This is a genomic window from Gordonia sp. HS-NH1, from assembly GCF_001418765.1.
Classification (GTDB): Bacteria; Actinomycetota; Actinomycetes; order Mycobacteriales; family Mycobacteriaceae; genus Gordonia.
The window spans coordinates 1-56,828 of record NZ_LIYC01000029.1 but is presented as its reverse complement, the minus strand read 5'-3'; the positions used below and the strand labels follow the sequence as shown (position 1 = coordinate 56,828).

Here is a 56,828-nt window from a genome sequence, read left to right as displayed (position 1 = left end):
CATCAGGATTCGGACGTCGGACGGGATGTGTGCGCGTCCGTTGGCGCACTGCTTGCTGAACGATGCATGGGTGTCGATGCCGCGCAGTCCGGCGAGTGCGTTCGGCATCAGCTGGAAGGACTTCAACGCTTCTTGCATGGACGAGAAGGTGGTCTTCAGGAACACGTCGACGTCGAATTCCTCGTTGACACCGAGCGCCACCAGGAGCCTCTCGATCGGTTCGAACAGTGCGGGGCCGGCGCTCGCGGTCACCGCGAATTCGTCCAGCACGGTCATGGCGTTGCTGATGGGTAGATCGACAGCCTCCAGGAAGCCCATGACCTGCGGCGACCGGCCGCCCATCGTGTCGGCGATACGGGCCAGATTCGACGTCAGCGTCGAGATGAGCTGCTGACGGTTCTCGGCGAACCTCGCCAGCTTCTGCGTGCTCTCCAGCATCGGCCCGAGTCCACTGCCGTCACCCTGGAGCAGGGCGATGGCGTTCTCACTGAACTGGTTGACCTCGTCGGCGTTCATCGTCGTCAGCACCGGCTGGAGACCGTTGAACAGCGATGTGATGTCGAAGGACGGGACGGTCTGCGCTGTTGTCGCATGGCTCACCATGCGCCCCGTCGTCTCACCGGGCTGCAGGTCCAGATACCGCACGCCGGTGAGATTCTGGTACTTGATCGCCAGGGTCGAGGTCGACGTCAGTTTCTGACTGTCATCCATGGTGAACTCGACGCTTGCGTAGGGCTTTCCGTCGTCATCGCGTTCGAGGTCCACCGAGATGATCTTGCCGATCCGCTTCCCGCGGAATCGGACGTCGCCGTTGTCGTGGAGACCCGATGCGTCGGTGAAGTCGGCACGGTAGGTGACCACACTGGCATCCACCGGATTGCGCATGGCGTTCACGACGAGCACGAACAGCATGACCGTCACCGCTGCGACCACCGCGACCTTGGCACCGGCGACAACTGTGCTGCGAGATGCCATCTCAGTTACCTCCTGCGCGTGGGCCGACTGCACGCATCTTCTCCAGCGGACCCGAGACTGCGGGGACACTGTCGAGCAGGAGGCGCAGCTGCAGCGTCTTGCTCGCGTCGTCGCCTCTGAAACTGTTGCGCAACTGTTCGATTGCCTTTCGTGTCTTCGCCATCGACGCGCCGCCGCCGATCATCTGCGGCACCGGGTCGATCAGGTACTTGAAGGACGTGACCAGGGGCGTCAGATCCGTCGCATGCGACGCGAGGAGCGTTCCGGCCGCGCCGAACAGCCCACCGGAGGCCACGTTCAGTGATCGGTTCATCAGGTCGTGATAGGCCTCGTCGACGCCGCGCGACCCGTCCGGCATCTTGTTGAAGACGCTCTCGGTGATCGCGTAGAGACTCTTCATGGCCTCCCGGTTGAATCCCGGGAACGCCTCGGCGAGGTCGTTCATCTCGCGCAGCAGCGTGCTGGGCATGTGCCGCTGGGTTCGGGCCACCTTGTCCGTGAAGATGATCGCGGTCTCGATCAGCGGCGAGAGACCGTCGGCGTACCGCATCACCTCGTCGAGGCTGTCGATCATGTCCCGCGTCAGGGTCCCGTCCACGACGATCGAACTCCGCTCGATCATGGTCGACATCGTGAAGTCGGGCGCCGCGGAACGGCGGACGGTCTGCCCGTCGGAGAGATGCGCCCCGCCCGGCATGGCGATCAGGTTCACCGCGGTGACGCCGAAGTAGTTCTGCGGCCGGTAGTCGACCTCGAACGAATCGGTGAGGCTCTCCGCGGCCTGGGCATCGAGCACCACATCGACGTGTACGACGTCGGGATCGGTGGAGTCGATGGCCGTGACTTCACCGACCTCCGCGCCGCGCAAAAGGATTCGGCTTCCGGTGTCCACGCCGGGTCCGAGGGCGGGCAACACGAGGTGCAGGTCGGTGCCCTTGGGCGCGGTGGCCCGGGGGTACACCACAGCGAACACCGTGACGATGACCACGAGCACCGCGACCGCGGCGATGCCGGCGTACACGAGAGTCCGGGTCTGGCCTCGAGCATCCCCGCGGATGAAGTCCTGACTGCTGTAAGACGACACATCAACCCCTGAACGGAAGGACCGGATTGAGGCCCCAGATGGCCACGGTCATGAGGAAATTGAGAACAACGATGGCAACGAGACTCGCGCGGATCGCCCGTCCGGACGCAGCCCCGACACCCGCCGGTCCACCGGAGGCGAAATACCCGTAGTAGCAGTGGATGATGGTGATGACCGCGCAGAAGATGAGTGCCTTGGCGACCGACGCCAACAAGTCGGGTATCGACACGAACTGGGCGAAGTAGTGGTCGTAGGTCCCCTCGGGTTGTTCGTGGAAGAGCTTCACGATCAGCCCACCTGTCAGGAAGCTGACGACCAGGGCCATGAGATAGCTGGGCAAGACCACGAGCATCCCGCCGATCAGCCGGGTCCCGACGACGAACGGGATGGCGCGCAGACCCATGGTCTCGGTGGCGTCGATCTCCTCGGAGATCCGCATGGCGCCGATCTCGGCGGTCATGCGGCAGCCCGCCTGAGCCGCGAACCCGATACCGGTGATGATCGGCGCGACGACACGGATGTTGCCGAACGAGTTGATGATCCCGGTGAGGGCGCCGAAGCCGAGCAGGTCGAACGCCATGAAGGCCATGATCGCCACGACCGACCCGACGGCGATCCCGAGGAAGAACATCAGGCTGACCACGCCACCGTCGACGATGATCGAACCGCTACCCCACGCCATGTCGTTCATGGTCTTCATCGTCTGCTTGCGGTAGTGCCGGATCGTCGTGGGCAGCAAGGCGAATGTCTTGCCCACGAACAAGACGATCTGGCCGAAGGTCGCGAACGCGGCGGTGAATCGATCGCTCACCGATCGGCCGACACGGGCCACGATGCTCGGTCGTGAGAGGGCTTCTGTCGTCATCGCGTCACGCCAATCGGGCCGGGAAGAACATGGCCTGCAGCTGACTGACCGCCATGTTCGTCATGAAGATGCACAGGACACTGAGGACAACCGAGGCGTTGACCGCGTTGGCGACACCCTTCGGGCCACCCTTCGCCTCCAGTCCCCGCAAGCTGGCGATCACCACGACGATGAACGCGAACAGGACCGACTTGAGCACGGAGAACATCAAGTCCGTCGGAGTCGCGAAGGTTCCGAAAGACTGCCAGAAGCTGGCCGGGACCACGTCGTTCACATTGGCCGAGATCGCCAGTCCGGCAGCGACACCCGACGCGATGATCATGACGCACAAGGCCGGGGCGATGGCGAGCATCGCCAGGAATCGGGGCACGATGAGCCGCTGGACCGGATTGACGCCGATGACCCGCATCGCCTCGATCTCCTCCCGGATGGACCGCGCGCCGAGGTCCGAGGCGATCGCCGATGCCGCGGCGCCGCTCATCAGGAGGCCGGCCGCCATGGGCGCGCCCTGGTTTACGACACCCAGGCCGGAGGCTGCGCCGGCGAGCGAGTTCGCGCCGACCTGGTCCATGACGCCGCCGACCTGGACCGAGACCTCCGCGCCGATCGGGACCGCCATGAGCAGGGCCGGGAGTGCGGTGACCTTGAACAGCTTCCACATCTGATCGATCACCTCGGCGCCGGCCAGACGCATCGAGATCGCGTCGGTGATCGCGAAGCGGATCATCTCCATCGCCAGTCGCGCCGAGCGACCGATGGTCGCCAGACTGCGGGTGATCCGGTCGATCACGCCGCCGCCCACCTTGCGGAGGGCCTCGGCCGATCTGATTCCCGGACTGCGCTCCCCCAGAGCACTGACAGTCATTTGGATCCTCTCGAATTCTCGCGGATACCGCGTCCGCCTCGGTTTTCTGCGCCACGACCGGCCGCCACCTGCCGGGCCGCGCGACGCTCGCGGTGCGCGCCACCGGGCTGAGGCGCGCGTGACATGTGGCCTAAAGCCTTTAGCTCAACTACTGTGATCCCCGCCACTTGCGATCGTTAAGAGGCTAGCAGACATAAGACGTATCTCGTCAAGTGTCAGCAGCTCTGCCATTCCGACGGACCTCGCCAACGCCCCACGACCCGGCTTCGGCGTCGGACATACGACCAGTTCAGACCCCATGCGAAACCCAGACCCCCGGAATCCGCACAGAAGCCGTGCCGGGCACGGCACCTGTGCGGACACACGGACAAATCCTCGCGTTCGCCCGCGGTCGATCACGCAATACCTAATCCTTGTAGTTCATCAGCCCATCAATCGCCGGAGGACCTTCTCCATGGAGCGTCCGTACGGCGGATAGGTGGCGGCGAGGTCCGGGCGGGCGGGTTTGCTCAGGACCGACTTCCGGTGACTGAATGTGTCGAACCCGTTCCTGCCGTGGTAGTTCCCCATACCCGATGCGCCGACTCCGCCGAACGGCAATTCCGGCACCAGCAGCTGATACAGCAGGTGGTTGACCACGACCGAACCGGACGACGTCTGCTCGACCACGAACTCCTCGACCGCCTTCGACTCGGTGAAGAGATAGAGCGCAAGGGGTTTGGGTCGCGCGTTGACGAACGCGGCCGCGGCCGCGACGTCGGGGACCGAGACGAGCGGCAGGATCGGACCGAAGATCTCTTCCTGCATCAGCTCCGAGCCGAGATCGGGGTCGGTGACCAGCGCCGGCTTGATGGTTCGCTTGGCATCGTCGATCTCGCCGCCGTACTGCCCACCACCGTGTGTGCCGAGAACGCGCCGCAGTCGGTCGACGTGACGCTGATTGACGATGCGGGTGGTGTCGTAGGCGGCGCGCAGCGGCAGCTCCTCGAGCAACCGCCCGACCAGCGCCGGCCGCACCGACTCCTCGACGAGGACATAGTCCGGGGCGGTGCACGTCTGGCCGGCGTTCACCGACTTCGCCCAGGCGATTCGACGCGCGGCGACGTCGAGGTCCGCATCCGCCGCGACGATCACGGGGCTCTTCCCGCCCAGCTCCAGCGTGACCGGGGTCAGATGGCGGGCACTCGCCTCCATGACAGCCCGGCCGACCGAGGTCGAGCCGGTGAAGAACGTGTGATCGAAGGGCTGAGCGGCGAGCGAGGCACTGACCTCCGCGTCACCGAGCACGACCGAAACGGCCTCGGTGTCCAGGTACCGCGGCAGCTGCTCGGACAGCAGCCGTGCGGTGGCGGCCGAGAGTTCGGACGGCTTGACCACCGCAGCGTTACCGGCGGCGAGCGCACTCACCAACGGGTGCAGGGTCAGCAGAAGGGGGAAATTCCAGGCGCCGAGGATGAGCGCGACACCCTTCGGCTCCGAGACCACCCACGCCTTGCCCGGCGCGGTCGCCGCACTCATCCGAACCTTCTCGGGCTTCACCCAACGACCCAGATGCGCGAGGGTGTGCCGGATCTCGTGGCGGACCGGTGCGACGTCGGCCATGAAGGTCGCCATGTGCCCGCGCCCGAGATCGGCTTCGATCGCGGCCGCGATCGCCGGTTCGCACTCGTCGATGAACCGCAGCAGTCCCTCGAGCTGCGCGACCCGCCACGACAGCGGCCTCGTCCGACCGCTGTCGAATGCCCTGCGCGCCAGCGCCAGAGCCGCACCCGGCTCACTGCGCGCCTCGCTCGTCGATATCTCGGTAACGCTCATCGGTGATCGTCGCTTTCTACGTGCTTCGAGGACCTGGCCCTCAGCTGGATGTGCGGTGAGCGTACATAGTGTTCAGACGTGATGTCAATCACTCGGGCGGCCCGAGTGGGACGATTGTCCCGGCCAGCATACAAATTGTCTGGATGCAACGTCTGGATTATGGTGACACGCATGATCGACTGGACCGTCACCTCGCACACCGAGACCCTCGAGACCGCGACGGGCGACGGGGTCGCTCGCCTGACGATGTCGCGGCCCGCCTCGCTCAATGCATTCGACGACGCGCTCCAGCGGGACTTCCTCGACGCCGTCGTCGCGGCCGCGGAGGACGACGCGGTGCGGTGTGTCCTGATCACCGGGCGAGGTCGCGCATTCTCCGCGGGCGCCGATCTCGCGCTCGATGAGATCGGTCCGCACGTCCGGTTGGCGCCGCGCACGGAGCGCGAGCTCACCCGGTTCTACAACCCGATCGTCCGTCGGCTGCGCGAGATGCCGAAACCCGTCATAGCAGCCGTGAACGGCGCGGCCGCGGGGGTCGGTTGCGCCGTGGCGGTCGCGTGCGACCACGTCGTCGGCGCACAGTCGTCGTCCTTCGCACTGGCGTTCTCGAAAGTGGGACTGACCCTCGACGGCGGGGCATCACTCCTCGTCGGGGCTCGAGTCGGGTTCGGCCGCGCATCCCGGATGGCCCTGCTCGCAGAGCGAATCGACGCCGACACCGCGCTGGCATGGGGCTTGATCGACGCGGTGGTCGATGACGACGATCTGTCCGGCCACACCGAGGCCCTCGCCCGAGAACTCGCATCCGGGCCCACCGACGCCTACGCCGCGACCAAGGCCAGCCTGAACGTCGCATTCCTCCACCGCCTCGAGGATTCGTTCGAGTCGGAGATCGCAGGACAGACCGCACTGGTGGACGGAGACCATTTCCGCTCCGCGATCACGCGATTCGCATCACGTCCGAGATCCTGAGCGCGCCCGCGCATCAGACTCCGCCGAGGTTCGGCGGCTTCGGACGATGTCAGCGGGTTCCGCTGTATCTCAACGGGTTCCGTAGATGGCCGCGTACATGAACCTGGCCACCATGTCGGTGACCGCGTCGATGTCGGTGAGATGCGCCTCGCCGGCCAGTGATCCCGCGATCGTGCGCTCGATGGTCCACAGGAGTGTGGCGGTGTACTCGCGTGCGGGAGGGCCGTCCGGCGCCAGTCCTCGTTCGCGATCGGTGAGAATGATCGACTCCAGAGTCGTCTCCATGGCATTCATCGCCGCGAGGTACTCGGCGCGCAGTTCGGGCAGGCGCGGCCATTCGTGGACGGCGTTCTTGATGACGGCGCCCGCGTAACCGTCGAGGTGCAGCCACTGCCCGACCTGCTCGAGGAGGGCAGACGGGTCCTGACGGTCGACGTCGGCGACCGCGGTCAACGCCGAGACGATGTCCTTGGCCGCCTCCCGGAACAGCACGACGAAGGCGTCTTCCTTGCTACGGAAGTAGAAGTAGAACGACGCCCGAGAGGTGTTGGAGTGCTTCAGGATCTTGGCGACAGACAATTGCGCGAGCGTCTCGGTCAGCAGCAGTTCCCGCATGGCCTGGAGGATGTTCTGCGCCGTCTCGGTCTCGGCCGGCGCATCCTGGGCGGCAGGCAACAGCTCTCGCGCGGTGTCGACCGGACGTCCCGCCTTCTTCCGCTTCGCCCGCTGTGCCGTTCGGCCGCCGTAGATGGCCGCTTCGTTGATCGCACTCAGAGACGTGGTGACGCTCGCCGCGGCGGGGAGCCGGTCGTCCAGCCCACGCGTGCTGACGTAGAAGGCCCGCTCGGAACCGCCGACCAGCATCGCGGCGAGCATGTCGGCGGGGGCGCCGTCCGGCGCACGACCCTCCGCTCGGAGGAACTTGATCTGTTCGGCGACCGCCGAGACGAACTGCTCGAACATCCGTTGCCAGGCAGCGGCGACAGCGGGCTTGCTGTGCATGTGCTCGATGACCGCACAGATGACCGCGCCGTGCCGCGACCACATCTCGAGCGTGTGCTCGAGACTCGAACCCATGCTGCGAGCCCGGTCTCGTCCGGGATCGGTGGACCACGGCGCGTCGTTCCCGTACGACTCGTCGAACACCTGTCCCAGAAGCGCCACCAGCACGTCGTACTTGTTGGCAAAGTAGTGATAGAAGTTGGCCCGGGAGAGTCCGGCCGTCTCCAGGATCTGCGCGACGGTCAGATCCTGGAGAGACGTGGAGGTCAGAAGCTCCTCCGTGGCCTTGAACACCGCGAGTTCCGCCGGGGAGCTTCCGTCGTAGTCACGGGGGCGCCGTCGCACGAAGGAACTCGAAGTCATCTCGCCATCATACTCGATGTCCGGACATGACGTCTGTCGCCACTCGGGTCATCCGACCGGGGCCTGCACCGATCGGACCCCGCTCAGCAGCGCCGCGTCGAATTCGTCCGGACACTCCAGCATCGGATAGTGCCCGACATCGAACTCGACGAGAGTGCTGCCGAGCCGCTCACGCACCCATCGCGCACCGCGAACCGACAACGCGGGGTCCGCCGTACCGATGATCTGCGTGACCGGTACCGAGAGATCGTCCAGCAGACGCGTCTGCTCGGTGCACATGAGCGTTCGAAGCGCCGCGCGGCCGGCCCAGCTCGGTGTCTGCAGCGAGATGCGGTGCAACCAGTCGAGGACGTGCCGGTCCGGCGAGCCCTTGAACGGGTCGCCGACGGCACGACGCCGCAACGTGACCCGATCGGCGTGCTCCGCCGCGAGCAGGCTCTCGAGGGGGCCGTCCGGGGGTACGCCGAAGGGAAAGTCCTCGCACCGGGCCGCCGCGACTCCGTTGGTGGCCACCAGAACCAGGGAACGCGCCAGGTCGGGACGTTCGCACGCCAGGCGAAGGGCGACCATTCCGCCGAGCGACCAGCCCACCACCGCAGCGGGGCCGAGCCCGCACTGTTCGATGACCTCGGCGGCGTCGCGGGCGAGAGAGTCGATGTCGTAACCGTCCAGCGGTGCGTCCGAGCGTCCGTGACCACGCAGATCCATGGCGACGACCCGATGGCCGCTCTCGGCCAGCACTCGTATCTGCCGGTCCCACACCTCGCTGCTGAGAGACCAGCCGTGGATGAGCAGGACGCCTGGCCCGTCACCGAGTTCGCGCACACCGATCTCGACACCGTCACGCACTCGCACGTGTCGCAGTGTCATGAGACCGCGCCCATCGACTCGACGAGGCTCGTTCGGGTTGTCAACATGAAGTCATCTCCTGGTCGTGAACGGGCGCGGTCGCGCCCGGCAAGTGATCAGCACTGAGCTGTCTCCGTAAAGCACTGCCGCAGTGGCAGTGTGGGTCATCGATGAAAGGTCGCGACCTCGGACGTCGACTGACGACCGGTCCGGTAGGAGTTGACCGGCGCGTCGTCGTCGGGATAGCCGAACGAGATCCCGACGACCACATGCCGTCCGGGGTCGAGCCCGAGTTGCTCACGGATGACCGGCGCCTGCGCCGCCAGCGCCGCCTGCGGAATGGTCGCGATCCCCGCGGAGTGGGCCGCCAGGACGAAATTGCTCACGAACAGTCCACAGTCGACGGCGCCGTAGGGACCCAGCGCGGCCTCGGTCGTGACGATCGCGACGTGCGGCGCATCGAAGAAGTCGAAGTTGCGCAACATCTGTCGCGCCGACCCAGCCCGGTCGGACTTGTCGATCCCGAGGCTCGCATACAGCTGCAGTCCACTCTCGCGACGGCGCTCCTGATACACACCCTGATAGGACACCGGGAACTCGATGTCGGGATTCTGTGTCGGCCCTTCGGAAATGGCGGCCCGGAGGGCCTCCCGGAGACGCACGGTCGCCGCGCCACTCACGATGTCGACGTGCCAGGGCTGGGTGTTGCACCAGGACGGCGTCATTCGGGCCAGGTCGAGCACCCGGTCGATCTCTTCCCGAGGCACGTCCTCCGACCGGAAAGCGCGACAGCTCCACCGCGACGACAACAGCTGACGCAACGTCTCATACGACGACGAATCCACGGACGACACCGACCCTTCGCCGGCCTGCGCGGACAACTGTGACATCTGAACTCCTCGATCCGTTGGGGCCGCCGCATCGACGGCGGCGAGGCCGACGGGCGACCATACAGGGAGTGTAGACATAGTGTTCAGTACAGTCTACCCTGTGCTGTAACGGCGATCACATGCGGTCGACGTTCCGAGTCGAATTCATAGGAGGCGCGATGACCATCACCGAGCCACATACGGAGAAGATGTCATTTCGTGGCGACCTCGACGTGCCGCCCGGGTTGCCCCGCGGCATCGATCTGGGACGAATTGCCAACAAGGACAGAGCAATCGCGATGTACGGGCGTGATCTGGTCGAGAAGCTGACCGATCACGCCCTCCTCGCCGACGACTATGCCTACGCGGCGATGCTCGATTTCAAGGACAAGTCGAACAATTCGACCTGGCGCACGTTCGATCAGGCGCTCGACCACGGGATCGACGCCATCGACGACCCCAGTCCGGGTCTCGTCGCGCTCTTCGATCAACTCGACCACATTCCCGAATGGGTGGATTTCGATCAGCTCTACCGGGGCGCGGTCGCGTTCTGGCGGGCCGGGCCCATCGTCCCGCCCGTCCTCGCCTGGGGTGCGATCGCCGGCGGGTTCTCGATGTACAGCGCCACGCGTCCCGTGCTGTTCAGCGGACGCCTCCGCGAGCAGGACAAGGTCGGCACTCGACTCATCGAGAGTTTCCGGTACGTGGTGGCCGCGTACACCCCGGGCGGGATGCAGCGATTCGAGGAGGGGTTCCGGCTCACCGCGAAGGTCCGGATGATCCATGCCGCGGTCCGGCACAGTCTGGGACGATCCGACCACTGGGACTGGGCCGGATGGGGCATCCCGATCAACAACCTCGACAGCATGGTCACCCAGGCCGGACAGTTCGGCGTCAAGTTCACCGACGCGGTCCAGTCGTCGGGGTTCCGTTACAGCGACCGCGAACTCGAGGACATCTTCGCCCTCAGCCGCTACGTCGGCTATGTCATCGGTGTCCCCGAGGACATCCTGCACACGGACTACGAGGACGCCCGCCGCAAGACCGACCTGCACACCCTCATCGAGTTGCCGCCCGACGAGCTCTGCCACGATGTCGTGCATTCGATCATCGAATACAGCGTGGAGAATCCCCCCGGGGACGTCGAGGTGCTACCCGGCCCCGTGGCGAAGTTCATGACCAACGAGCGCAGGCTCAAGCTCGCCTACGGACTGTTGCACTCGTGGATTCCCCCGCATGTGATGGACGCACTCGGCGTGGAGAAGACCGGGTGGAGGCACATCCTGCCCACCATCAGTCCGCTGGTGTCCCTTGCCGATCGAGTCGGACGGATTCTGCCGCACGACGACGAGAAGGCCGCCTTCACGATGCTGCGTCAGTTCAACGACGCCATCAAGCTGCCCGATGGCGCGAGCAAGGAGATGGCGGTGGCCAACCCGGACGAGGTCCACGCCGACATCGCCGCGAACAAGGGCGGCATGCCGGTGGTCGTGAAGCAGTGAGCGAGTCACCGACCCCGCCCCTGGCCGGCACGCGCATCATCGAGCTCGCGGGCATCGGACCGGGTCCGTTCGCGGCGATGATGCTGGCGGACATGGGTGCCGAGGTCATCACCGTCGACCGTCCCGGGGGAAACCCGTGGGCGGTCGGCGGGCACGGCATCCTGTTCCGCAGTCGTAGGCACATCGCGGTCGACCTCAAGACCGAAGCGGGTACCGATGTCGTCCGCCGCCTGTGCGCCGACGCCGACGGACTCATCGAGACGTTCCGGCCCGGTGTCGCCGAGCGTCTCGGCGTGGGACCGCAAGACTGCCAACGGGTCAATCCGGACCTCGTGTACGGGCGTATGACCGGGTGGGGACAGTCCGGCCCGATGGCCCAGCTCCCCGGACACGACATCAACTACATCGCCCTCACCGGGGCACTGCATCAGATCGGCCGGAAGGGGGAACCCCCGGTTCCCCCGCTGAATCTGGTGGGTGATTTCGGCGGCGGCGGGACCTTCCTCGCATTCGGCATGCTCGCCGGAATACTCTCCGCGCGAGCCGGTCACGGAGGACGGGTCGTCGATGCGGCGATGATCGACGGCGCCTCGGCGCTGATGGCCATGTTCCACTCCTATCGCGCCGAGGACTCCTTCGTCGAGGACAGGGGTGCGAACCTCCTCGACACCGGCGCCTTCTTCTACGACGTCTACCGAACCCGAGATGACAAGTGGGTCAGTATCGGTGCGATCGAGAACCAGTTCTGGCTGGAGCTGTGCGATGTCCTCGGACTGCCGGAGGTGATGCGACACGACCACCTCGACCCGGAACGGTGGGACGACTACCGCATCGTGCTGCAGAAGCGGGTCGCGGAATACGACCGCGCGGAACTGGACTCCGCGTTCGCCGGGCGGAACACCTGCTACGCGCCGGTCCTGACGATGTCCGAGGCCATCGAACATCCGCATCATCAGGCGCGCAACACCTTTGTGACCGTGGACGACGTCGTCCAGCCCGCACCCGCTCCGCGCTTCGACGGTCAACCGCCCACGGTTCCCCGTCCGCGACGCGCGCCGGGGGCCGACACGCGCGACGTGCTGCTCGCTGCCGGGTATTCCGAGACCCGGATCGAGTCCTTGCTCGCCGACGGCGTGGTCGACTCCACCCCATGATCTCGGTGGTTGCCCGGTCGACCCCCCTTCCCGGGCAACCACCGATTCACTTCCTCTACAGGCCCAGCGATCGACCGACGATCTCGCGCATGATCTCGTTGGTGCCGCCGTAGATTCGCTGCACACGTGCGTCGCGCCAGCGTCGCGCGACGTCGTACTCCTCCATGTACCCGTACCCGCCGTGCATCTGCAGGCAGGTGTCGAGAGCGGAGAATTCGAGTTCGGTGGTCCAGAACTTCGCGCCCGCCGCTTCTGCCGCGGTCAGTTCGCCGGCATTCTGTGCCTCGATACACCGGTCGACGAACACGCGCGCGATCGACACCTGAGTGGTGAGTTCCGCGAGGGTGAACCGATTTGCCTGGAAGCTGCCGATGGGTTGTCCGAAAGCCTTGCGCTCCTTCGCATAGGCGACCGCGGTCTCGACGGCGTGCTCGGCCTGTGCGACGGCCACCACCGCCATGGACAACCGCTCCTGGGCGAGGTTGCGCATCATGTAGTGCAGCCCCTTGCCCGGTTCGCCGAGAACGTCTGCGTCGGAGACCAGTACGTCCTCGAAGAAGAGTTCGGCTGTGTCCTGGGCTTTGCGCCCGATCTTCTCCAGCTTCCGGCCGCGTTCGAATCCGTCTTGGTCGGCGGAGACCACGAAGAGACCGAAACCTCCACCGTCGTCCTCCGGTATCCGTGCCGCCACGATGATCAGGTCGGCCTGGATGCCGCGGGTGATGAAGGTCTTGGACCCGCTCAGGCTCCAACCGCCTTCTCTGCGAACGGCGGTCGACTTGATGGCACGCAGGTCCGAGCCCGTACCCGGCTCCGACATGGCGATCGCGATCGCCGTGTCGCCGCTCACGATGCCCGGCAGCCACCGCTCCTGCTGCTCCGGAGAGGCGATGTCGAGGAAGTAGGGCAACACGATGTCGTTGGTCAGCGAGAAGCCGTCGCCGACGGTTCCGGTGCGGACCACCTCCTCGTTCAGGACGGCGTTGAACCGGAAGTCCCGCAAGCCGGCGCCGCCGTACTCCTCGGGTGCCGCGAAGCCGACCAGGCCCTGATTCGCTGCCGCGGTCCAGAAGTCGCGCCCGACCTCGCCGGCCGCTTCCCACTTTGCCGTGTGCGGTACGGCCTCCTTGAGCAGGAACGCCCGGACCGTGTCGCGGAACTGCTCGTGTTCGGTGTCGAAAATGGTTCGTTTCATGGTGATGTTCTCCTCGGAGTCCTCAGCGGAAGAGGGACTTGCCGATGATCTCCTTCATGATCTCGTTGGCGCCGCCGTAGATCCGCTGAACGCGGGCGTCCACATAGGCTTTCGCGATGGGGTACTCGGCCATGAAGCCGTAGCCGCCGAACATCTGCAGGCACCGGTCGGCGACCCGTCCCTGGACCTCGGTCGCCGCGAGTTTGGCCATCGCCGCTCGGTCCGCGGTCAGATCGCCGGTCGTGTGCTGTGACAGGCAGTCGTCGACGAAGGCACGGACGACCTCGGTCTGCACATACGCGTCGGCCAGAGTGAACCGGGTGTTCTGGTTGGCCGACAGCGGTTTCCCGAAGGCGGTCCGCGTGGACACGTATTCCCGCGCGAGCTCGATCGCCCGGCCTGCCGCAGCCGTACTGGCGACCGCGATCGTCAGCCGTTCCTGGGGCAGGTTCGTGACCAGGGCACGGAATCCGGCTCCTCGTTCACCGAGCAGGTTCTCCTTCGGGATCCGTGCGTCGTCGAAGAACAGCTCCGCGGTGTCCTGTGCGTGCATGCCGATCTTGTCCAGGTTGCGACCCCGCCGGAAACCGGGCGTATCGCGCTCGACGACCAGAAGCGACAGACCGCCGTGACGGTCACCGTCGTTCTCGGTCCGTGCGGCGACGATGATCAGGTCGGCGTTGATGCCGTTGGAGATGAAGGTCTTCGATCCGTTCAGCACGTAGTGGTCGCCGTCGAGGGTTGCCGTGGTGGAGATGCCGGCGAGGTCCGACCCGGTCCCCGGCTCGGTCATCGCGATGGCCGCGATGAGTTCCCCGGAAACCAGACCCGGCAGCCACCGCTTCTTCTGCTCCGACTCGGCGTAACGCTCGAAGTAGGGCACGCAGATGTCGTTGTGCAGATTGATCCCGAACGACATCACGCCGGCGTCGGCGACCTCTTCGGCGATGATCGCGTTGAACCTGAAGTCGTCGGTGCCGCCACCCCCGAACTCCTCGTCGACCGACATGCCGAGGAAGCCGTGCGAGCCGGCTCGCGTGAAGAGCTCGCGCGGGATGAGTCCCTCTCGTTCCCATCCCTCGTAGCCGGGTACGACCTCCGCGTCGAGGAACCGACGAAAGCTGTCGCGGAATGCTTCGTGCTCGGGTTCGTACACCGAACGCGCGGCGGGACGATTCACAGTGGAAGTCATTGGTGAGTGATCCTGTCTGTCGATCTGGCGAGACGATGGGTTGTCCGCAGAGAAGCCGCGAAAAATGCTGCGCAGCTGAGTCTTCCGGTCCCCGATAGTGCGCGGTGGAATCAGTCCCGGGTGCGACGGAGTCGGCCCGGAATTGTGATTGACACCACGTCTGAACAGATTGTATGGTCTAGCGTATGCCTGAGTCCAGTTCCCCCCGTCTCGTCCCCGACTGGAGCGACGCTCCCGAGGGTGCGTTCCGTCCGGACGCCGACTTCACCGACGACCAGGTCGCCGAAGCACTCGAGGGGGCGAACCTGCCCATCCTGCTGGGGTCGCTGGCACTGCTGACCGGTGACGACCGCTGGATCGAGGACCCGTTCCTGCCGACCGCCCCGCCCGATCTCGGCGACCATGACACCGGCGGATTCGAGGCCGAACTCGCGTCCCGCATCCGGCGCGAGGCGGCGGCGGTTCTCCGCTCGTGGCGCGACGGTGATCTCGAGGTCGCCGCCCCGCCGGCGCCCGAACGCCTGTCGCGCATCCTGTCGGTGATGCTCGCCGAGAGCTTGCCGGACGACTACGGACAGCTGCTGGGCGAGGAGATGGGCCTCTACCCACGCCATTCCGAACCCGCGAATACGCCGCCCCAGGACTTCCGGGTCGCCATCGTCGGGGCGGGGATCTCCGGACTCGCGATGGCGATCCGTCTGCAGCAGGCGGGAATCGACTACGTCCTCATCGACAAGAACGACGACGTGGGCGGTACCTGGCACGAAAACGTTTACCCGGGTTGCGGAGTCGACACGCCGAGCTATCTCTACGCACTGTCCTTCGACCAGAATCCGGACTGGTCCAGCTACTTCGCACCACAGAACGAACTCGCCGCATACTGGCGGGCACTGGCCGAGCGCCACGGCGTCCTCTCCCGCACGAGGTTCGCAACGGTCGTCGATCACGCCGAGTTCGACTCCACCGCGTCCCGCTGGACGCTCGACCTGCGCTCGACGGTCACCGGTGACGTCGAGACCCTCAGCGCCACAGCCGTCGTCAGCGCGGTCGGGCTCCTGAACCAGCCGAGCATCCCCGACCTGCCGGGCCTGTCGGACTTCCACGGGCCGGTACTGCACACCGCGCAGTGGGACCCGGCCGTCGACCTCCGGGGCAAGCGCGTCGCCGTCGTCGGCACGGGTGCGAGCGCCATGCAGTTCGTTCCGGCCGCCGCGGAGGAGGCAGCGGAAGTACGGGTCTTCCAGCGGACGCCGCAATGGGCGATGCCGCACCCACTCAAGGGTCGGGCAGTCGGCGAGACCGCCCACTGGCTCAACAAGCACGTACCGTTCTATCTGGCCTGGTACCGGGCGCGGTTGTTCTGGCGCATGGGCGACAAGGTCTGGCGGCTTCTGCAGGTGGATCGCGACTACCCGCATCTCGGGCGCGCGATCAACAAGGGAAATGACCGGCTCCGCGCCATGCTGACCGCGTACATCGAGAGCGAATTGGCCGGTCGCCCAGATCTTCTCGAGAAGAGCCTGCCTGACTACCCGCCGTACGGGAAGCGCCTGCTCATCGACGCCGGCTGGTTCCGGACGATCCGCCGCGACAACGTCGATCTGGTCACCACCGGGATCGACACCGTCACCGCGAGCGGGGTCCGCACCGAGGACGGGGCTGATTTCGACGCCGATGTACTGGTCCTCGCAACGGGATTCAAATCGGTGGACGTCCTCGGATCGATCACGGTCCGGGGCCGGAACGGGCAGACCCTCCGGGAGGCCTGGGGCGCCGACGACGGGCGGGCGCACCTCGGCATCACCGTGCCGGGCTTCCCCAACTTCTTCTGCCTGTACGGACCCAACACCAACACCGGCCACGGCGGAACCGTCATCGCCGGAACCGAGATGCAGATCCAATACGTGACGGCGCTGCTCAGCGCGATGGTCGACGAGGGATTGGAGACCGTCGAGGTCCGGCCCGAGGCGTTCGACGCCTACAACCGCGAGCTCGACGACGCACTCGAGGACACGGTGTGGCACTTCGGTGGCACCACGACGTACTACCGCAACGCGCGGGGCCGCATCGTCACCAACAGCCCGTGGCGGTACGTCGATTACTGGCGCCGGGTCCACGAGCCCGATCTGTCCGAGTACGTCACGACCCGCGCCGAGGCCACGGCGCACCAGCCGTCCTCCGACGGTGCCGAACAGCTCACCCACTGAGTCCAGTCACTCTCCCGTTTCCCCATCGCAATCGAGGCAGAACACGATGACCCAAGCACCCCAAGCCCCATCCGCACCCGTTGCCGCCCCGGGGATCTCGGCGACCACTCTGGTCGAGGCGTTTCAGGCGACGGCCGCAAGCCGGCGCGACCTGCCTGCCCTGATCGCCTTCGGCGAGGACCGGTGCCTCACCTGGTCGGAATACCGCACGGCGGTAGAGGACGTCGCGAGCGGACTCGCCGCCATCGGCGTCGGGCGCGGTGACACGGTGGCGATCATGCTGCCGAACAGTCCCGAATTCCACATCGTCGACATGGCGGTGCTGCACCTCGGCGCGACCCCGTTCTCGATCTACCTCACCTCCGCGCCGGACCAGATCAGCTACCTGTTCGACAACGCCGGCAACTCCGTCGTCGTCGCCGATCCCGCCTTCCTCGGAGTCCTCCAGCGCACTGCGGCGCCCGCCGTCAAGCACATCGTGATCACGGGTCCCGCCGACGAATCCACGGTGCACGACAACGGTCCCGCCACCATCACCTCACTCGACGATCTTCGTGACCGGCGTACGGCGGACTTCGATTTCGAGAAGACCTGGCGTTCGGTCGGTGCGAGCGACCTGGCCACGCTGATCTACACCTCCGGCACCACCGGAGATCCCAAGGGCGTCGAACTCACCCACGCCAACCTGATGTTCGTGATGTACACGTGCAACCTCCGGTTCCCGTTCGTCGCAGAGGGAGCCGCCATCAGCTACCTGCCCACCGCGCATGCCGCCGACCGGGTCTTCTCCCACTATCTGGCGACGGTCACGGGCTGGCCCATCACGACCGTCCGCGACGCGACGACCGTGTTCGCCGCAGTGGCGCAGGCGCGTCCCACCTGGTTCCTGGGTGTTCCACGGATCTGGGAGAAACTCCGCGCGGGTCTCATGGCGCGGTTCGCGGCGCTGCCGGACGGACAACGTGAAGCGACGTCGGACGCGGTGGACGCTGCGACCCGTCTCGTCCAGATCCAGCAGCGCCGGGAGCCGGTCCCCGCAGACCTCGAAGATGCGGTGGGTGCCGCGGACGAACGCGTCTTCGCCGGCCTGCGGGCCCAGCTCGGCCTGGACCGTGTCGAGCTGCTCATGACGGGCGCAGCGCCGATCGCACCTGCGGTACACGAGTTCTTTCTCGCACTCGGACTGCCGCTGCAAGAGGGTTTCGGGATGTCGGAGACCGGCGCGCTCGGGTTCACCAACATCCCCACCGACATCCGTGTGGGCAAAGTCGGCCTGGCACAACCGGGAACGGAAGCCAAGCTCGCCGACGACGGCGAACTCCTGCTGCGCGGCCCGCACGTCATGCGCGGCTACCGCAAGGCCCCCGAGAAGACCGCAGAAGCGATCGACGAGTTCGGCTGGCTCCACACCGGTGACATCGCCCAGATCGACGACGAGGGCTGGGTCACCATCGTCGACCGCAAGAAGGAACTCATCATCAACGCGGCCGGCAAGAACATGTCACCGGTCAACATCGAGAGCAAACTGAAGAGCGCCTCGCCGCTCATCGGTCAAGCGTGCGTGGTCGGTGACCGTCGTCCGTACAACGTGGCCCTCCTCGTGCTCGACCCCGATGCGGCACGCACTTTCGCCGCTTCGCACGGACTTGCCGACACATCGTCGGCAGACCTCGTCGAGAACGCGTCCCTGCGCACCGAGATCGACGAGGCGGTCGCACGGGCCAACGCGCAGCTCTCGCGCGTCGAGCAGATCAAGCAGTATCGCCTGCTCGCCGACGAGTGGCTGCCCGATTCGGAAGAACTCACCCCTACGATGAAACTCAAGCGACGCGGCGTCGCCACGAAGTACGCAGACATCATCGACGACATCTATTCATCCTCGGCCCGCTGATCTCGCGGCACTCGATGATCTGGAACAGCCCCATGAGAATTCGCGTCGAACCCAATACCGTTCGCGTCCACGAGCGAGCAGACCTGCGGACGCTGTCGGTCAGCACCACGCTGGACGGCACAGAGACCTCGGAGCAGTTGCGTCGACGAGGGATCGGCTATGTCGACGGCGACTCCGCACACATCAACTCGATGTGGCTGCAGTCCCTGGGCGAGGACCGACGATGGCACGACGACCTCCGCGAACTGTTCTCGTTCGCGGAATGCCATGGGTGGTTCGACGGTGTCTACCTCCGGGCACGGCTGGAGACCACGCCGGTTCCGGACGTCAGGCCGGTACCTCGGTTCAGGCCGCGGTCGCGCGCCGACGCGTCTCGGTGACCCGACGAACGGACTCGTCGCCGGGTCACCGGGAAGAGCGGAATCTACTGCGCTGTCAGACCCGCGTCGATGACGTGCTCCATACCGCTGATGTATGACGAGTCATCGGAGGCCAGGAAGAGGACCAGTTTGGACACCTCTTAGGGTTCGGCCATCCGCCGGAGGGGAATCGACGGAACGATTCCGCCGCCATCGGCACCGCTCGCGGCCGCCATCATCGGGGTCTTGATATAGCCGGGATGGACCGAGTTCACCCGGATGTTGTCGGGACCGTATTGCACGGCAACATGTTTGGTCATCCCGCGCGAGGCGAACTTGCTGCCCACGTAGGCGACATTCGGGGACCCGACGATGGATACCATGCCCGCGGTCGAGGAGATGTTGTCCTCTTCGCTGAGTTCCAGGGTGGGCGCGACCTCAACCCTCGACTCGGAGCGCTCGCATCGGGCAGTCGTCGACCGCCTCCTCGATCTGTTGGCGGTAGGCCTCGAGAGGTCCGGGTGGGTCGAGCAGATGCACCTTGCCGTCGTCACCCACCTCGAACACCTCGGACGCGGCGGCTTCACACGCACCCAGCCCGAAACAGGCCGGTAGGTCGATGGTCACCTTCATGTCGGATACCTCGGTACTTCGGGACGGGACGGTTACGGACGAACCCCGAGCAGGTGGTGCGGGGTCCTGGGACTCCCCGCACCACCAGGCTCGTCAGCCCGCCGATCGCATCGATGCCTTCGGGACCTTGCCCTTGTTGGCTGCGATGTCTTTCGTCAGCGTGTCCGGGTCGGCGACTTCGGCAGACTTCCCGCCCTCCGGCGTGGCGATCGCCGTGGTGAACTGCCTGAGGGTCTTGAAGGCCTTCGCCTCGTCGTCGTGAGGCAGCTTTCGCGCCACCCGGTCAAAGGCCTTGACCAGCGGGCGAACTGTCGGCAGCGCGAAACGCCACGGGGTGCGTTCCACGTCGAGCATCTCGCTGACGTAGTCGGGCTGCCAGTTCCGGATCAGCGCCCACGCCAGATGCCGCCGCCGCTCGGTGGTCATGAACGCGGCCACCGGTCCGGGCAGGATCTCCACGTCACCCGGCGGCTTCTCGGTGCTGTACTCGATGATCGTCTTGACCACGTCTCGGCAGAGGTCGTCGGCCGGCAGCTCGATGAGCTTGTGGAAGTTCACCTTCATCCGGGCGTCGTCGGGGTTTGTGTGCAGCACGGCCTCGGGCACCCCGATCACCCAACCCACATACCGGCACAACGCGAAGATGTCCTCTTCTTCCCGATCGCTGATGCTGATCCCCGAGGCGCGGACACCGTCGACGAACTGCGTGCCGAACTGTCCCGCCTGGGTGTTCATCGAATCGAGGTTGCTGATCGGCAGTCCCCAACTGGGCCAATCCCAATGCGGAGAATGGCTCAGCGTGTGCCGCACCGCCGCGTGGATCATGCGCACCTTGGCGGTCAGGCGAAAACCGTCCTGATCACGGCGCATGCCGCCGGGGGTGTGCGCGGCGACGACGTAGCGGAAGCTCTCGGTCAGTCTGCCACCGACGGCCGACTCATCCTTCAGACGGCCGCTGAACAGAACCGGCCGCGTCGAGCTGTACATCGAAAAGCCGGCTCCGATGGACGAATACGTCAGGACCATGCCGGCCACCGAGCCGACTCGCCAGTATGCGACGGCACCCCGATACAGCTGGTCGAAGTCCACCCAGTCCGGGATGTGGTCGAGCTGTTCGAACAATCCGACCAGGCCGTCCGAGGGATCGTCGAGCGAATCGATGCCGTGGTCGAGGGCCTGCTCGAACATCTTCCAGGACGCGTTCTTCGACTTGTCCTTGAAATCCAGGAATGCGCGGTAGGCGTGATCGTCGCCGAGGAGGGCATGATCGGTCATGCGCTCCACGTAGTCACGGCCGTACTTCATCACGGCTTCCTGTCGATTGTTGATGCGTCCGAGGTCGATGCCGCGGGGCAATCCCTCGGGCACATCGAGCGAACCCTCGCGTATCTGCGGAATGAGTTGAGCGGTCACGATATTCCTCCTTGCGGTTCTTGCGGCTGAGGCCCGGGAGCCGGGTTTGCGCGGCCTGGTCTGGACTATGACCTCGCACTGGTTGCGACGCTAGTTGTGCTCCAAAACACAGTCAACGTGTCCGAACACGGTGTATGGTCGGCCGTACACCGACCGTTCGAGGAGCACCCATGACCCGGAATTCGCCATACCCACTGTTCGACATCACCGGCGCCCGAGCGCTCGTGACCGGCGGAACGAGCGGAATCGGGCTGATGATCGCCGAGGGCTTCGCCGCAGCCGGCGCACGCGTCATCGTGTCATCACGCAAGCAGGCCGGCGTCGATGCCGCGGTGGCGCGGTTGTCGGAGTCGGGTTCGGCCACGGGGATCGTCGGCGACGTCTCCGATCCCGGATCTGCGCGCGCACTGGCCACGCAGGTGCTGGCCGAGGACGAACGACTCGACATCGTCGTGAACAACGCGGGCGTGACCTGGGGTGCTCCTCTTGAGGAGTTCCCCGACGCGGGATGGGACAAGGTGATGCACACCAACCTCGAAGGCGTCTTCCACCTCACCGTCGCACTGCTCCCCGGACTACGCAGTGCCGCACGTGAATCCGGTCGCGCCACGATCATCAACATCGGCTCGACCGATGGGATCAACGTGCCGGAGATGGACAGCTTCAGCTATGGGGCGAGCAAGGCGGGCCTCCATCACCTCACCAGGCATCTGGCGAAAAAGCTTGCCACCGAATCGATCACCGTCAACGCGATTGCACCGGGTCCGTTCGAGAGCCGGATGATGCGGTTCGTCACCGAGAATCCCGAGGCGCTCGACAGGGTGGTCGACGGAATCCCCTTGGGCCGCCTCGGCGAACCCGACGACATCGCGGCTCTCAGCATCTTCCTCGCCAGCGCCGCCGGGAAGTACATGACGGGTTCGGTGATCCCCCTCGACGGCGGGATAGTCGGATGCGGCAGTTCGGCGAAGCTGAGTTGAGCGGTGCGGGTCGCTCGCGGGTCGGCGCGAGGTCGTAGAGAGCCGAGGCCATCGGACGCAACCGTGGCCTCGTTCTTCTCCGCGACGGAGGACTTGTTGGCGCACAAGTCGTTCGAGGACGTGACGATAGCCGACATCATCTCCGGGACACCGCATTCCCGGTCGGCCTTCTATCACCACTTCGCCGGGAAGTACGACGTCCTGGTCGCCCTCGCCGAGCTCGTGCTCGCCGAGTCCTACGACGGCCCGCAACTGTGGGATACCGCGCCGGGTCGCGCCCGGTCACACGGAATGCGGGCGAGCATCGCGCCCACGCTGAACATGTGGGCGACACACGGCGGGGTCATCGGTGCGGTCGTCGAGCACATGCACTCCAACCCGGACGTCGAGACGGTGTGGCGCCCCACGTTCGACCGGTTCGTCACGGGGGTCGCAGAGCAGATCCGACACGAACGCGATTGCGGTCGCGCGCCCGATGGCGCACCGGCGGAGATGATCGCCACCGTGCTCGTCTGTGGCATCGAACGCGTCATGTACGTCTGCACACGCCGACTCGATCCGCATCTCCCGGCCCTCTCGTCCGCGGTCGACGCGGTGCACTGGCTCACCCGCTCGGTCCTGCGACCCCCGGACCCGACAGACGGCGCGACCGCGGATCGCATCACAACGCCCACGGTGGAGCGACCCGGGTGGGCCCGGCCAGAGGCCGAGCAGCCCGCCGCCGCGGAGGCCGACACGAGGTCGACCGCGATCCTGGACTCGCTCCGCGAATTGTTGCTGGAACTTCCTCTCGACAAGCTCAGCGTCGCGCGAATCGTGCAGCGGGCGGGTCTGTCCCGGTCGACGTTCTACTTCTATTTCGACAACAAGAACGCGGTGTTCGCCGAACTCTACCGAGAGGTGGCCGCCTCGACGGTCGAACGACTCAAGGCACTCGACACCATCGACCGTGCCGACAGATCCGCTGTTCGTACGGTGCTGCGGGAGTGGCTACGGATAGATGCCCAGACCACGTCGGTGATGACGAGCGCGCTGCTCGAGTGGCCCAGGCGGCCCGAACTCCGCGAGGTCTACCGGGAGGGGATCTCACAGATGGCCGACTATCTGGCGCACACGATCACCACTGATCGGCGATCCGGGATCGCCGTCGCCGGCCCGCCGGCCGACGAACTCGCCGCCGTGATCCTGTGGACCATCGAGAGATCGATCGCGGGCGCACTGGCCGGTGACGACAACCTCACCGACCTGGACCAGGTCACCGACTTTCTCGGAGAGTTGCTGACCACAGCTGTATACGGACGACCCTGAATCCCAGAGAAAGGCTCACTCATGCGCGCAGTTGTCATACCCCGGTTCGGCCCTCCGGATGTCCTCGAGGTCCGCGAGGTCGACGTACGTCCTCCGCGCGAGGGCGAAGTGCGGATCGCAGTGCGGGCCGCGGCCGTCAACCCCACCGACATCGCAACGCGCAGCGGTCTCGTGGCCGCCGCATACGAACAGTTCGATCCCCCCTATATCGCGGGTATGGATGCCGCCGGGGTGATCGAGTCGGCCGGCCCGGGCTCGTCGTCGAACCGGTTCGCGGTGGGCGATGAGGTCATGGGAATCGTGATGCCCCGCCGGCAAGAGGGCGGGGCGCACTCCGAGCTGATCGTGACGCCCGCGGCCGCAGTGGTACACAAGCCGTCGGCGCTCACGGTGGAAGAAGCGGCGATGCTGCCGATGAACGGACTGACCGCACTCGAAGCACTCAGCATCCTGGACCTGCAACCCGGTGCCACACTGGCGATCACGGGCGGGGCGGGCCATCTCGCCGCATTCGTGATGACACTCGCCCGACGGGCCGGTGTCCGCGTCATCGCCGACGGCCGTCCCGAGGAGGCGGACACCATCAGGAGTCACGGTGCAGACGAGGTCGTAGCACGGGGACCCGGTGTCGAGCAGCGCATCCGGGCGGCCGCGGGGGGCGGCGTCGACGGGGTGCTCGACACCGCGCTGATCGGCTCGTCGCTGTACCCGTGCATCGCCGACGGCGGCGTTCTGGCGTGCGTACGCACCTTCACCGGCGCGCCACCGGAACGCGGCATCCGGGTCCGCGAGGTGTGGGTGCGTGAACGCCTCTCGGACACTGCGGGACTCGAGCAGCTGGCCGCCCTCGCAGACCAGGGGGTCTTCGGTTTCCTCGACGTTGCCGGGCGATTCACACCGGACGAGGCAGCCGATGCCCATCGGATGATCGAAGCAGGCGGAGTACGGGGGCGCCCGCTCATCATCTTCTGACCGGCGGACGCCCCCGAGCTCGTTGGCCCGTCACATCGGCGACGACGTGAACCCGCCGTCGAGGACGTAGGTCAGACCGGTCACCCAGTCGCCCGCATCCTCGGCGAGATGGGTGACCGCACGGGCGACGTCGTCCGGCCTGCCGAGGCGGCCCTGGTGCTGGGTGAAGAACTCGTGTGCGTCGACGCCCCCGGACGCCGCCTGAAACGCCTCCATCAGATTGTCCGACAACGCGGTCTCGACGAAAGCCGGTGCGACACAGTTGACCCGGATGTTCGCCGGGCGCAGTTCCACTGCCGTGGTCCGTGTCAGATTGATGACCGCTGCCTTCGTGGCGGCGTAGCCGCCGATCATGGGCATCCCGTTGGTGCCGGCCGACGACGCGGTGTTCACGATGGCTCCGCCGCCGCGGGCGGCCAGATGCGGCACCGCCGCCTTGATCCCGTGGAAGACTCCCTTGAGATTCACCGCGATCATCCGATCGAAGTCCTCAGCGGTCAGTTCGGTGACCGGCGCGAGGATCGCGATGCCCGCGTTGTTCACCATGACGTCGAGGCCACCGAATTCGTCGACGGCCCTTCCGATCACCGCTTCGACCTGCGCCGCATCGGTGACGTCGACCTCGGCGCCGACAGCGGTGTCACCGATGTCTCCCGCGACCCGGGCCGCCGCGTCCCCGTCGATGTCGGCCACCAGCACCCGTGCGCCCTGTGCGGCGAATCTGCGGGCGATCGCCGCGCCGATCCCACCACCGGCACCCGTCACGACCACCGATTTGTTGTCGAAAGTTGTCATTTATCAGTCCTTTTCTCGTGATCAGGCGAGCAGCATGCCGATGGGGTCGTGGTCCTCGAGCGCGGCGCCGTAACGGTGGGCCATCGCCTCGACCACTTCGGATGGCTGCATCACCGTCGGGACACACATCCACGCGAAGCCGTGCAAGGTATGGAGTCGGTAGTCGTACCAGGCACTTTCGTCGTCCAGCCGCGGCCCGCCGTGACCGGCGAGCGCATCGATGTAGTGCCGCAGTAGTTCCCGCTCGCGAGTGCGGCGGTCGTCGATGGAGAGTGCCGAACCCATGAAGTAGGAGACGTCGTGTGCCCACGGCGCCAGGCAGGCGGTCTGCCAGTCCAAGAACGCCGGGGCACTGTTCGGCACGCGATAGAGCTGGGCGAAGTGTGCATCGCCGTGGTTGATGGTGTGCACGGCGGCGTCGTCGAGTTCCCACAATCTCGCGAATCCTCGTCGTACACGCGCATCGTCACGAAGGCCTGCCGACAGATCAGGAACTTCAGGACGCTCGATGAGCGGGTGGAACACCTCGGGACTCAACATCACGTCGAACGCATCGCGCGCCGCCTTGGCGCCCACCGGAAGCCATGCTCGCTCACCCTTGGTGCTTCCCCAGAGCGCCGCATGCCACTTCGCCTGGACCTCCAGCGTCGTCGCGATGTCGTCGATCGGCCACAGATCGGTCGCCTGACCGAACTCGGCACCACGTGCGGTCAGGTCCTCCATGATGATGACGCCCTGATCGTGCTCGGTCGCCGAATAGAAACTCGCCGGGACCTCGGCGGCGAAGTCCGGAGCGAGATCCCGGTAGAAATGACCCTCCAACTCGTAGGCCGGTCCCAGTCCGTACGCGCGGCTCCGTTCGTCGAAGCCACCCTTCACGCATACGTGAGAGGGGATGGCCCGTTCATTGATCGAGAATTCGAGCGTCGCGAAGACCTTGGTGGCCGAACCCCAGATGATCCGGGAGATGTCCACACCGAGGACGCTCACCGCGGCGTCACTAGTGGTCAGCGCGTGGCTGAACCACCCAGGGGTCAGTTCGTCGACCGAGTACGGGAGCTGGGTCGAATGTGTCGTGGCTTGCGTCATGAACGCGACCATACGCAGTGTCTATATATGGTGTCAATCACACTGCGGGGTCTGAGTGGCGTGGGTAACCGGCCACACTCAGGGCCGCACGGAGCGTGCCGCCCAGTCCACGATCACTCTCCGCCCGGCGTCAGGCATCGGCTTCGATCCCGGACACGCGATCCGGGAACCGCGGGGGCCGTTTGCCGAGGAAGGACTCCACACCCTCCTGCACGTCCGCCGACAAGCCGCGCCGATACAGGACCTCGGACTCGGCCTGGTGCGCCTCTTCCGGACCGGAGGCGCCGAGCGCGCGCCACAGCAGCGATCGCGTCAGTGCAACCGAGACCGGCGCCGTCCCTGCGGTCATCTCCTCCGCGATCTCGAGGGCTCGCGCGAGCACCTGATCCGCGGGCACGACCTCGCGCACCAGGCCGCGGTCGAGGGCCTCGCCGACCGGCACCATGCGCCCACCCAGGGTCCATTCCGCAGCAGTCGAGATACCGACGACCCGAGGAAGGAACCAGGTGGAGCATGCTTCGGGTACGAGCCCGCGACGGGTGAACACGAATCCGAATTTCGCCGTGTCCGAGGCGATCCGGACGTCGGCCGGAAGGGTCATGGTGACTCCCACACCCGCGGCGGGACCGTTGATCGCGGCGATGACCGGCTTCTTCGACCGGTAGATGCGCAGAGCCACCTGCCCGCCCGCGTCGGCCGGGAATGAGCCGTCGGCACCCTTGTCCTCGGGCAGGAACGTGTCGCCACCGCTTGCGAGATCCGCTCCGGCACAGAAGGCCCGGCCGGTTCCGGTGAGGACGACCGCTCGCACGTCGTCGTCTGCGTCGCAGGTGTCGAAGGCCGCGATGAGTTGTGCGCGGATGTCCTCGGTGAAGGCATTCAGTCGTTCCGGCCGGTTCAGGCGAACGACCGCAACGGCGCCCACTCGCTCGACGATCACGACACCGGACTCGGTCACCTGCGCCACCCCGGTCATCGGCCGCTCCACTTCGGTGCACGCTTCTCGGCGAAGGCGCGGGGCCCTTCCCGCGCGTCGGCGCTGGAGAACACCGTCCGGATGGCCGAGGCGTTGACCTGCCACGAATCGTCGTCCCACCCGCGCTGGGACTTCGACGTCTCGTGCATCACCCGCTTGCTCTCCGAGACGGCGACGGGCGCGTTGGCCGCGATCAGGGCCGCGAGTTCGAGTGCGACGGCAAGGGCGGTACCCGCAGGCGCGACCCGATTGACCAGCCCCAGTTCGTACGCCCGCCGGGCGGAGATCGGCGCCCCGGTGAGTGCGATCTCGGCGGCGACCTTCTGCGGGACCTGCCGGTGGATTCTCAGCAGTCCGCCGGCGGCGGCGATGAGACCCCGCCGCACCTCGGGCAGACCGACCGATGCCTCCTCGTCGATCACCGCGAGGTCGGCCGCGAGCACGATCTCGGTTCCACCGCCGAGCGCGAAACCGTTGACCGCCGCGATCACCGGTTTCGCGATGTGATGTCGCACGATGCCGGCGAAATCCCATTCACGGTGTTCCGGGTCGTCGATACGGTTACCCGCCGCGATCTCTTTCAGGTCGGCGCCGGCACAGAACGCCCGTCCCGCACCGGTCAGGACGACGACGCGCACCTCCGGGTCGAGCGCCGCCTTCTCGAGGGCCGCGCCGGCGCCGACGGAGAGTGCCGAGTTCACGGCGTTCATCGCCTCGGGCCGGTTGAGGGTGATGACCGCGATGTGTTCGCGCACTTCGTAGTCGACCACGGATGAACCGTGCCCGGAATCGGTCTCGCCTGCTGTCATGAGCATCCTCCTGGATTCGTGATCCGCACTCGTGGACAGGAGGGTCGCACGGCCCGGCATCTCGTTAAACCTTATTCTGTTAGATTAAATCCGACAACCTCGGTGCATTTGCCCGCGGGGTCGTTCAGACGAGAGGAGACCCATGGACACGCACCCGTCCGCCCCGACAACCCCGTTGCTGGACCTGTTCCGACTGGACGGACGCGTGGCGATCGTGACCGGCGCGGGCTCCGGACTCGGCGCGGGGTTCGCCCGTGCACTCGCCGAAGCGGGAGCCGACGTGGTCATGACCGGTCGCCGGCCCGAACCGCTGCGCGAGTCGGCCGACGATGTACGTGCGCTCGGCCGGCGCGCGCTCGAGATCCCGTCCGATGTCACCGATCCGGACCGATGCGACGAGGTGGTCCGGGCCGCGATGGAGCATTTCGGGCGCGTCGACATCCTGGTGAACAACGCCGGACTCACCCACTCCGCCCCGGCCACCCGCGAACTGCCCGAGGACTTCCGGGCGGTGCTCGATGTCAATCTTTTGGGCACCTACTGGATGGCGCGCTCATGCGCCCGGGTGATGGAGCCCGGATCGAGCATCGTCAACGTCGGCAGCATGCTCGGTCTCATCAAGTCCGCGCTGCCGCAGGCGGCGTATTCCTCGAGCAAGGCCGGTGTCGTCGGCCTGACCCGAGACCTGTCCAACCAGTGGTCGGGTCGTAAGGGAATCCGGGTCAATGCGATCGCACCCGGTTTCGTCGAGACCGACATGATCGCCGAGATGTCGGACGGCGCTCGCGCCGACTTCCTCCACGGCTGCCCCCTCGGACGGATGGGCACACAGCGCGAAATCGACGCCGCCGTACTCTTTCTCGCCAGTCCGGCCGCGTCGTACATCACCGGATCGATCCTGGCCGTCGACGGCGGGACCTCTGGACACTGACCGTTTCCCCGGCTTCACCGCGGCGCCGGGCACTTCCCGGCATCAACCGCACCAGCACCAGCACCAGCACCACAGGAGAACCAATGCAGACAGACCTCTTCGACGCCGACCACGAGCTGTTCCGGGATTCGGTACGCGCTTTCGTGACCAGACATGTCGTCCCCAAGATGGAGAAATGGGATGCCGACCGCCTGATCGATCGCGAGACATGGCGTGCGGCGGGAGCGCAGGGCATCCTCGGTCTCGCGGTGCCGCTCGAATACGGCGGCCCCGGCGAGACGGACTACTGCTTCCGCGTCGCCATCCAGACCGAGATCGCGAGAGTGGGCGCCTCGGCACTGCAGTCCGGTTTCTCCACCAATGACGACATCGTGCTGAATTACCTACTCCGCCATGCCGATGACGAGCAGAAGAAGCGCTGGGTGCCGGGTTTCGTCACCGGCGACACCATCGGCGCGATCGCGATGACCGAGCCCGCGGCCGGCAGCGACCTGCGCGCGATCACCACCACGGCGCGACGCGACGGCACCGACTGGGTCATCAACGGTTCGAAGACCTTCATCACCAGCGGCATCCTCGCCGATCTCGTGATCGTATTCGCCAGGACCGATGCGGATGCCGGCTCACGCGGATTCAGCCTGTTCGTCGTCGAGGACGGGACACCGGGTTTCACGCGGGGCCGCAAACTCGACAAGGTCGGCCTCCATGCCCAGGACACCGCCGAACTGTCGTTCGACGAGGTACGCGTACCCGCCACGAGCCTCCTCGGTGAGGAAGGATCGGGGTTCGCCTACCTGATGCAGAGCCTGCCGCTGGAGCGGCTCGGAATCGGCATCGCCGCGCAGGTGTCGGCCGAGGCCGTCTTCGAGTGGACCCTCTCGTATATCAAGGAGCGCAAGGCCTTCGGCAAGCGGGTCGGCGAGTTCCAGGGACTCGGGTTCACCCTCGCCGAACTCCGCACGGCGATCGAGGTCTCCCGGGCGTACATCGACCGGTGCGTGCGGGAGTACAACCGGGGAACCCTCACCGCGGTCGACGCCGCCAAGGCCAAGCTGTGGGCCACCGAACTGCAGGACAAGGTCATCGACGCGGGCGTGCAGCTCCACGGCGGATACGGCTACATGATGGAGTACCCGGTGGCGAAGGCGTACATCGACGCACGTATCCAGCGGATCTACGGCGGGACCAACGAGATCATGAAAGAGATCATCCACCGGGATCTGATCCGGGGTTAGGCGCCGGTCGCCGGACTCGACACCACCGGGTCCGGCGACATGCCTTCCGCGGTCAGCGTTTCAGCTCGGCCGCGGGCACCGCGCTCGGCATGAACGCCGGAAGCACGAAATCGCGCAACATCTCCCGATGCTGGGGGTCGTCGGGCCGATCGAAATCCAGTCGGCCGACGAGGATGAACTGGACCAGCGCGATCCACTCGGCGATCTTCTCCTTGTCGAGATCCCGCCGTATTTCGCCACGGTCCATCGCACGCTCGATGATCGGGTCCCACATCTCGGCGGTCAACCGAGCCGCAAGGCCCGAACTCCCGACCAGGGATTCGGCCAACTGCATGTGCTCCGGACTCACCAGGATCCGGATGAGCGGGTCGCGACGGCCTCGCTCGACCAGAAAGATCAGACCCTCGACGAGCTGCTCGGAGAACGTCTCGTGCTCGAGGAGATACTTGCGCGCCTTCTCGAACAGGGTTCGTGAGCGCCGCTCGATCAAGGCCGACATGAGGGCGTCGCGGTCCTTGAAATACCGGTAGACGGTCGGGCGTGAGACGCCGGCCTCTCGACCGATGTCGTCCATCGTCGTCTTCGCGACGCCGTACCGCTGGAACACGCGCTCGGCGGCCACCATGATCTGTTTACGGGCTTCGTCGACGTCCTCGCTGAGGACGTTGCCCGTCTTCCTTCGCGCCACGTCTACCTCCCGGGGACAATGATACAAGATACAGATCGCGTTCTGTGTCCGCGTATCGCGCAAATCGGGGACGGTCGTGCCATGCTACCCGCCGGCCTCGACGCCGGAGACGACAAACGACCGGGTCGTGGCGCTTGTGCACCACGACGCCGGCCGCTGCGGACTGGCTCAACGGACGCGATCGAACCTCGTGTCGACGTCCTTGTACTCGTCCCGGATCACGGTCTTGGCGATCTTCCCGCTGGGCAGACGGGGCAGCGGATCCTGCCGGATGACCACGTAGCGCGGAACCTTGAAGTCGGCCAGCACCTGCTTGCAGTGCTCCACGATGGTCGTCGCCTCCATGTCCTCGGAGACGGTCACGATCGCTGCGGGGGTCTCGCCGAATCTGTCGTCGTGCGCGGCGATGACGGCGACTTCCTCGACCCCGTCGATGGCACCGATCGCGATCTCGAGTTCCACCGGCGAGATGTTGATGCCGCCGGAGATGATCAGGTCCTTGAGCCGATCGACGAACTGGACCCGCCCGTCTTCATCCGCCACACCGAGATCTCCGCTGTGCAACCATCCGTCCCGGATGGCCTCCGCGGTGGTCTCGGGATCGTTCCAGTAACCGGGCGTCACACCCGGGCCGCGTACGACGAGCTCACCCTCCTCGCCCGGCGCGGCCGGCTCGCCCGCGGAGTTGAACACCTTGACCTCGGTGAAGATCGACCCGGTGCCACACCGGTCCGGGAACTCCAGGGCCTCCTCGCGTACGGTCGCCGTGGCCACTCCCCCGGCCTCGGTCATGCCGTAGATCTGGCGGAGCAGTACGCCCTTGTCCGACCACCGCTTCAGCAGTTGTCCGGGCACCGCCGCCCCGCCCACGATGGCGGTCTTGACCGAACTCAGATCCGCGTCGGCGAACTCCGGAGCCCGCGAGATGGCCTCGAAGATCAGCGGGACGCCGAAAATCGCCTGCACGGAATGCTTTTCGAGAAGTGTGACGGCGTTGGACGGATTGAGCTCGGGTTCGACGATCAGCGTGCCACCCAGAACGGTGGTGATCAGCAGTCCGTACACGAGCCCCGGGGTGAAGGCCAGCGGGAGTACCAGCAGCGTGGTCGTCCCCGGCCGGAAACCCTCCTCGGTCAGCGTGTTCTCGAGGACGATCGACATCAGGGTGCGGTTGGTGAGGATGACGCCTTTGGACAGTCCGGTCGATCCACTGGTGAACAAGACCGTGGTCGGCTCGTCGGGTTCGAGATCGACCCGGAAGTCATCTGCGCCACCGGTTCGCATCGCGTCGAACTCGGCGAACGGGACGACCGAGAACGGCGCGCCGACCGCCGAGGTGTCCTCGGCGAGCTGCTCGAACCCGGGTGCCACGATCACGACGCCGATCCCGGCATCGTCGACGATCTTGCGCAGCTCAGCGGGACGGTACCGGCTGTTGAGCGGCACCAGCACGCCACCGGACTTGAGTACGCCGAGGGCCGCGGCCGGCCACTCCAGCGAGTTCGGACCGAGCAGGCCGACGCGATCGCCGGGTGCGACCCCCTTGGTCTCCACGAGGAGGCGCGCGATGCGACTGCTCCAGTCCCGCAGTGCGCGGTACGAGAGCTCCGCGCCGGAGAACACCACCGCGGTGGTGTCGCCTTTGGTGCGGGCCCACCAATCGAGTGCTTTGCCGATTGTTGCGGTCATGTTCGTTCTTTCCTCTGTGTACCAAGGGATCTGCGGTGGATCGTCATTCGCTGCGAGGCGTCTGACGTGGACAGGATAAATCCGACGTTCGGCGGTCGGGACGCTTTTCGGCGACCCGACCGCGATCGTCAGGCGTTGCGTTCGGCGCGGCCTTGCGCGACGAGTTTCTTGGTCTCCCGGCGGAAGACCTGGTTGGCGATCTCGTTGCGACCGAGCAGCATGTCGCCGGCATCCGCGCTGCCCATGCCTCGCTGCGAGTCGCGCAGCAGGGGGAAATCCTCCTGATGCAGCACCGCGATCAGGATCTCCCAGTTCTTGTTCCAGATCCGGTCCCACTTCTCCGGCGTCATCCCGCTGTCCTCGACCTTCGGCACCAGGAGCCGCTGCTCCATCCGCGACTTCGTCGGGTCGGTGGGATGCGGCCGGAAGGTCAAGAGCTGGAAGTGGTCCGGCTGGCGCAGCAGGGTGCTGTTGGGCAACAGGAAGTGGGTCTCGGTGACGTACTTGTCGAGCGGGATGTCACCGGGGTCCTCTTCGAGGAACCGGTCGATCGATTTACGCGGCGCGATGAACCGGCAGTGCCGGCCGAAGTCCTCGAACGCCATCACGTTGGTGTGGATGATCTTGCCGGCGGTGTTCGGGTGGGCGTACTGGATGTGGTAGCCATCCAGGAACGCGTCCTGCATGATCTTCCAGTTGGTGGGTTCGTCGAATCCACCCGCCCGGAAACACACGAGTTTGTCCATCTCGTACTCGGCGAGCATCGGATCGATGTCGGGTCCGAGCCACGCCGCGACGTCGATCTCGGCGTGTGCGTTGTCCACCACCCAGATGAAGCCGTGGCGCTCTTCGGTGGGGATCTCGATGAGTCCGTGCTCTTTTCGGTCCACCTCGCCGAACGTCGCGTCGCGTGTGATCGTCCGCAGCGAACCGTCCGGATCGTAGGACCACCGGTGGTAACCGCACGAGAAGATCCGGCAGCGGCCCTTCTCGCTCTGCTCCAGCATCGCTCCGCGGTGCCGGCACAGATTCACGAAAGACTTGACACTTCCGTCCTTCTGACGCACCACGATGATGTTGTTGCGCGGCATCTGCACGGTGACGAAGTCATTCGGACGCGAGATCTCGCTTCCATGCGCGACGATCGACGGCACGCGACCGAAGATGTGGTCGCGCTCGTCCTTGGCGAGCACCGGATCGGTGAACTCGTCGGGCTCGAACTGCACGAGCTCGTCGAACTTGTCCGTCGTCTCGTTGCGCAAGAGTTCGAGCGCACGTCGGATTCGATCCTGACGGGGAAGCGAAGTGGTCATGATTCCCTCCGTGATGGAGCGGTTGTTGCGAGTGGGAGCGTGCTCGCCCGGGCCGGGACGACACTCCTTAAACCTACAGTAATAAGTTTTAACGAGCAATCGGCCGTCGGGCGGTGCCGCATCGTGCGCGGACGTGAAACCGGTGCGGCGGGCGAGGACGGCAACCCGCCGCACCGGTGGTCGACGACCGCTCGTCGAGGAGACCGGCGGTCAGGATTCCGGCGTGAAACGGATCGGCATCCGCACACAACCCCGGACCTGGCTTGCGTGGAAGACCGGCGGGTCGGACGCGACCAGCTGGTAATCCGGGATGCGACGGTGGATCTCCTCGAGGGCGATGGTCAGCTCGATACGGGCCAGATGCGAGCCCAGGCAACGGTGCGCACCGCCGCCGAAAGCGAGGTGACGGTTCGGTTTCCGGGTCAGATCGAGCTCGTCCGGTTCGTCGAACTCCTCACCGTCCCGATTGGCCGAGCACAGCATGAGGATGAGTTGCTCACCCTCGGCGATCGTCACCCCGCCCAGTTCGACGTCCCGCGTGGCACGCCGCCCGGGAACGACGGCGGCCTCGATGCGCAGGATCTCCTCCACGGCCGTCGGGATCATGTCCGGGTCGTCGACGATGCTCTGTCGCTGCTCGGGGTTGTTCACCAGGTGGACGATGGCCCACGCCAGCGAGCCCTGGACGGTGTGCAGTCCCGCGATGAGCAGCAGGAAGAACATCCGGTTCAGCTCTTCGTCGGTGAGGAGGCGCAGTCCGTCCTCCATCTCCACCTCGGTGTGGATGAGCTGCGAGGTGACGTCGTCACCCGGGTTCGCGCGGCGCTCGTCGACCATCTTCTGGAAGTAGCCGAGCATCTGCATGCCGGCGATGCCGCGCGCCTCGAGCGACTCCTCCTCGGTGCCACCCGGCTTGCCGAAGAGGACGACGTCGGTGGCCTCGGTGAACAGCGGTGCGTCCTCGATCGGCCAGTCCATCAGGGCCAGAAAGATTCGCGCCGGCAGTTCATGGGCGAACTCCGAGATGTACTCGGCCTCACCCTTGGGCGCGAAACCGTCGAGCAGATCGTTGACGACGACCCGGATGCTGTCCGACAACGTCTTCATGCGTGCGGGACCGAACAGCGGCTGCAGTGCTTTGCGGTAGCCGGTGTGCTCCGGCGGGTCCAGCTCGATCGGGATGAACTTGCCGAACGCCTCGTTGGTCACGAGGTTGTTGGGGTAGCTGGAGAAGGTCTCTGCGTCGCGCAGAACCTCGTGGATCTCGCTGTAGCGGGTCACGATCCAGTGGCCGCCGTGGGCGGTGGAATAGACCACCGGGCCCTTGGCCGCGAGGTCTGCTGCGAGTTCCTGGAATCGATCGATCGGGGCTGCGATGGACTGGTCGTACACGTCGAAGTCGACGGTGACGTCCTCGCGGGACCGTTCCGTAGTTGTCATCACTGGTCCTTGGGAGTGGGGGCTTCGGTGGTCTGCAGCGCCAGTGCGCGTTCTGGACACATGGCGACGGCTTCTTGGGCCAGAGCCGCTTCGCCCGGCGCGAGAGGGCGTTCGGGCACCACGGGGTCGCCCTGATCATCGGCATCGATCAGATCAGGGGCGACCCCGTAGCAGAGGCCGTGCCCGGCGCACGCCACGCGATCCACGGTGAGAGTGCTGGGCTGAGGGGACATGGTCAGGCGTTCGGGTTCTTCTGGTCGAGGTCCTCGGGGAACCACATACCCACGCGGGAAAGCGTTCCGCCATCCGCCGAGCTGATGACCTGACCGGACATGTAGGCCGCATCGTCCGAGGCGAGGAACAGGGCGATCTTGGCGTTGTCGACCAGTGACGGCGGACGGTTGAGCTTCAGCGGAATCGGGGACACGTACGGATCCCACGGTCCCGCAACCTCTTCGTAGGACTGCCCGACGACCGGCGAACCCGCGGGCATCAGGAAGTTGGGCGACATACCGTGCACCGGCGCGATGCCGTTCACCCGGATACCGTAGGGGCCCAGGTCGAGGCTCAGGCCGCGGACGAGGCCGTTGACCCCGGCCTTGGTCGCCGAGTAGAGCGCGATCTGGTGGTATGCGAGGAACGATGCGGCCGACGAGGTGGCGATGATGGTGCCACCGCCGTTGCGCTTGAGCGCGGGCACCGCCGCCTGGGCGGTGAAGATCACGCCGCTGAGATTCACACCGAGGACGTTGTTCCAGTCTTCTTCGGTGAGGTCCTCGAAGTTCACCTGCTCGCCGCCGGCGACGCTGGGGACGCCGCCGCGAGACACCACTCCGGCGTTGGCCCAGGCGATGTCGAGCTTGCCGAAGTGCGCGACGGTCTGATCGACCGCGGCCGTGATGTCGGGCTTGCTGGCGACGTCCGCGGTGATGGCGATGGCTTCGCCACCCTGCTGCTCGACGAGCTTCGCGCTCTGCTCGGCACGATCTCCGTCGATGTCGACGATGGCGATCTTGGCACCCTCGGCGGCGAACAGCTGCGACGACTGCCTGCCGAGGCCGGAACCCGCGCCGGTGATGAGCGCAACTTTGCCTTCGAGTTTCATGAGTTCGATTCCTTGCTTCGATGGAGAGAGCGGATGCCGCCCGAGATGCCTTCTCGGACAACTCGACACCGCGCGGATCACGGAGTGGTGGGTGATGCTGGAGGCTGTCCGTACTGTGACGCCCGCCACCCCCGTATCACCACGGTAAGCCGAAAGACATGAGACGTCAAGCGATATTTGTCAGCAGCTTGGGAAGTCGAGAAGCACGTTGCCGCACTGTGTTACGTCCACCGAGCCGAGCGGACGACGACCGCACGACACGGGATGAGGGCATGGCGAAACGGCGTGACAGAAGGCCACGCCGTCGCGTACGCGGACCTGCCGGCGTGGCGATCCCGGTGGGATCGCCACGCCCGCAGGTTTATTCGGTTATGGAGGTCAGGCGGACGGCTGTGGTGCCGGGAGATGAACGGTCTTCAGCTCGAAGAACTCCTCGAGCCCTTCGGGGCCACCCTCGCGACCCACACCCGACTGCTTGTACCCGCCGAACGGGAGCGTGAAGTCGATGACCGAGGTGTTCACGTTCACGGTTCCGGTCCGGATACGTTGCGCCACTTCGAATCCGTGCTCCACGTCCGAGGTGAACACCGCACCCGACAGGCCGTACTCGGAATCGTTGGCGATGGCCACGGCGTCGTCCTCGTCCTCGTAGGTGATGATCGAGATGACCGGACCGAAGACCTCTTCCTGCGCGATGGTCATGTCGTTGCGCACGTTGTCGACGATCGTCGGCTGGACGAAGAACCCCTGATCGCCGACGCGCTCACCGCCGTAGACGATCTCGGCGCCGTCCTTCTTGGCCGCCTCGATGTAACCCTCCACCCGGTCCCGCTGCCGCGCGGAGGTCAGCGGTCCCAGGAAATTCGTTTCCTCCCAAGGGTTTCCGATGGGAATCAGGCCCAGGGCGGCTTTGTACGCCTCCACGATCTCATCGTGGCGCGACCGCGAGACCAGCACGCGCGTCAGGGCGATGCAGGCCTGTCCGGATTGCAGGCAACCCGCCATCGGCAGGTTCTGCATCACCGTGTTCAGGTCGGCGTCGTCGAGGATGATGGCCGCCGACTTGCCGCCGAGCTCCAGCGAGACCTTCGCGACCCGATCGCCGGCGAGGTTCATGATCCGGCGGCCGGTCGCGGTGCTCCCGGTGAACGTGATGTGGTCGACCCGTGGATCGGTCACGAGCGCCTCGGACACCTCGCGATCGGCGACGACCACGCTGAGAACGCCTTCGGGGATCACACCCTCGTCGACGAGTTCACCGACCACGTCGGCGAAAACCGACGGCGACAGGGGCGCCTCGGGCGAGGTCTTGAGTACCACCGAGCACCCGGCGGCGAGGGCCGGGATCACCTTGAAGGCGATCGTCCCGATCGGGCCGTTCCACGGGATGATGGCCGCGACCACGCCGCTCGGCTCCTTGAGGATGCGGGAGATCCCGCCGTCGGCCCGCGTCCGATCCTCGCGGAGTGTCACCTTGCGAGCCTCCTCGGCCACCGCGCGGAACAGTCCGACCGTCATCTGCTGCGTCATCGCGCTCACCGGGACGGGCACGCCGACCTCGACGATGCCCAGCGTCGTCAGCTCGGCGGTCCGGGCTTCGAGCCGGTCGGCGATCGTGTCGATGACCGCGGCACGCTCGGCAATGGGCTTGCGCGCCCACTCACCCTTGTCGAAGGAGGTGCGGGCCGCCTCGACCGCACGCCCCATGTCCTCGGCCGTCGCGGCCCGGACCCGGGCGGCGGTGCGTTCGAAGTACGAGTCGACGACCTCGATCCACTCGTCGCCGGTCGATTCGACCCAGCGGCCGCCGATGAACACCTTCTCGCGATCGGACACGGTGGCGAGCGGATCGGTCACTTGTTCTGTGATTGTCATGAAAGGCAGTTCTCCCTCGAGGAATACGCGGCGACCAGCGCGGACCACACCGTTGCGCCGCCTGTGAAGCGGGTCACAACGCAGCTTAATAACCGAAAGGTGTTAGGTCAACAGCTGACATCTTGTGTCCGATGTATCGCAGCTTCCCGTGGGGGCACAGCCGGGGTGGATCGGGCGGTCGTGACCGATCGACGACGAGGGAGCGGCGCGGGCTACTCCACGTTGACGAGATAGAAGACCGACGACCCGCCGCCCGCGGCCTGCGGGGACGCGCCGATCTGGACCCAGTAGGTCGCGCCCTCCTTGGTCGCGGACATGACGACGACGGACTGGCCGCCCTCGGTCGACCGATGCGACTCGGCGAAGCCGGCCTCGGTCAGCGTCTCGGTCGCGGCCTCGAGTTGATTGCCGGCATTGACCGGACCCTGCACCGTGACCTCCCAGCCGTCGGAGCGACGGCCACCGGCGGAGAGCACGTGACCGTCGATCAGAGGCACCTGCGTGACCGGGAAATCCGACGGCAGCTGGACGCCGTCCGGACCGGCCTGTTCCTCGTCCGCACAACCCGCGACGAGGCCGAATACCAGCAGGGCAGCGGCGGTGATGACGGCGGTACGCCGGAGCCAGTCGAACCGGAACATACGGGCAACGGTAAAGTAGCGACCGCGGGTGTTCGCCCGTGACACCCCGCCGGGAGGAAGACGGAGTGCCCTTTTGATCACCGTGTTGGCTGCGTTGGCAGTGTGCGCACTCGTCGCGCCCGCAGTCATCCACTGGATGGGCACCCGCGGTTTCTACGTCCTCGCGCTCGCACCGCTCGGCGCGCTGATCTGGGTCGTCCTCAACTGGCCCCCGGCCGACGCGGCCGCCGCCCGAGTCGAGACGGTCAGCTGGGTCCCGTCGCTGCAGATGGACATCGTCACCCGCTTCGACACCCTGACCGCGATCCTGTCGGTGCTGATCCTCGGGGTCGGCGCGCTGGTGCTGTGCTACTGCGCGCACTACTTCGACGACGCCCGCCCTCGGGTCGCGGTGTTCGGCGGCGAGATGGTCGGCTTCGCCGCGGCCATGTACGGCCTCGTCATCTCCGACAACATGCTCGTGCTCTACGTGTTCTGGGAGCTCACCACCGTGCTCTCGTTCATGCTCGTCGGCTTCTACGGGGTGCGCGCGACGGCTCGACGGTCCGCCACGCAGGCACTGCTGGTCACCACCTTCGGCGGTCTGGCGATGCTCGTGGGCATCATCATGCTCGGCGAGCGTTCGGGTACCTACCTGCTCTCGGAGATCATCTCGGCCCCGCCGACGGGTGTCTACGTCGACATCGCGGTCGTCCTGTTGCTCATCGGCGCCCTCACCAAGTCGGCCATCGTCCCGTTCCACTTCTGGCTGCCCGGCGCGATGGCCGCACCCACCCCGGTCAGCGCCTACCTGCACGCGGCCGCGATGGTCAAAGCCGGTATCTACCTCATCGCCCGGCTGGCACCGGCATTCTCGGTGACGATCAGCTGGCAGGTCGCCGTGGTGGGACTGGGCATGGTGACGATGGTGCTCGGCGGCTGGCGCTCACTGCGCGAACTCGACCTCAAACTCATCCTCGCGTTCGGCACCGTGTCCCAGCTCGGGTTCATGGCGGTGCTGGTCGGCATCGGCGACGCGAACGTCGCCATGGCCGGCATCGCGATGCTCGTCGCCCACGCACTGTTCAAGGCGTCGCTGTTCATGGTCGTCGGCATCATCGACCACTCGACCGGTACCCGCGACGTCCGCAAACTCGCCCGGCTCGGTCATCGACTCCCGGGACTGGCCATCACCGCCGCCGTCGCCGGCGCCAGCATGGCCGGCATCCCGGTCACGCTCGGCTTCGTCGGCAAGGAGACCGCCTTCGCGTCGGTGTGGGAGACCGGGGCGTTCGTCTCGTGGCAGGCCCACGCCGTCGACATCGTCCTGCTGGTCGGCTCGATCATCACCTGCGCGTACACGCTCCGGTTCCTGTGGGGCGCCTTCGGTCGCAAGCTGCGCAACAAGCCCAGTCCGGCGGTCGCCAAGATGCATCCGCCGACGTGGCCGTTCTACTTCTCACCGGTGGCACTCGCCGTGGCCGGCGTGGCGGCGGGCGTGTTCAGTCCGCAGCTCGGCGACCTCTTCGAGCCGTACGCCGAGACCCTCGACGGCTACGGCCACGAACTCGAGCATCTCGCGCTATGGCACGGATTCGGACTGCCCGTCGTCTTCTCGATCATCGTCATCGTCGGCGGAGCACTGCTGTTCTTCGGGGTCCGGCGTGTTCGTGACCGGGTCTTCGGGTTCCGCCCGTTGGTGAACGCCGACCGCATCTACGACGCGACGCTGCGCGGCGCGGACACGGTGTCGCTGCTGCTGACCCGCAACACCCAGCGCGGTTCGCTCCCGGTCACGCAGGGCGTCATCCTGTGCACCGCGATCCTGCTGCCGACGATCGTGCTGTTCCTCGGTGCGCGCGACCGGCTGAACATCGACTACACGGCCACCCCGGTACAGGTGGTGATCGGCGGCTGCATCGTCGCCGCGTCGCTGGCGGCCGTCCTGCTGCGCAACCGCCTGGCGGCGACCCTCGTCGTCGGCATCACCGGCTACGGCTGCGCGATGCTGTTCGCGCTGTACGGTGCCCCCGACCTTGCTCTCACCCAGTTCCTGGTGGAGACGCTGACCCTGGTCATCTTCGTGCTGGTCCTGCGCAAGCTGCCCGCCGAACCCGAGAAGCGTCACGCCACCGGGTTCAAGCCGCTGCGCGCCCTCATCGGACTCGCCTTCGGCGCGATGCTCGTCCTCATCGGCCTCTTCGCGGCGTCCGCGCGTTCGACCGAACCCCTCCACGTCGACCTGCCCGAGGCCGCCTACGAATACGGCCACGGCGCCAACGCGGTCAACGTCCTGCTCGTCGACATCCGCGCCTGGGACACCCTCGGCGAGGTGTCGGTGCTCATCGCGGCCGCGACCGGCGTGGCGTCGATGGTCTTCCGCAACCGCCGCTTCGGAGCGGCGCCGCGAGTGGCCGACGCCGCGCGCCTGCAGTCCGGTGACAACGGGGACGACGACGATCAGGTCCCACCGGACCGCACCACGTGGCTGCTCGGTTCCGGATTGCGCGACCCGCGCCACCGGTCGATGGTGCTGGAGGCGACCACCCGCCTGCTGTTCCCGACGATGGTCGTGCTGTCGATCTACTTCTTCTACGCCGGTCACAACGCGCCGGGCGGCGGCTTCGCGGGCGGCCTGACCATGGGCCTCGCGCTCGTGCTGCGGTACCTGGCGGGCGGACGCTACGAGCTCGGCGAGGCCCTGCCGATCGAGCCCGGTCGCATCCTCGGCGCCGGACTGGCCGTCTCGGCGACGACGGCGATCGTCTCGATGTTCCTCGGTGCGCCCGCGCTCTCGTCGGCGGTCTTCGAGGTCACCGTCCCGGTCCTCGGCGACATCAAGTTCGTGACCGCCCTGTTCTTCGATCTCGGCATCTACCTGATCGTGGTCGGTCTCGTCCTCGACGTGCTGCGCAGTCTCGGCGCGCGTCTCGACGTCGAGACCACCATCGCGCGCACCGCGGCGCGTATCGAGAACAACCGCAACGGCAACTCCGGCACCGACAGCTCCGGAAACGGCGACACGACCCGCGACGACGCGGATGCGACCACCGGGCAGGTGAGTCGATGACCACCAATCTCCCGCTGATGCTCGTCGTCGGCGCGATGGCGGCGTGCGGCGTGTACCTGCTGATGGAACGCAGTCTGGTCCGGATGCTGTTCGGGCTCCTGCTGGTCGGCAACGCGCTCAACCTGATGATCATCGTCGTGTCCGGCGGCATGGGGAACCCACCGATCATGGGCCGGACGTCGGAGAACCGGCCGGGCGACGCGGACCCACTCGCCCAGGGCATGGTCCTGACCGCGATCGTCATCATGATGGGCGTCGCCGCTTTCGTGCTCGCCCTGGTCTACCGGTTGTTCGTGATCAACCGCGACGACGACGATGTCGAGGACGACGAGGAGGACGTCAAGATCCTCAGCGGGTCACTGGGCACGGCACCCGACCGCGATCGCAGCGACGATCCCCTGACCCACTCGGACACACCCACCGGCGACTACTTCGACGACGAGGGCAATCCCCTCACGCCGGAGCAGGCCGCCGCCCGCCATGCCGCGCTCTACGAGACCGACATCATGCCGACCGACTCCGACGTCATCGACGAGATCGGCGGCGCCGAGGAGGAACCGGACCCCGAGACCACTCAGCAGAGCGCCTCCCGTGAGGCGGGGCCGGATGTGTACGGCCCAGGAGAACTCGGTCCGGACGAGGTGGGCGCCAAGGCCGCCGTCCCGGCTCCCGACGGGTCCGGCGAGGACGACGAGGATCCCGACGTCATCGACCAGCACGAGATGCCCGACCGCGACGTGGTGGGGCCGGACAAGAAGAACCGACCGGACCACGAGAAGAAGCAGGCCGACGAGGACGGGGGTGACCGATGATCCCGCAAGAGTCGTGGATTCCCGTCCTGATCACCCTGCCGACACTCGTACCGCTCGGAGCCGCCGCCGTCTCGCTGCTGCTGGGTCGCAGTCCGAAGTTCCAGCGGTTCGTGTCGATCGTCGCCATCACGGTCGCCTTCGTCGCGTCGTGCATCATGCTCTACCTCACCGATCGCCACGGCACCTTCGCGGTCGCGATCGGCGGCTGGGGCGACAAGGGTTACCCGAACGGACCGCTCGGCATCACGCTGGTCGTCGATCAGCTCGCGGCGCTCATGCTGGTCGTGTCCACGATCGTGCTGCTGTGCGTCGTCGTCTACGCGATCGGCCAGGGCATCCGGGACGGCACCGCCCAGCAGCCGACATCGATCTTCCTGCCGACCTACCTCATCCTGACCGCGGGCGTGTGCAACGCGTTCCTCGCCGGCGACCTGTTCAACCTCTACGTCTCGTTCGAGATCCTCCTGACCGCGAGTTACGTGCTGCTCACGTTGGGCGCCAGCGCCGAGCGCGTTCGTGCCGGCGCCTCGTACGTGATGGTCTCGATGGTGTCGTCGCTGATCTTCCTCGCGGGCATCGCGTTCGCCTACGCGACGACCGGCACCCTGAACCTCGCCGAGATGGCCGTGCGCCTCGACGACGTCCCCGACGGAACCCGCAACGCACTGTTCGCGGTGCTGCTCGTCGCGTTCGGCATCAAGGCGGCGGTGTTCCCGCTGTCGACCTGGCTGCCCGACTCCTATCCCACGGCCCCCGCCCCGGTCACCGCCGTGTTCGCCGGCCTGCTGACCAAGGTCGGCGTCTATGCGATCGTCCGCGCGCACACGCTGCTGTTCCCCGGCGGTTCGATGGACACGGTGCTGATGGTCGCCGGACTGCTGACGATGCTCGTGGGCATCTTCGGTGCGATCGCCCAGGCCGACATCAAACGTCTGCTGTCGTTCACCCTCGTCAGCCACATCGGCTACATGATCTTCGGCATCGCACTCTCCTCCGACCTCGGGATGTCGGCGGCGATCTACTACGTCGCCCACCACATCCTCGTGCAGACGACGCTCTTCCTGGTCGTCGGACTGGTCGAACGACAAGCCGGCTCGGCCTCGCTGCGCCGTCTCGGCGGCCTGATCGCCAGTCCCCTGCTGGCCATCCTGTTCCTGGTGCCCGCACTCAACCTCGGCGGCATTCCCCCGTTCTCCGGTTTCATCGGCAAGGTCGCCCTCCTCGAGGCGGGCACCCAGGACGGCTCCGTGCTGGCCTTCACCCTCGTCGCCGGATCGGTGATCACCAGCCTGCTCACCCTCTACGTCATGGCCCGCATCTGGACCAAGGGTTTCTGGCGGCCACGCGCCGACGCCCCCGAGGGCGAGCTCGCCGACAAGGGTCCCTCCGCACTCATCGACGAGAGCACCGACGACGCCGCCTTCTCCGATCGTGAGGACGTCGGCCGCATGCCCGTGATGATGGTGCTGCCCACGATGGCGATGGTCGCCGCGGGACTCGTGCTGACCCTGTGGGCCGGACCGATCTTCGACTTCACCGACCACGCGGCCACCGATGTCGTCGACCGCGCGGTCTACGTCGACGCGGTCCTCGGCGAAGGTGGTACCCGATGAACGCCGAGGATCGCGGACAGGGAACGGGCGCGACGAGACGCCGCGCACCGGTGGTGTCGACCAAGGGCCCGGTCCTGTCCGTCGTGATCAACCTGTGGCGCGTGTCGCTGCTGTTCTTCTTCTGGCACCTCATCGGCGCCCTGGTGTGGTTGCGGTCGCACACCCGCCTGCCGAAGTGGCTGGGGAGCGACGGCCGTGAGGTCGCGGTTCGGCTGTGGACCATCGCGTGGCTGACGTTCGTCTGGGTCTTGTTGTGGGGCACGATCTCCTGGGCCAACGTGATCGGCGGCGTGGTGCTGGCGACCCTGGTGCTGACGGCGCTGCCGTTGCCGCGGGTCCCGGTCGAAGGTCGCATCCATCCGCTGTCGGTCCTGCAGCTGGTGTTCCGTCTGGTCGTCGACTTCTTCGTGTCGAGTGTGCAGATCGGCTGGATGGCGATCCGTCCCGGCCGGCCACCGCTCGGCGCCGTCGTCCGCGTACGCGTCGCGATCAAGTCCGACATGGTGCTGACGCTGGCGGTCGACTACCTCAACCTGGTGCCGGGCACGATGGTCCTGGAGATCGATCACCGTCGCCGGATGCTCTACGTGCACGTCTTCGACGTGCGGTCGGAGAAGAAGGTCCGCGGCTTCTACGATCAGGTCGCCTACGTCGAGCGCATGTTCATCAAGGCCTTCGAGCGCGACAGCGAATGGCATCCGAGCCCGTTCCACGGCATCGACGAGGACTTCCACCACGTCCGCGCCGTCGACCGCTCGGTGGACACCGCGCCGGCATCCGAGGAGGCCGAGCCGGACGCGCAGCCGGCCGAGACCGATCGGGAACGGGGGGACTCATGAGCTACGTGTGGCCGATCGCGGCCGCGATGCTGCTCGTCGCCACGGTGCTGACGATGGTCCGCATCCTGTGCGGCCCGACCACGCTGGATCGCCTCGTCGCGCTCGATGTGCTGATCGCGCTGTGCATGTGCGGTCTGGGGACGTGGGCGGCCTTCAGCCGTGATTCGACGGTGGTGCCCGCGATCGTGGCCCTGGCGCTGCTGAGCTTCGTCGGGTCGGTCGCGATCGCGCGCTTCCGGGTGCGGGACGACCAGACATGATCGTCGACATCATCAGCGCGACGCTGCTCCTCATCGGCTGTCTGATGGCGGTCACCGCCGCGATCGGACTCGTCCGGTTCCCGGACACCCTGAGCCGCATGCACGCAGCCACCAAACCGCAGACCTTCGGCCTGCTCCTGATACTGCTGGGTGCGGTGCTGCGGCTCGGCGACAACGTGGACAGCGGGATGCTCGTGCTCGCCGGGCTTTTCGCGCTGATCACCGCGCCCGTCGTGGCGCACCGGATCGGCCGGCTGGCGTATCAGGAGCAGCGGGCCCGCGACGGTCTCATCGATCAGCGGGACATGGAGTCACCGGACCGCGACTGAGCGCCCGACCCCCGCCGCACCCTCCGGATCGGGTGGCGGCGTTTTCTCGTAGGGTACGGGCATGGTCATCGCAGGTCTCGTGCTCGCCGCGGTCGCGGCACTCGTCCACGTCTTCATCTTCTATCTGGAGTCGATCGCCTGGACGAGCAAGCGCGCACGCGCGACGTTCGGCACCGGAACAGTGGAACAGGCGGGCGCGCAGCGAGAGCTCGCGTTCAACCAGGGTTTCTACAACCTGTTCCTCGCGATCACCGTGTTCGTCGGGATTGCCTTCGTCATCGGCGGATCGACCGCGATCGGCGCGACGCTCGTGATCACCGGCACCGCCTCGATGGCGGCCGCCGCACTCGTGCTGGCCGTGTCGAGCCCCGACAAGATCGCGGCCGCGCTCAAGCAGGGAGTGGTCCCCGCGCTCGGCCTCGTCGTACTCGCCGCCGGCCTTGCCCTCTAGGCCCGAACCGGCCGGAAAGCTGCCGAACGATGGTCAGGGCGCGTCGAGTTCGGCCACCACCGACGCGACCACCTCGCGCATCGACTGCGTCCGGTGGTGCACCGCACGCTGCCGCTGATAGCTGGCACCCTGCGAGACGATGCGGTCGACGCCCGCGAGTTCGTCGACGCAATCGAGCTCGCGCGCAATGGGTTCGAGGCGCTCGAGTAGAGCGCTGAGGTCGTCGGTCACGAGTTTCTCGGTGCAGTCCGAGTCGAGGATGACGATGGCATCGAGTCCGTATCGTGCCGCCCGCCACTTGTTCTCCTGAACGAGCCAGGGGGCCATCGTCGGCAGCGTCTCCCCCGCCGAGAACCGCCTATCCAGGTCGACGACGAGGCAGTGGATGAGCGCGACGATCGCCGACAACTCGCCGAGGTTGGTCATGCCGTCGCAGACCCGGACCTCGATGGTGCCCAGATGCGGGGAAGGTCGGATGTCCCAACGGATCTCGTTGAGATGGTCGATGATCCCGGTCGTCTTCTGATCGGCGACGAAAGCCTCGAACTGCGCCCATGTCTGAAACTGGAACGGTAATCCGGCGGTCGGGAGTTGCTGGAACATCATGGCGCGGTTGCTCGCGTAGCCGGTGTCCTGGCCGGCCCACATCGGCGACGACGACGAGAGCGCGAGCAGGTGCGGATAGTAGTTCAGAAGCGCGTCGAGGATCGGTAACACCTTGTCGCGGTGGCTGATCCCGACATGGACGTGCACGCCCCAGATCAGCATCTGCCGCCCCCACCACTGGGTGCGCTCGATCAGCTCGGCGTACCGGTGTCCCTCGGTGAGCAGCTGCGTCGAATACTCCGCGAACGGATGAGTACCCGCGCCGTACAGATCGACGCCGAGTTCCTCGGTCAGCACACGCACCACACCGAGCGTGTCGGTGAGGTCGGCGATCGCCTCGCCCGCGGTCCGGCAGATGCCGGTCACCAGCTCGACGGTATTGCGCAGCAACTCCTTGTGGATCTTGCCGGCGAAGTCGGGATGGCGCTCACCGACGGCGGCGAAGAGCGCCGCCGCCGAGTTCGACAGGTCGCCGGTCACCTTGTCGGTCAGGGCGAACTCCCATTCGACCCCGAGGGTGGGGGTCGGTGACCCGTCGAACTCGATCGGTGTCATGTGCGCGGTGGCGTCGGACGCGGCCAGGACGCCTAGCTCTGCTCTTCGATGACGCCGCACGCGATACGGGCGCCGGCGTCGCCTGTCTTCAGGGTGTCGGGGTTCGCGCCGCCGGGGTACTTATCGGCCGGGATGTTGCCGAAGTTGTCCGGCTTCTCGTGGATCATGATCGTCTTGCCGATCAGCTGCTGGATGGTCACGGCGTCGGTCGTGGTGACCGTCCGGCCGGTGTGGTCTTCGAGGATGTTGATCGAGACCAGGTCCCCGCTCGAGGGGTGATCGGTGTTGCCGTCCACCTGCAGGTGCCCACCCGCCGAGGTGAACGCCTGCGAACCGCCGGCGCCCGCGTCGCAGGTGCCGTTCTCGTGGATGTGCATCCCGTGGAATCCGGCGGGCAGGTCACCGGCGGTGACACGCACGGTGACGGTGACCGGCTCGGCGGTGTCGGTGGCCGCGGTGATGGTGGCCTGGCCGACGACCTTGCCGGAGGTGTCCTTGATCTCGGCGACGGCGATCTGGCCGCTCGGCTCGCCGTCGACGTCGTCTTCGGCGCCGGGCGGCAGGGGTTCGTCGGAGACGACGGGCGGCGTGGTGCCGGGGACATCCGTGGGTTCCTGGTCGGGACTACACCCGGCCAGTGCCACGCCGATCAGTCCCGCGGAGACCAACGCGGCGAGGGCGCGGGGCGCGGCGAGTTTGGAACGTCCGGACATGTCACTCCTTGGTTGGCGGACCATCGTTATCGGGATCGGGCTGCAATTTCGGGATCAGGGTGTCGTCATCGTTGTCGCGGGCGACGGTCTCGGGTCACGACCGGTCACGCGCCGCTGACCGCGGTCACCACGATCACCGGGATACCGCCCCGGCAGCGCGTGAACGTGGTCGGACGCTCCTCGACGGCGACCTCCCCGCCCAGCGCTGCGGCGACCTCGTCGGCCTGGGACTTGTCCGTGTCGTCCTCATGGAAGATCGTGTTCTCGCTGAACCCGCCCGCGGTGTAGTTGCCGGGTTCGGCCATCTGATAGCCCTTGGCCTGGAGCAGTTCGGTCACGTCGGAGGCCAGGCCCGCGACCTGGCCGGCGTTGATCACGCACAACCGCTTGCCGGTCGATGCCGCACTCGTGGACGGCGACGTCGAGGTGGGCGACGGCGTCACGGTCGTCGCGGCCTCGGTCGTCGGCGAGTCGTTTCCCGCGGTCGCCGCGGAATGCCAGCCGAGGCCGATGAAGACGACGGCGACTGCGAAGAGCATCATCGCCCCCGCGCGCAGCGGCAGGCGATTGGGCTCACGGTCTGCATTCATCACCGACGACCTTAACGCACCGTGCGAGGGCGACCGGGTTCAGCGTGTCAGGTGATCTCGAAGCCGAGACGACGAGCCGCACGGGCCTTCTGACGGGTCGCGCGCAGCCGCCGGAGGCGTTTGACGAGCATCGGATCGGCCGCGAGCGCCTCGGGGCGGTCCACCAGCGCGTTGAGCACCTGGTAGTAGCGCGTCGCCGACAACCCGAACAGCTCCTTGATCGCTTCTTCCTTGGCGCCGGCGTACTTCCACCACTGCCGCTCGAACGCGAGGATGTCGTGCTCGCGGCGGCTCAGGCCGTCCGCGCCGACCTCGTGTGGGTCGAGCGGTGCACTTTCTGCCCCGGTCCCGGCGTTCTTGTCGGGGGTGGGTTGATCGCCCTGTTTCTGGCTACGCGCAGCTGCGCCGTCCATCTCACTCCCTCAGATACAGTCAACGACCTCACACCACCGCTGACGTGCACCGATTCGCTGCGCGACGCGGGTGCAGACGTCTCCTCACGGCGACGAATGACAGCGGTGTGGTTCGCAGACAATCTAACCACGGCAGGCCGGTCCGATCGCGCTGTGACTCGCCACGGTGCGCAGTCCGCCCGTTCCGGGTGACGGCGCCCACTGTTAGGCTCCCCTTACATCTCCGTCCCGGGGATGCCATCGTATCGGGGGCACACAGATGACGACATCGGAATCCGGGGCCACACGGTCCCGTCGAGCACTGGTGGGAGCCATCGCCGCGCTGGCGTCGACGGCCGCGATCTCGTCGGCGGTGACGGCGCTCCCGGCGCCCGCCCTCGCGGCGCCCGCCGACCGCGTCGTGGTCATCGTGCCCGGTCAGCAGCTCTATGCGGGTGACGCACAGAACGAGGAGACGTTCCGTCCGCTCGCCGACGCGATCCGCGCCGACGGGAACACCGTGGTGTACGCGCACGCCGGTGGACGCGACGTCGCGTCCGACGCCCGGCTCATCCAGCGGACCGTCGCCCCCTTCGCCGGCACGGCGTCGTCGATCGGCCTCGTCACCCACAGCGCGGGCGGGCTCGGCGCCCGGCACTACCTCAAGTTCCTCGGCGGGTCCGCCGTGGTCGACGAGTACGTCGCCATCGGGACAGCGCAGTACGGCTCGCCCGGCGGCTGCGCGCAGCCGCGCGACGCCGGCTACGACACCTGCATGTACGCCGACGCGATCACCGCCCTCAACCGCGGCCCCGACGCCCCCGGACCCACCCGCTACTCGGTCGTGCAGAGCGACGGCGAATGGACCGACGGACGCCTCGACGGAACCGCGCAGTGCCGTGCCTACTCACCGGTCCCGCTCGCGAACACCGGTTTCGACCACACGATCGAGATGCGTGACCCGACGATCATCGCCAACGTGACGACCTCGCTGCGGGGGTCGTGCGCCGGCACGGTGGTGACCGAGCCGGTCGACAGTTTCGACTGGCAGTCGACGCTGTTCCCGGGCATTCCCGGTCCCGCCGGTGACGCCATCCGCGACGCCGTACCCGGCGTCGTTCCTGCGCCCTGAGCAGCGCTAAGGTGAGCGCCATGGCGATTCTCCCGATCTGCATCGTGGGCGAGCCGGTCCTGCACCAGCCGACCACACCGGTCCCTCTCGACGCCGACGGCCGTCCGTCGGATGAGGTCATCGCGCTCCTCGACGACATGTACGAGACGATGGACGCCGCGCACGGCGTGGGGCTGGCCGCCAACCAGGTCGGGGTCGGGTCCCGGATGTTCGTCTACGACTGTCCCGACGGCGACCGCACCGCGCAACGACGCCGCGGCGAGGTCATCAACCCCGTGCTGGAGACCTCCGAGATCCCCGAGACCATGCCGGATCCCGACGACAACGACGAAGGCTGCCTGTCGGTGCCGGGCGAGCAGTTCCCCACCGGTCGCGCCGACTGGGCGCGCGTCACCGGCGTCGACCGGACCGGCGCGGAGGTGGCCATCGAGGGCACCGGGTTCTTCGCGCGGATGCTCCAGCACGAGGTCGGTCACCTCGACGGCTTCCTCTACGTCGATGTCCTCATGGGGCGCAACGCCCGAGCCGCGAAGAAGGCGATCAAGCGGAACCAGTGGGGCGTGCCCGGGTTGACGTGGACGCCCGGCGAGGTCGCCGACCCATTCGGCCACGACGACGACTGATCTCGCTTCCGCGCGTGGAGGTCTCGAGGTCGGGTGCGGTAGTCGGCGACCGGGTGGTCGTTCGGTATCTGCTGGGCGATTCCACCCCCGCCGACTGGCGGGGCGACCCCGCGGCCGCCCAGTCGGATGTGACCGGCGTCCTGCTCGACGACACCGGCCCCCTGCGGATCCGACGCGACGACGAGGAGTTGTCCATCCCGTTCGACGCAATCACCTCGGTCCGCCTGTTGTCCGCGAAACCCGTGCGCAACAGTGAGATCCGCACCCTCGAACACGCTGCCGCCGCCGCCTGGCCCGGCGTCGACTCCGAGTGGATCGACGGTTGGCTCCTGCGCGCCGGCCACGGATTCACCAGGCGCGCGAACTCGGCGGTGCCCCTCGAGCGGCACGCGCGTCCGGACGCATCGACACTACGACGCGTCGGCGAGTGGTACGCCGATCGCGACCTCCCCGTTCTGCTCGCCCTTCCGGAACGACTCATCCCGCCGACCGCCGTCGCCGGGGAACCCGGGGTCGAGGTACAGATGCTGACCGCCGACCTATCGGAGCTGCACGCGCGCATCGGCGGAACTCCCTCGCACACAGTACGACTCGAGACCGTCCCGGACACCCGGTGGCTGGGCGCATATACCGGTGGGCGCGCGTCTGGTCGGCCCGAGGCCGCCGCCGGTGTGGTGACCGCCGGGGACGGCCCGCTGGCCTTCGCGTCCATCGGTGACGCGGCGGCGATCGGACGGGGCTCGGTGACCGAGTCGCCGGACGGACGCCGGTGGCTGGGATTGACCGCACTGTGGACCGACCCGGGCCGGCGCGGAGGCGGACTGGCCGCGTCCGTCGTCGTCGCCCTGACGGCCTGGGGCATCGGCCACGGCGCCGACTCGGTCTACCTGCAGGTCGAGTCCGGAAACCGGCTGGCCGGATCGTGGTACCGCCGCCTGGGTTTCGGGCTGCACCACACCTACCGCTACCTCGCCCCGGACATGCCCGGGTCACCGGGGAGCATCCGATGAGGATCGCCACCTGGAACGTGAACTCGATCCGCGCCCGGTCGGAGTCCGTCGTGGCGTGGGCGGAGAGCGCCGACATCGACATCCTGGCCCTGCAGGAGACCAAATGCCACGACGACGCGTTCCCCCTGATGAGTTTCCTCGCCGCCGGGTACGACGTCGCCCACATCGGTCAGGGCGCCTACAACGGCGTGGCGATCGCCTCCCGCGTCGGGCTCGACGAGGTGGAGATCGCCTTCGACGGAGTCCCGACACACCCCGTCGACGGCCAGCCGATCCGCGAAGCACGGGCGATCTCGGCGCGCTGCAAGGGAATTCGCGTGTGGAGCCTGTACGTACCCAACGGCCGCACCCCCGAGGACCCGCACTACGACTACAAGCTCGCGTGGCTCGAGTCCCTCCGTGCGCACATCGCGCTGCGGTTGGCGCATGATCCGGCCACGGAGATGATGCTCGCGGGCGACTGGAACGTCGCACAAACCGACGACGACGTCTGGGACCGGGCGTATTTCGACGGCCGGACCCATGTCACGCCACCCGAACGTGCTGCGGTGCAAGGATTCCTGGATGACGGCCTCGTCGACTCCGCGCTGCCGTACGCACCCGGTTACACCTTCTGGGACTACACCCAACTACGTTTCCCGCGCAACGAGGGCATGCGCATCGACTATGCCTTCTGCTCCCCGGCCCTGGACACCCGGATCGTGGGCGCGCGGGTGGACCGCGACGCCCGGAAGGCCAAGGGCGCCAGCGACCACGCGCCGGTGGTCTTCGACATCCTCGACTGAGCACCCGGACTCCCACGTACCCGCACCGCTGAACATCGAGCTTTAGGTTGTGCACAATTCAATTGCGTGATACTTTTCAGATGTGAACGAGTTGTCCCTGGATCAGCAGCTGTGCTTCGCCCTGTACAAGGCGTCTCGCGCAGCGACCGCGGTCTATCGGCCACTCCTCACCGAACTGGGGATCACCTATCCGCAATATCTGGTGATGCTGGCACTGTGGGACCACGACGGCCGATACGTGAGCGAGTTGAGCGACCTGCTCGAACTGGACAGCGGCACACTGTCTCCTCTCCTCAAACGGCTCGAGGCGCAAGATCTGATCGAGCGTCGCCGTTCGCGCGGAGACGAACGTCGGGTCGCCATCCACCTCACACCGGCCGGCAAGGCGCTGCGCGCACGCGCGCTTCCGATTCCCCGGCGTCTCACCTCGTGCACGGATCTGTCCCCGGAGGCGATCGACGACTTGCGTTCGAGTCTCGACGCCCTCACCGCGCAACTCAATCAGTGGACCTGAACCACGTCACACAAGGAGAACACCATGAAAGCGATCTACACCGCTGAAGCAATCGCCACCGGCGACGGCCGTAACGGACACGGCCGCACCAGCGACGGCCAGGTCGACGTCGCCCTCGCCACCCCGCCGGCCCTCGGCGGGTCCGGCCAGGGGACGAACCCCGAGCAGCTCTTCGCAATCGGGTATGCCGCCTGTTTCCACTCGGCCCTGCGCCTGGTGTCCAAGCAGGCCGGCGCCAACGTCGAAGACTCGTCGGTGGGCGCGCAGGTGAGCATCGGGGCCCTCGACGGAGGAGCTTTCGGACTCGCCGTGAACCTCGAGGTGACACTGCCCCATCTCGACCACGACCAGGCCCAGGAACTCGCGGACAAGGCGCACGAGGTGTGCCCCTACTCCAACGCCACACGCGGCAACATCGACGTCACCATCACGGTCACCGACGACTGAGCCCACCCGGGCGCGCGGCCTCGAAGCAGTCCGTCGACGACGGAGCGTCAGCGCGCCCGGCCGGTCAGGCCGGTCAGGCGAACGACTTGCCGACGATCCAGTAGGCCTGGGATTTCACCGATTTCTTGGTCAGCCCGTACTCGGCCCGGAACAGTCCCGCGACTGCGCGAGTGCTCGTGGAATCGAGTGCGACCCAGCCGAAATGGTCGGAGGCGTCGAAGGCGGCGGACCGAACCGCGTCGACGAGGTCCGAACCGTCGCGTCCGCGCGGGATCCAGTGGACCGTGTCCTGGTCACGGACCCGCAGCGGCAGCGACCTGTCGCTCTCGTGCTGGTATTCGAACCAGATCGTCGCGCCCGCCCCGGACTCGCCGAGCGTGTCGAGCAACGAGTTGATCGCGGGGAGTGAGGCGGTGTCGCCGGCGATGAGCCAGCCCGTCGGCGCCGGATCGGGGATGGCGAACTTGGAGCCCATCAGGGTGGCGCCGATGGTCTCTCCCACCTCCGCTTCCTGGGCCCACCGTGCGGCGGTGCCGTCGTGGATGGCGAACTCGATGTCGAAGGTGTCCGTGGCCGGGTCGGGATCGACGAGCGTGTAGCCACGCTGATGCAGCTTGCCGCCGTCGGCGAACCACAGCCGTACCCACATGGTCGGGTGGATCGTGGCGTCGGCGAGGAGCCCACCCCCATGAAAGCGCAGACGCAGGTAGTGATCGGTCACCGATTCCTTCGCGGTGACGGTGAAGGTGTAGTCGTCACCGCCCAGGATCTTCATGACCGCGCCCTGCCAGCCGCGCCCCTTGGTCGATACCTCGCTCATGTGGAGAACCTCTCTACAGTGTCTCTCCGGCCCGGTGATCGAGCCGGAGAGACACTGTCATTCTCGTGACCGTCGGCATGACACGACGCATCACGGAAAATCGGACCTACTCGAACGTGCCGTCTTCGACCATCTGGCGGGTCTCGAGGCGGCGGATCTTGCCGGACGTGGTGCGGGGCACCGAGTCCGGCGCGACGAAGATCACCTCGGCGGGCATGATCCCGCACGCCGACGCGACTTCGGAGTTGACCTCGGCGCGCGCCTTGTCGGGGTCGGAACCCTTGTACTCGGCGAGGATCACCAGGCCCGGGCGGGCCGACCCCTCGCCCCGCGCCATCGCCACGACACCGCCGCGACGGACCCCGGCCACCTCGGCGGCGGCCCGCTCGATCTCGATCGGGAACAGATTGCGGCCGGCGACGATGATGACTTCTTTGGCCCGGCCGCAGATCACCAACCGGTCGTCGACGAGGTAGCCGAGGTCTCCGGTCGAGAACCATTCACCGGCACCGAGATCGGCGTCCCCGAGGTACCCGCGCATCATCGATGCGCCGCGGATCTCCACGTGCCCGACGTTGCGCCCGTCGATCATCGGGACGTCGACGTTCGGCTCCACGATGCGAACCTGCATGCCGCCCAGCGGTTTACCCAGGATCGCGTAGCGACGACGAATCGGCTCGCCCCCGCCAGGCGGGGTCACGGTGACCTCGTCGTAGTGCGCACCCTCGCCGACAGCGGGCATCGTGACCGCGCACGCGGACTCGGCCATGCCGTAGGCGGGCGCGGCAGCGGACGGATCGAAGCCGAACGGGGCGGTCGCCTCGAGGAACTTGTCGAAGGCGTCGGCGTCGATCGGCTCGCCGCCGCTGATCGCGACGCGCAGGTGCGAGAGATCGACGTCGCGCAGCAGTTTGCCGTACCGGCCGAGGATGTCGTAGGCGAAGTTCGGCGCCGCGGTGACCGTCGTCTTGGTCTCGGTGAGCCACTGCATCCACTTGAAGGGAGCCGCGGCGAAGGCCGTGTTCGGCACGATGTAGGCCGAGATCCCTGTCGTCATCCCCGCGAGCAGGAACATCAGGCCCATGTCGTGGTAGAGCGGAAGCCAGCTGAAGCCGGTGTCGCGCGTGCGGTGAAGGCCGAGCCGGCTGACGAGTTCGATCGCGTTGGAGTAGACCGCCGAGGCGGGCAGGACCGCGGTCTTCGGGTCACCGGTCGAGCCGGCGGTGCCCTGCAGGACGGCGATCGTGTTGCCGTTGACGTTGCGCGCGACGAAGCCCGTGGTGTCGGCCCCGAGGCCGTACTCGCCCACTCGCGCGATGTGCAGCCTGCCTTCGACCTTCGACAGGAGGTCGAGCTGCGCGCCGCTGCCGAGGACGGTGCCGACGCCGATCGACACGAAACGCTGGTAGGTGTTCTGCGCCCAGCGCTCCTCGTCGGCCCCTCGGATCGGCCCCGGCAAGATGCTGACCGGCACGCCGGCGAGCCATGCACCCTGGATGGCGGCGATCAGATCCACTGTGGGGTCTCCGATCAGACCGAGGGCCTGCGGCTCGTGCAGTTCGCTGTCGGCGAGCAGTTGCACGGAGATCTGCTCGGCGCGGGCATGGACCTCACGCCACGGGGTCGTCACCCATTCACCGGTGTCGGAGTCGAGGACGGACAGACTCGTGTCTCCCGCCAGCATCGCCTCACGAACGGTGGCGGCCAACGCATTGGTCGAGCCCGATTCTTCCAGGATCACGCTGTTCTGCGACATTCTCGTTTCCCGTTCTCGCCAGCACGTGGCGTCGGTCCTTGTGATCGTCTTCCGGTCGGGTGAGCGACCGAGTGGTCATACCGCGTGTCGTCCCCGACCGCTGGTCATGGCGAACACGAACGTTCGCGCCATTTGGGTAGGGTAGCCTAATCTTTGTCGGACACAAGACCCAGATCCCGTCGATGTCACAGCGTGATCCGCATCATCCGATGGGACGATCGAGCCGAACTTAGGCTAACCTAATTTGCGTCGGCTCAGGGGGATCTCGCCGGCATGCCCAGGGATTGGGCAGAGCGGTTAGTTAGTATAACCTACCCTAAATGCGGGTTTCCCCAGCCTGAGTAACCATGTCACCGAACTGCGAGAGGCACGCCGGCTGATGGCCACGAATTCCCAGACCACGGACCTCACCACCGCGGCCGACGTCGTCGCCGAGGTGGCCCAGGCCCTCGGCCTGACGCCCGAGTCGATCGACCCGGAG

General features: G+C 66.7%; 54 protein-coding genes and 1 pseudogene (1 of these 55 running past the window's edge). 24 read left to right on the top strand and 31 right to left on the bottom strand.

The window, feature by feature from the left end:
• From AMD30_RS17750 to AMD30_RS17730, 5 genes are all read right to left on the bottom strand, one after another.
• A protein-coding gene (locus AMD30_RS17750) for an MlaD family protein (RefSeq protein ID WP_010844069.1) crosses the window boundary here: on the bottom strand, positions 1 to 975 show its 5' portion. It extends 33 nt beyond the left edge of the window; the window shows 975 of its 1,008 coding nt (coding positions 1-975); the start codon lies at positions 973 to 975; the stop codon falls past the left edge of the window.
• A gap of 1 nt (position 976) precedes the next feature.
• Complete coding sequence (locus AMD30_RS17745; RefSeq protein WP_035718007.1) at positions 977 to 2,059, bottom strand: MlaD family protein; 1,083 nt, start codon at positions 2,057 to 2,059, stop codon at positions 977 to 979.
• A gap of 1 nt (position 2,060) precedes the next feature.
• The gene (locus tag AMD30_RS17740) at positions 2,061 to 2,924 is read right to left on the bottom strand and encodes an MlaE family ABC transporter permease (RefSeq protein WP_035718004.1); all 864 of its coding nucleotides are present in this window, start codon (positions 2,922 to 2,924) and stop codon (positions 2,061 to 2,063) included.
• Positions 2,925 to 2,928: 4 nt separating this feature from the next.
• On the bottom strand, positions 2,929 to 3,789 hold the full coding sequence (locus tag AMD30_RS17735; protein ID WP_010844066.1) for an ABC transporter permease: 861 nt from the start codon (positions 3,787 to 3,789) through the stop codon (positions 2,929 to 2,931).
• Between the two features lie 423 nt (positions 3,790 to 4,212).
• Positions 4,213 to 5,604: an aldehyde dehydrogenase family protein gene (locus tag AMD30_RS17730; RefSeq protein WP_010844065.1), complete on the bottom strand. Its 1,392-nt coding sequence runs from the start codon at positions 5,602 to 5,604 to the stop codon at positions 4,213 to 4,215.
• A 171-nt stretch (positions 5,605 to 5,775) separates the two neighbouring features.
• On the opposite strand from AMD30_RS17730, the gene AMD30_RS17725 reads away from it, so the two are divergent.
• A complete protein-coding gene (locus AMD30_RS17725; protein ID WP_035718013.1) occupies positions 5,776 to 6,576 on the top strand; it encodes an enoyl-CoA hydratase/isomerase family protein in 801 nt (266 codons plus the stop codon).
• 69 nt (positions 6,577 to 6,645) lie between these two features.
• On the opposite strand, the gene AMD30_RS17720 is transcribed toward AMD30_RS17725, so the two are convergent.
• The 3 genes from AMD30_RS17720 to AMD30_RS17710 form a co-directional block, all read right to left on the bottom strand.
• Positions 6,646 to 7,941, bottom strand: a complete 1,296-nt coding sequence (locus AMD30_RS17720) for a TetR/AcrR family transcriptional regulator (RefSeq protein WP_010844063.1) — start codon at positions 7,939 to 7,941, stop codon at positions 6,646 to 6,648.
• Between the two features lie 48 nt (positions 7,942 to 7,989).
• Positions 7,990 to 8,811 (bottom strand): alpha/beta fold hydrolase, encoded by an 822-nt coding sequence (locus AMD30_RS17715; RefSeq protein ID WP_055476519.1) that lies wholly within the window; start codon positions 8,809 to 8,811, stop codon positions 7,990 to 7,992.
• A gap of 143 nt (positions 8,812 to 8,954) precedes the next feature.
• A complete protein-coding gene (locus AMD30_RS17710) occupies positions 8,955 to 9,680 on the bottom strand; it encodes a nitroreductase (RefSeq protein WP_010844061.1) in 726 nt (241 codons plus the stop codon).
• A gap of 158 nt (positions 9,681 to 9,838) precedes the next feature.
• Here AMD30_RS17710 and AMD30_RS17705 point away from each other — a divergent pair, with 158 nt between their 5' ends.
• Positions 9,839 to 11,161: an oxygenase MpaB family protein gene (locus tag AMD30_RS17705; RefSeq protein ID WP_010844060.1), complete on the top strand. Its 1,323-nt coding sequence runs from the start codon at positions 9,839 to 9,841 to the stop codon at positions 11,159 to 11,161.
• Positions 11,158 to 12,315, top strand: a complete 1,158-nt coding sequence (locus tag AMD30_RS17700; RefSeq protein WP_010844059.1) for a CaiB/BaiF CoA transferase family protein — start codon at positions 11,158 to 11,160, stop codon at positions 12,313 to 12,315. The genes AMD30_RS17705 and AMD30_RS17700 overlap by 4 nt, the downstream gene beginning before the upstream one ends.
• A 55-nt stretch (positions 12,316 to 12,370) precedes the next feature.
• On the opposite strand, the gene AMD30_RS17695 is transcribed toward AMD30_RS17700, so the two are convergent.
• Both AMD30_RS17695 and AMD30_RS17690 read right to left on the bottom strand, forming a co-directional pair.
• Positions 12,371 to 13,510, bottom strand: a complete 1,140-nt coding sequence (locus AMD30_RS17695) for an acyl-CoA dehydrogenase family protein (RefSeq protein ID WP_010844058.1) — start codon at positions 13,508 to 13,510, stop codon at positions 12,371 to 12,373.
• Between the two features lie 22 nt (positions 13,511 to 13,532).
• On the bottom strand, positions 13,533 to 14,702 hold the full coding sequence (locus AMD30_RS17690) for an acyl-CoA dehydrogenase family protein (RefSeq protein WP_035717998.1): 1,170 nt from the start codon (positions 14,700 to 14,702) through the stop codon (positions 13,533 to 13,535).
• Positions 14,703 to 14,887: 185 nt separating this feature from the next.
• Here AMD30_RS17690 and AMD30_RS17685 point away from each other — a divergent pair, with 185 nt between their 5' ends.
• The 3 genes from AMD30_RS17685 to AMD30_RS17675 are packed head-to-tail and all read left to right on the top strand — an operon-like array spanning position 14,888 to position 19,180.
• Positions 14,888 to 16,909 (top strand): flavin-containing monooxygenase, encoded by a 2,022-nt coding sequence (locus AMD30_RS17685; RefSeq protein ID WP_010844056.1) that lies wholly within the window; start codon positions 14,888 to 14,890, stop codon positions 16,907 to 16,909.
• A gap of 46 nt (positions 16,910 to 16,955) precedes the next feature.
• Positions 16,956 to 18,800: an AMP-dependent synthetase/ligase gene (locus AMD30_RS17680; RefSeq protein ID WP_010844055.1), complete on the top strand. Its 1,845-nt coding sequence runs from the start codon at positions 16,956 to 16,958 to the stop codon at positions 18,798 to 18,800.
• Between the two features lie 32 nt (positions 18,801 to 18,832).
• Complete coding sequence (locus tag AMD30_RS17675; protein WP_010844054.1) at positions 18,833 to 19,180, top strand: hypothetical protein; 348 nt, start codon at positions 18,833 to 18,835, stop codon at positions 19,178 to 19,180.
• 44 nt (positions 19,181 to 19,224) lie between these two features.
• Here the strand turns inward: AMD30_RS17675 and AMD30_RS17670 are convergent.
• From AMD30_RS17670 to AMD30_RS17660, 3 genes and pseudogenes are all read right to left on the bottom strand, one after another.
• Positions 19,225 to 19,560, bottom strand: a pseudogene (locus AMD30_RS17670) (SDR family NAD(P)-dependent oxidoreductase).
• A gap of 37 nt (positions 19,561 to 19,597) precedes the next feature.
• A complete protein-coding gene (locus AMD30_RS17665; RefSeq protein ID WP_010844053.1) occupies positions 19,598 to 19,792 on the bottom strand; it encodes a ferredoxin in 195 nt (64 codons plus the stop codon).
• 93 nt (positions 19,793 to 19,885) lie between these two features.
• Positions 19,886 to 21,205 (bottom strand): oxygenase MpaB family protein, encoded by a 1,320-nt coding sequence (locus AMD30_RS17660; RefSeq protein WP_010844052.1) that lies wholly within the window; start codon positions 21,203 to 21,205, stop codon positions 19,886 to 19,888.
• A 170-nt stretch (positions 21,206 to 21,375) separates the two neighbouring features.
• Between AMD30_RS17660 and AMD30_RS17655 the strand changes: the two genes are divergently transcribed.
• The 3 genes from AMD30_RS17655 to AMD30_RS17645 all read left to right on the top strand — a co-directional run bounded on the left by AMD30_RS17655 (position 21,376) and on the right by AMD30_RS17645 (position 24,465).
• Positions 21,376 to 22,185: an SDR family oxidoreductase gene (locus tag AMD30_RS17655; protein ID WP_010844051.1), complete on the top strand. Its 810-nt coding sequence runs from the start codon at positions 21,376 to 21,378 to the stop codon at positions 22,183 to 22,185.
• 63 nt (positions 22,186 to 22,248) lie between these two features.
• A complete protein-coding gene (locus AMD30_RS17650; RefSeq protein WP_055476518.1) occupies positions 22,249 to 23,493 on the top strand; it encodes a TetR/AcrR family transcriptional regulator in 1,245 nt (414 codons plus the stop codon).
• A 21-nt stretch (positions 23,494 to 23,514) separates the two neighbouring features.
• Positions 23,515 to 24,465: an NADP-dependent oxidoreductase gene (locus AMD30_RS17645; protein ID WP_055476517.1), complete on the top strand. Its 951-nt coding sequence runs from the start codon at positions 23,515 to 23,517 to the stop codon at positions 24,463 to 24,465.
• Between the two features lie 30 nt (positions 24,466 to 24,495).
• Here AMD30_RS17645 and AMD30_RS17640 read toward each other — a convergent pair whose 3' ends face one another.
• The 4 genes from AMD30_RS17640 to AMD30_RS17625 form a co-directional block, all read right to left on the bottom strand.
• Positions 24,496 to 25,260 (bottom strand): SDR family NAD(P)-dependent oxidoreductase, encoded by a 765-nt coding sequence (locus AMD30_RS17640; protein ID WP_010844048.1) that lies wholly within the window; start codon positions 25,258 to 25,260, stop codon positions 24,496 to 24,498.
• Between the two features lie 21 nt (positions 25,261 to 25,281).
• Positions 25,282 to 26,349: an ecdysteroid 22-kinase family protein gene (locus tag AMD30_RS17635; RefSeq protein WP_231632767.1), complete on the bottom strand. Its 1,068-nt coding sequence runs from the start codon at positions 26,347 to 26,349 to the stop codon at positions 25,282 to 25,284.
• 130 nt (positions 26,350 to 26,479) lie between these two features.
• The gene (locus tag AMD30_RS17630; protein ID WP_055476522.1) at positions 26,480 to 27,325 is read right to left on the bottom strand and encodes an enoyl-CoA hydratase-related protein; all 846 of its coding nucleotides are present in this window, start codon (positions 27,323 to 27,325) and stop codon (positions 26,480 to 26,482) included.
• A complete protein-coding gene (locus AMD30_RS17625; protein WP_010844045.1) occupies positions 27,322 to 28,134 on the bottom strand; it encodes a crotonase/enoyl-CoA hydratase family protein in 813 nt (270 codons plus the stop codon). Before AMD30_RS17625 ends, AMD30_RS17630 begins: the two co-directional genes overlap by 4 nt.
• 142 nt (positions 28,135 to 28,276) lie before the next feature.
• Between AMD30_RS17625 and AMD30_RS17620 the strand changes: the two genes are divergently transcribed.
• The gene (locus AMD30_RS17620; protein WP_055476515.1) at positions 28,277 to 29,065 is read left to right on the top strand and encodes an SDR family NAD(P)-dependent oxidoreductase; all 789 of its coding nucleotides are present in this window, start codon (positions 28,277 to 28,279) and stop codon (positions 29,063 to 29,065) included.
• 83 nt (positions 29,066 to 29,148) lie between these two features.
• Positions 29,149 to 30,300: an acyl-CoA dehydrogenase family protein gene (locus AMD30_RS17615; RefSeq protein ID WP_055476514.1), complete on the top strand. Its 1,152-nt coding sequence runs from the start codon at positions 29,149 to 29,151 to the stop codon at positions 30,298 to 30,300.
• Positions 30,301 to 30,352: 52 nt separating this feature from the next.
• Here the strand turns inward: AMD30_RS17615 and AMD30_RS17610 are convergent, their stop codons facing one another.
• From AMD30_RS17610 to AMD30_RS17575, 8 genes are all read right to left on the bottom strand, one after another.
• Positions 30,353 to 30,988: a TetR/AcrR family transcriptional regulator gene (locus tag AMD30_RS17610; protein ID WP_055476513.1), complete on the bottom strand. Its 636-nt coding sequence runs from the start codon at positions 30,986 to 30,988 to the stop codon at positions 30,353 to 30,355.
• A gap of 168 nt (positions 30,989 to 31,156) precedes the next feature.
• Positions 31,157 to 32,677 carry a class I adenylate-forming enzyme family protein gene (locus AMD30_RS17605; protein WP_010844041.1) on the bottom strand — a complete coding sequence of 507 codons (1,521 nt, stop codon included), beginning with the start codon at positions 32,675 to 32,677 and terminating at the stop codon, positions 31,157 to 31,159.
• Positions 32,678 to 32,805: 128 nt separating this feature from the next.
• Positions 32,806 to 33,990, bottom strand: coding sequence for an aromatic ring-hydroxylating oxygenase subunit alpha (locus AMD30_RS17600; protein ID WP_010844040.1), 1,185 nt, complete (start codon positions 33,988 to 33,990; stop codon positions 32,806 to 32,808).
• 210 nt (positions 33,991 to 34,200) lie between these two features.
• Positions 34,201 to 35,430 (bottom strand): cytochrome P450, encoded by a 1,230-nt coding sequence (locus AMD30_RS17595; RefSeq protein ID WP_010844039.1) that lies wholly within the window; start codon positions 35,428 to 35,430, stop codon positions 34,201 to 34,203.
• Positions 35,430 to 35,663, bottom strand: coding sequence for a ferredoxin (locus tag AMD30_RS17590; protein WP_014925232.1), 234 nt, complete (start codon positions 35,661 to 35,663; stop codon positions 35,430 to 35,432). The genes AMD30_RS17595 and AMD30_RS17590 overlap by 1 nt, the downstream gene beginning before the upstream one ends.
• A 2-nt stretch (positions 35,664 to 35,665) precedes the next feature.
• Positions 35,666 to 36,535 carry an SDR family NAD(P)-dependent oxidoreductase gene (locus AMD30_RS17585; RefSeq protein WP_055476512.1) on the bottom strand — a complete coding sequence of 290 codons (870 nt, stop codon included), beginning with the start codon at positions 36,533 to 36,535 and terminating at the stop codon, positions 35,666 to 35,668.
• A gap of 378 nt (positions 36,536 to 36,913) precedes the next feature.
• Positions 36,914 to 38,410: an aldehyde dehydrogenase gene (locus AMD30_RS17580; protein WP_035717989.1), complete on the bottom strand. Its 1,497-nt coding sequence runs from the start codon at positions 38,408 to 38,410 to the stop codon at positions 36,914 to 36,916.
• A 212-nt stretch (positions 38,411 to 38,622) separates the two neighbouring features.
• Positions 38,623 to 39,051, bottom strand: coding sequence for a hypothetical protein (locus AMD30_RS17575; RefSeq protein ID WP_055476511.1), 429 nt, complete (start codon positions 39,049 to 39,051; stop codon positions 38,623 to 38,625).
• Between the two features lie 73 nt (positions 39,052 to 39,124).
• Between AMD30_RS17575 and AMD30_RS17570 the strand changes: the two genes are divergently transcribed.
• From AMD30_RS17570 to AMD30_RS17540, 7 genes are all read left to right on the top strand, one after another.
• The gene (locus tag AMD30_RS17570) at positions 39,125 to 42,100 is read left to right on the top strand and encodes a Na+/H+ antiporter subunit A (RefSeq protein ID WP_055476510.1); all 2,976 of its coding nucleotides are present in this window, start codon (positions 39,125 to 39,127) and stop codon (positions 42,098 to 42,100) included.
• Positions 42,097 to 42,912, top strand: coding sequence for a Na(+)/H(+) antiporter subunit C (locus AMD30_RS17565; RefSeq protein ID WP_055476509.1), 816 nt, complete (start codon positions 42,097 to 42,099; stop codon positions 42,910 to 42,912). The genes AMD30_RS17570 and AMD30_RS17565 overlap by 4 nt, the downstream gene beginning before the upstream one ends.
• Positions 42,909 to 44,525, top strand: a complete 1,617-nt coding sequence (locus tag AMD30_RS17560) for a Na+/H+ antiporter subunit D (protein WP_055476508.1) — start codon at positions 42,909 to 42,911, stop codon at positions 44,523 to 44,525. Before AMD30_RS17565 ends, AMD30_RS17560 begins: the two co-directional genes overlap by 4 nt.
• Positions 44,522 to 45,364, top strand: coding sequence for a Na+/H+ antiporter subunit E (locus AMD30_RS17555; protein WP_055476507.1), 843 nt, complete (start codon positions 44,522 to 44,524; stop codon positions 45,362 to 45,364). Before AMD30_RS17560 ends, AMD30_RS17555 begins: the two co-directional genes overlap by 4 nt.
• Positions 45,361 to 45,624, top strand: a complete 264-nt coding sequence (locus AMD30_RS17550) for a monovalent cation/H+ antiporter complex subunit F (protein ID WP_055476506.1) — start codon at positions 45,361 to 45,363, stop codon at positions 45,622 to 45,624. Before AMD30_RS17555 ends, AMD30_RS17550 begins: the two co-directional genes overlap by 4 nt.
• A complete protein-coding gene (mnhG, locus tag AMD30_RS17545; protein WP_014925224.1) occupies positions 45,621 to 45,953 on the top strand; it encodes a monovalent cation/H(+) antiporter subunit G in 333 nt (110 codons plus the stop codon). Before AMD30_RS17550 ends, mnhG begins: the two co-directional genes overlap by 4 nt.
• Before the next feature lie 61 nt (positions 45,954 to 46,014).
• Complete coding sequence (locus tag AMD30_RS17540; protein ID WP_010844028.1) at positions 46,015 to 46,404, top strand: DUF1304 domain-containing protein; 390 nt, start codon at positions 46,015 to 46,017, stop codon at positions 46,402 to 46,404.
• 33 nt (positions 46,405 to 46,437) lie between these two features.
• Here the strand turns inward: AMD30_RS17540 and AMD30_RS17535 are convergent, their stop codons facing one another.
• From AMD30_RS17535 to AMD30_RS17520, 4 genes are all read right to left on the bottom strand, one after another.
• Positions 46,438 to 47,565 carry a glutamate--cysteine ligase gene (locus AMD30_RS17535; protein ID WP_055476505.1) on the bottom strand — a complete coding sequence of 376 codons (1,128 nt, stop codon included), beginning with the start codon at positions 47,563 to 47,565 and terminating at the stop codon, positions 46,438 to 46,440.
• Positions 47,566 to 47,597: 32 nt separating this feature from the next.
• Positions 47,598 to 48,278 carry a superoxide dismutase family protein gene (locus AMD30_RS17530; protein WP_055476504.1) on the bottom strand — a complete coding sequence of 227 codons (681 nt, stop codon included), beginning with the start codon at positions 48,276 to 48,278 and terminating at the stop codon, positions 47,598 to 47,600.
• A gap of 104 nt (positions 48,279 to 48,382) precedes the next feature.
• Entirely contained in the window at positions 48,383 to 48,868 is a 486-nt protein-coding gene (locus AMD30_RS17525) for a LytR C-terminal domain-containing protein (RefSeq protein ID WP_055476503.1), read from the bottom strand.
• Between the two features lie 47 nt (positions 48,869 to 48,915).
• A complete protein-coding gene (locus AMD30_RS17520; RefSeq protein WP_055476502.1) occupies positions 48,916 to 49,281 on the bottom strand; it encodes a DUF3263 domain-containing protein in 366 nt (121 codons plus the stop codon).
• A 259-nt stretch (positions 49,282 to 49,540) separates the two neighbouring features.
• Between AMD30_RS17520 and AMD30_RS17515 the strand changes: the two genes are divergently transcribed.
• The 6 genes from AMD30_RS17515 to AMD30_RS17490 all read left to right on the top strand — a co-directional run bounded on the left by AMD30_RS17515 (position 49,541) and on the right by AMD30_RS17490 (position 53,771).
• A complete protein-coding gene (locus tag AMD30_RS17515; protein ID WP_055476501.1) occupies positions 49,541 to 50,392 on the top strand; it encodes an esterase/lipase family protein in 852 nt (283 codons plus the stop codon).
• A gap of 20 nt (positions 50,393 to 50,412) precedes the next feature.
• Positions 50,413 to 51,015 (top strand): peptide deformylase, encoded by a 603-nt coding sequence (locus tag AMD30_RS17510; RefSeq protein WP_055476500.1) that lies wholly within the window; start codon positions 50,413 to 50,415, stop codon positions 51,013 to 51,015.
• Between the two features lie 14 nt (positions 51,016 to 51,029).
• Positions 51,030 to 52,025, top strand: coding sequence for an N-acetylglutamate synthase, CG3035 family (locus AMD30_RS17505; protein ID WP_055476499.1), 996 nt, complete (start codon positions 51,030 to 51,032; stop codon positions 52,023 to 52,025).
• Entirely contained in the window at positions 52,022 to 52,810 is a 789-nt protein-coding gene (locus AMD30_RS17500; RefSeq protein WP_055476498.1) for an exodeoxyribonuclease III, read from the top strand. The genes AMD30_RS17505 and AMD30_RS17500 overlap by 4 nt, the downstream gene beginning before the upstream one ends.
• Before the next feature lie 82 nt (positions 52,811 to 52,892).
• Positions 52,893 to 53,324: a MarR family winged helix-turn-helix transcriptional regulator gene (locus AMD30_RS17495; protein WP_044505774.1), complete on the top strand. Its 432-nt coding sequence runs from the start codon at positions 52,893 to 52,895 to the stop codon at positions 53,322 to 53,324.
• A 24-nt stretch (positions 53,325 to 53,348) separates the two neighbouring features.
• Positions 53,349 to 53,771, top strand: a complete 423-nt coding sequence (locus AMD30_RS17490; RefSeq protein WP_010844018.1) for an organic hydroperoxide resistance protein — start codon at positions 53,349 to 53,351, stop codon at positions 53,769 to 53,771.
• Between the two features lie 73 nt (positions 53,772 to 53,844).
• Here the strand turns inward: AMD30_RS17490 and AMD30_RS17485 are convergent, their stop codons facing one another.
• A complete protein-coding gene (locus AMD30_RS17485) occupies positions 53,845 to 54,591 on the bottom strand; it encodes a siderophore-interacting protein (protein ID WP_055476497.1) in 747 nt (248 codons plus the stop codon).
• 106 nt (positions 54,592 to 54,697) lie between these two features.
• Entirely contained in the window at positions 54,698 to 56,347 is a 1,650-nt protein-coding gene (mbtM, locus tag AMD30_RS17480; protein ID WP_010844016.1) for a long-chain-fatty acid--ACP ligase MbtM, read from the bottom strand.
• Positions 56,348 to 56,828 lie beyond the last annotated feature (481 nt).

Bases quoted from the DNA above. Each gene is read 5' to 3' on its own strand.
- AMD30_RS17740 (WP_035718004.1), bottom strand. From the start codon at position 2,924: ATGACGACAGAAGCCCTCTCACGACCGAGCATCGTGGCCCGTGTCGGC.
- AMD30_RS17735 (WP_010844066.1), bottom strand. From the start codon at position 3,789: ATGACTGTCAGTGCTCTGGGGGAGCGCAGTCCGGGAATCAGATCGGCC.
- AMD30_RS17730 (WP_010844065.1), bottom strand. From the start codon at position 5,604: ATGAGCGTTACCGAGATATCGACGAGCGAGGCGCGCAGTGAGCCGGGT.
- AMD30_RS17725 (WP_035718013.1), top strand. From the start codon at position 5,776: ATGATCGACTGGACCGTCACCTCGCACACCGAGACCCTCGAGACCGCG.
- AMD30_RS17720 (WP_010844063.1), bottom strand. From the start codon at position 7,941: ATGACTTCGAGTTCCTTCGTGCGACGGCGCCCCCGTGACTACGACGGA.
- AMD30_RS17715 (WP_055476519.1), bottom strand. From the start codon at position 8,811: ATGACACTGCGACACGTGCGAGTGCGTGACGGTGTCGAGATCGGTGTG.
- AMD30_RS17710 (WP_010844061.1), bottom strand. From the start codon at position 9,680: ATGTCACAGTTGTCCGCGCAGGCCGGCGAAGGGTCGGTGTCGTCCGTG.
- AMD30_RS17705 (WP_010844060.1), top strand. From the start codon at position 9,839: ATGACCATCACCGAGCCACATACGGAGAAGATGTCATTTCGTGGCGAC.
- AMD30_RS17695 (WP_010844058.1), bottom strand. From the start codon at position 13,510: ATGAAACGAACCATTTTCGACACCGAACACGAGCAGTTCCGCGACACG.
- AMD30_RS17690 (WP_035717998.1), bottom strand. From the start codon at position 14,702: ATGACTTCCACTGTGAATCGTCCCGCCGCGCGTTCGGTGTACGAACCC.
- AMD30_RS17685 (WP_010844056.1), top strand. From the start codon at position 14,888: ATGCCTGAGTCCAGTTCCCCCCGTCTCGTCCCCGACTGGAGCGACGCT.
- AMD30_RS17680 (WP_010844055.1), top strand. From the start codon at position 16,956: ATGACCCAAGCACCCCAAGCCCCATCCGCACCCGTTGCCGCCCCGGGG.
- AMD30_RS17675 (WP_010844054.1), top strand. From the start codon at position 18,833: ATGAGAATTCGCGTCGAACCCAATACCGTTCGCGTCCACGAGCGAGCA.
- AMD30_RS17665 (WP_010844053.1), bottom strand. From the start codon at position 19,792: ATGAAGGTGACCATCGACCTACCGGCCTGTTTCGGGCTGGGTGCGTGT.
- AMD30_RS17655 (WP_010844051.1), top strand. From the start codon at position 21,376: ATGACCCGGAATTCGCCATACCCACTGTTCGACATCACCGGCGCCCGA.
- AMD30_RS17645 (WP_055476517.1), top strand. From the start codon at position 23,515: ATGCGCGCAGTTGTCATACCCCGGTTCGGCCCTCCGGATGTCCTCGAG.
- AMD30_RS17640 (WP_010844048.1), bottom strand. From the start codon at position 25,260: ATGACAACTTTCGACAACAAATCGGTGGTCGTGACGGGTGCCGGTGGT.
- AMD30_RS17635 (WP_231632767.1), bottom strand. From the start codon at position 26,349: ATGACGCAAGCCACGACACATTCGACCCAGCTCCCGTACTCGGTCGAC.
- AMD30_RS17630 (WP_055476522.1), bottom strand. From the start codon at position 27,325: ATGACCGGGGTGGCGCAGGTGACCGAGTCCGGTGTCGTGATCGTCGAG.
- AMD30_RS17625 (WP_010844045.1), bottom strand. From the start codon at position 28,134: ATGACAGCAGGCGAGACCGATTCCGGGCACGGTTCATCCGTGGTCGAC.
- AMD30_RS17620 (WP_055476515.1), top strand. From the start codon at position 28,277: ATGGACACGCACCCGTCCGCCCCGACAACCCCGTTGCTGGACCTGTTC.
- AMD30_RS17615 (WP_055476514.1), top strand. From the start codon at position 29,149: ATGCAGACAGACCTCTTCGACGCCGACCACGAGCTGTTCCGGGATTCG.
- AMD30_RS17605 (WP_010844041.1), bottom strand. From the start codon at position 32,677: ATGACCGCAACAATCGGCAAAGCACTCGATTGGTGGGCCCGCACCAAA.
- AMD30_RS17600 (WP_010844040.1), bottom strand. From the start codon at position 33,990: ATGACCACTTCGCTTCCCCGTCAGGATCGAATCCGACGTGCGCTCGAA.
- AMD30_RS17595 (WP_010844039.1), bottom strand. From the start codon at position 35,430: ATGACAACTACGGAACGGTCCCGCGAGGACGTCACCGTCGACTTCGAC.
- AMD30_RS17590 (WP_014925232.1), bottom strand. From the start codon at position 35,663: ATGTCCCCTCAGCCCAGCACTCTCACCGTGGATCGCGTGGCGTGCGCC.
- AMD30_RS17585 (WP_055476512.1), bottom strand. From the start codon at position 36,535: ATGAAACTCGAAGGCAAAGTTGCGCTCATCACCGGCGCGGGTTCCGGC.
- AMD30_RS17580 (WP_035717989.1), bottom strand. From the start codon at position 38,410: ATGACAATCACAGAACAAGTGACCGATCCGCTCGCCACCGTGTCCGAT.
- AMD30_RS17575 (WP_055476511.1), bottom strand. From the start codon at position 39,051: ATGTTCCGGTTCGACTGGCTCCGGCGTACCGCCGTCATCACCGCCGCT.
- AMD30_RS17565 (WP_055476509.1), top strand. From the start codon at position 42,097: ATGACCACCAATCTCCCGCTGATGCTCGTCGTCGGCGCGATGGCGGCG.
- AMD30_RS17560 (WP_055476508.1), top strand. From the start codon at position 42,909: ATGATCCCGCAAGAGTCGTGGATTCCCGTCCTGATCACCCTGCCGACA.
- AMD30_RS17555 (WP_055476507.1), top strand. From the start codon at position 44,522: ATGAACGCCGAGGATCGCGGACAGGGAACGGGCGCGACGAGACGCCGC.
- AMD30_RS17550 (WP_055476506.1), top strand. From the start codon at position 45,361: ATGAGCTACGTGTGGCCGATCGCGGCCGCGATGCTGCTCGTCGCCACG.
- mnhG (WP_014925224.1), top strand. From the start codon at position 45,621: ATGATCGTCGACATCATCAGCGCGACGCTGCTCCTCATCGGCTGTCTG.
- AMD30_RS17540 (WP_010844028.1), top strand. From the start codon at position 46,015: ATGGTCATCGCAGGTCTCGTGCTCGCCGCGGTCGCGGCACTCGTCCAC.
- AMD30_RS17535 (WP_055476505.1), bottom strand. From the start codon at position 47,565: ATGACACCGATCGAGTTCGACGGGTCACCGACCCCCACCCTCGGGGTC.
- AMD30_RS17530 (WP_055476504.1), bottom strand. From the start codon at position 48,278: ATGTCCGGACGTTCCAAACTCGCCGCGCCCCGCGCCCTCGCCGCGTTG.
- AMD30_RS17525 (WP_055476503.1), bottom strand. From the start codon at position 48,868: ATGAATGCAGACCGTGAGCCCAATCGCCTGCCGCTGCGCGCGGGGGCG.
- AMD30_RS17520 (WP_055476502.1), bottom strand. From the start codon at position 49,281: ATGGACGGCGCAGCTGCGCGTAGCCAGAAACAGGGCGATCAACCCACC.
- AMD30_RS17515 (WP_055476501.1), top strand. From the start codon at position 49,541: ATGACGACATCGGAATCCGGGGCCACACGGTCCCGTCGAGCACTGGTG.
- AMD30_RS17510 (WP_055476500.1), top strand. From the start codon at position 50,413: ATGGCGATTCTCCCGATCTGCATCGTGGGCGAGCCGGTCCTGCACCAG.
- AMD30_RS17500 (WP_055476498.1), top strand. From the start codon at position 52,022: ATGAGGATCGCCACCTGGAACGTGAACTCGATCCGCGCCCGGTCGGAG.
- AMD30_RS17490 (WP_010844018.1), top strand. From the start codon at position 53,349: ATGAAAGCGATCTACACCGCTGAAGCAATCGCCACCGGCGACGGCCGT.
- AMD30_RS17485 (WP_055476497.1), bottom strand. From the start codon at position 54,591: ATGAGCGAGGTATCGACCAAGGGGCGCGGCTGGCAGGGCGCGGTCATG.
- mbtM (WP_010844016.1), bottom strand. From the start codon at position 56,347: ATGTCGCAGAACAGCGTGATCCTGGAAGAATCGGGCTCGACCAATGCG.